The sequence below is a fragment of the Pseudomonas sp. MYb60 genome, from assembly GCF_002979555.1.
Classification (GTDB): Bacteria; Pseudomonadota; Gammaproteobacteria; order Pseudomonadales; family Pseudomonadaceae; genus Aquipseudomonas.
Genome location: NZ_PCOZ01000026.1, coordinates 1 through 43,510, shown reverse-complemented (window position 1 = coordinate 43,510; position 43,510 = coordinate 1). Strand labels below are relative to the sequence as shown.

The 43,510-nt window shown below is 60.3% G+C and carries 36 protein-coding genes, 4 tRNA genes, 2 pseudogenes and 1 riboswitch; of the genes and pseudogenes, 31 read left to right on the top strand and 11 right to left on the bottom strand.

The window, feature by feature from the left end; genetic code table 11:
* Positions 1 to 127, bottom strand: a pseudogene (locus tag CQ041_RS24570) (ribonucleotide-diphosphate reductase subunit beta); the annotation flags it as partial.
* Positions 128 to 611: 484 nt separating this feature from the next.
* The gene (locus CQ041_RS24560) at positions 612 to 881 is read right to left on the bottom strand and encodes a DUF2790 domain-containing protein (protein WP_105525024.1); all 270 of its coding nucleotides are present in this window, start codon (positions 879 to 881) and stop codon (positions 612 to 614) included.
* 398 nt (positions 882 to 1,279) lie between these two features.
* Between CQ041_RS24560 and acs the strand changes: the two genes are divergently transcribed.
* The 7 genes from acs (at position 1,280) to argR (ending at position 9,208) form a co-directional block, all read left to right on the top strand.
* A complete protein-coding gene (gene acs / locus CQ041_RS24555) occupies positions 1,280 to 3,235 on the top strand; it encodes an acetate--CoA ligase (protein WP_105525023.1) in 1,956 nt (651 codons plus the stop codon).
* A 633-nt stretch (positions 3,236 to 3,868) separates the two neighbouring features.
* Complete coding sequence (locus tag CQ041_RS24550) at positions 3,869 to 4,654, top strand: ABC transporter substrate-binding protein (RefSeq protein ID WP_105525022.1); 786 nt, start codon at positions 3,869 to 3,871, stop codon at positions 4,652 to 4,654.
* A 92-nt stretch (positions 4,655 to 4,746) separates the two neighbouring features.
* A complete protein-coding gene (locus CQ041_RS24545) occupies positions 4,747 to 5,436 on the top strand; it encodes an ABC transporter permease (RefSeq protein ID WP_105525021.1) in 690 nt (229 codons plus the stop codon).
* On the top strand, positions 5,433 to 6,131 hold the full coding sequence (locus CQ041_RS24540) for an ABC transporter permease (RefSeq protein WP_105525020.1): 699 nt from the start codon (positions 5,433 to 5,435) through the stop codon (positions 6,129 to 6,131). The genes CQ041_RS24545 and CQ041_RS24540 overlap by 4 nt, the downstream gene beginning before the upstream one ends.
* A gap of 1 nt (position 6,132) precedes the next feature.
* Entirely contained in the window at positions 6,133 to 7,245 is a 1,113-nt protein-coding gene (locus tag CQ041_RS24535; protein ID WP_105525019.1) for a M14 family metallopeptidase, read from the top strand.
* Positions 7,246 to 7,272: 27 nt separating this feature from the next.
* A complete protein-coding gene (locus CQ041_RS24530) occupies positions 7,273 to 8,037 on the top strand; it encodes an ABC transporter ATP-binding protein (RefSeq protein WP_105525018.1) in 765 nt (254 codons plus the stop codon).
* 190 nt (positions 8,038 to 8,227) lie between these two features.
* On the top strand, positions 8,228 to 9,208 hold the full coding sequence (argR, locus tag CQ041_RS24525; protein ID WP_049711881.1) for a transcriptional regulator ArgR: 981 nt from the start codon (positions 8,228 to 8,230) through the stop codon (positions 9,206 to 9,208).
* Positions 9,209 to 9,212: 4 nt separating this feature from the next.
* Here argR and CQ041_RS24520 read toward each other — a convergent pair whose 3' ends face one another.
* On the bottom strand, positions 9,213 to 15,113 hold the full coding sequence (locus CQ041_RS24520; protein WP_146116094.1) for a dermonecrotic toxin domain-containing protein: 5,901 nt from the start codon (positions 15,111 to 15,113) through the stop codon (positions 9,213 to 9,215).
* Between the two features lie 290 nt (positions 15,114 to 15,403).
* Here CQ041_RS24520 and CQ041_RS24515 point away from each other — a divergent pair, with 290 nt between their 5' ends.
* From CQ041_RS24515 to astE, 7 genes are all read left to right on the top strand, one after another.
* The gene (locus tag CQ041_RS24515) at positions 15,404 to 16,624 is read left to right on the top strand and encodes an aspartate aminotransferase family protein (RefSeq protein ID WP_105525016.1); all 1,221 of its coding nucleotides are present in this window, start codon (positions 15,404 to 15,406) and stop codon (positions 16,622 to 16,624) included.
* Between the two features lie 131 nt (positions 16,625 to 16,755).
* Positions 16,756 to 17,775: an arginine/ornithine succinyltransferase subunit alpha gene (gene aruF, locus CQ041_RS24510; protein WP_105525015.1), complete on the top strand. Its 1,020-nt coding sequence runs from the start codon at positions 16,756 to 16,758 to the stop codon at positions 17,773 to 17,775.
* Between the two features lie 52 nt (positions 17,776 to 17,827).
* Entirely contained in the window at positions 17,828 to 18,853 is a 1,026-nt protein-coding gene (gene astA, locus CQ041_RS24505; protein ID WP_105525014.1) for an arginine N-succinyltransferase, read from the top strand.
* Positions 18,850 to 20,319 (top strand): succinylglutamate-semialdehyde dehydrogenase, encoded by a 1,470-nt coding sequence (astD, locus tag CQ041_RS24500; RefSeq protein ID WP_163002605.1) that lies wholly within the window; start codon positions 18,850 to 18,852, stop codon positions 20,317 to 20,319. The genes astA and astD overlap by 4 nt, the downstream gene beginning before the upstream one ends.
* A 176-nt stretch (positions 20,320 to 20,495) precedes the next feature.
* The gene (gene astB / locus CQ041_RS24495; protein WP_105525012.1) at positions 20,496 to 21,842 is read left to right on the top strand and encodes an N-succinylarginine dihydrolase; all 1,347 of its coding nucleotides are present in this window, start codon (positions 20,496 to 20,498) and stop codon (positions 21,840 to 21,842) included.
* 23 nt (positions 21,843 to 21,865) lie between these two features.
* Positions 21,866 to 22,156 (top strand): hypothetical protein, encoded by a 291-nt coding sequence (locus CQ041_RS24490; RefSeq protein WP_003214319.1) that lies wholly within the window; start codon positions 21,866 to 21,868, stop codon positions 22,154 to 22,156.
* An 11-nt stretch (positions 22,157 to 22,167) separates the two neighbouring features.
* On the top strand, positions 22,168 to 23,172 hold the full coding sequence (gene astE, locus CQ041_RS24485; RefSeq protein WP_105525011.1) for a succinylglutamate desuccinylase: 1,005 nt from the start codon (positions 22,168 to 22,170) through the stop codon (positions 23,170 to 23,172).
* A gap of 70 nt (positions 23,173 to 23,242) precedes the next feature.
* On the opposite strand, the gene CQ041_RS24480 is transcribed toward astE, so the two are convergent.
* Positions 23,243 to 23,752, bottom strand: a complete 510-nt coding sequence (locus tag CQ041_RS24480; protein WP_016979790.1) for a 6,7-dimethyl-8-ribityllumazine synthase — start codon at positions 23,750 to 23,752, stop codon at positions 23,243 to 23,245.
* Between the two features lie 88 nt (positions 23,753 to 23,840).
* A riboswitch (FMN riboswitch) is annotated at positions 23,841 to 24,010 on the bottom strand.
* Between the two features lie 190 nt (positions 24,011 to 24,200).
* Here CQ041_RS24480 and ltaE point away from each other — a divergent pair.
* The 8 genes from ltaE to mgtE all read left to right on the top strand — a co-directional run bounded on the left by ltaE (position 24,201) and on the right by mgtE (position 31,952).
* Positions 24,201 to 25,205 (top strand): low-specificity L-threonine aldolase, encoded by a 1,005-nt coding sequence (gene ltaE, locus CQ041_RS24475; RefSeq protein WP_105525010.1) that lies wholly within the window; start codon positions 24,201 to 24,203, stop codon positions 25,203 to 25,205.
* A gap of 146 nt (positions 25,206 to 25,351) precedes the next feature.
* Positions 25,352 to 27,970: an alanine--tRNA ligase gene (gene alaS, locus CQ041_RS24470; RefSeq protein ID WP_105525009.1), complete on the top strand. Its 2,619-nt coding sequence runs from the start codon at positions 25,352 to 25,354 to the stop codon at positions 27,968 to 27,970.
* A gap of 97 nt (positions 27,971 to 28,067) precedes the next feature.
* Complete coding sequence (locus CQ041_RS24465; RefSeq protein WP_105525008.1) at positions 28,068 to 29,309, top strand: aspartate kinase; 1,242 nt, start codon at positions 28,068 to 28,070, stop codon at positions 29,307 to 29,309.
* Between the two features lie 185 nt (positions 29,310 to 29,494).
* Positions 29,495 to 29,683: a carbon storage regulator CsrA gene (gene csrA, locus CQ041_RS24460; RefSeq protein ID WP_003175645.1), complete on the top strand. Its 189-nt coding sequence runs from the start codon at positions 29,495 to 29,497 to the stop codon at positions 29,681 to 29,683.
* Positions 29,684 to 29,745: 62 nt separating this feature from the next.
* Positions 29,746 to 29,836: transfer RNA gene (locus CQ041_RS24455), tRNA-Ser, on the top strand.
* A 108-nt stretch (positions 29,837 to 29,944) separates the two neighbouring features.
* Positions 29,945 to 30,021, top strand: a tRNA-Arg gene (locus CQ041_RS24450).
* 72 nt (positions 30,022 to 30,093) lie between these two features.
* A tRNA-Arg gene (locus CQ041_RS24445) sits at positions 30,094 to 30,170 on the top strand.
* A gap of 339 nt (positions 30,171 to 30,509) precedes the next feature.
* The gene (gene mgtE / locus CQ041_RS24440) at positions 30,510 to 31,952 is read left to right on the top strand and encodes a magnesium transporter (protein WP_105525007.1); all 1,443 of its coding nucleotides are present in this window, start codon (positions 30,510 to 30,512) and stop codon (positions 31,950 to 31,952) included.
* A gap of 105 nt (positions 31,953 to 32,057) precedes the next feature.
* Here mgtE and CQ041_RS24435 read toward each other — a convergent pair whose 3' ends face one another.
* The 3 genes from CQ041_RS24435 to CQ041_RS24420 form a co-directional block, all read right to left on the bottom strand.
* Complete coding sequence (locus CQ041_RS24435) at positions 32,058 to 32,384, bottom strand: Arc family DNA-binding protein (RefSeq protein ID WP_003175643.1); 327 nt, start codon at positions 32,382 to 32,384, stop codon at positions 32,058 to 32,060.
* A gap of 382 nt (positions 32,385 to 32,766) precedes the next feature.
* The gene (locus CQ041_RS24425; RefSeq protein WP_105525005.1) at positions 32,767 to 32,946 is read right to left on the bottom strand and encodes a PA3371 family protein; all 180 of its coding nucleotides are present in this window, start codon (positions 32,944 to 32,946) and stop codon (positions 32,767 to 32,769) included.
* A gap of 11 nt (positions 32,947 to 32,957) precedes the next feature.
* Positions 32,958 to 33,185 carry a hypothetical protein gene (locus CQ041_RS24420; protein WP_105525004.1) on the bottom strand — a complete coding sequence of 76 codons (228 nt, stop codon included), beginning with the start codon at positions 33,183 to 33,185 and terminating at the stop codon, positions 32,958 to 32,960.
* Between the two features lie 322 nt (positions 33,186 to 33,507).
* On the opposite strand from CQ041_RS24420, the gene CQ041_RS24410 reads away from it, so the two are divergent.
* Together CQ041_RS24410 and CQ041_RS24405 are read left to right on the top strand one after the other, a co-directional pair.
* Positions 33,508 to 33,584, top strand: a tRNA-Arg gene (locus tag CQ041_RS24410).
* Positions 33,585 to 33,853: 269 nt separating this feature from the next.
* Positions 33,854 to 35,239, top strand: a complete 1,386-nt coding sequence (locus CQ041_RS24405) for an MFS transporter (protein WP_105525002.1) — start codon at positions 33,854 to 33,856, stop codon at positions 35,237 to 35,239.
* Positions 35,240 to 35,300: 61 nt separating this feature from the next.
* Here the strand turns inward: CQ041_RS24405 and CQ041_RS24400 are convergent, their stop codons facing one another.
* The 4 genes from CQ041_RS24400 to flgA all read right to left on the bottom strand — a co-directional run bounded on the left by CQ041_RS24400 (position 35,301) and on the right by flgA (position 37,887).
* Positions 35,301 to 36,050: a flagellar brake protein gene (locus CQ041_RS24400; RefSeq protein ID WP_105525001.1), complete on the bottom strand. Its 750-nt coding sequence runs from the start codon at positions 36,048 to 36,050 to the stop codon at positions 35,301 to 35,303.
* Positions 36,051 to 36,146: 96 nt separating this feature from the next.
* Positions 36,147 to 36,617, bottom strand: a complete 471-nt coding sequence (locus tag CQ041_RS24395) for a flagella synthesis protein FlgN (protein ID WP_105525000.1) — start codon at positions 36,615 to 36,617, stop codon at positions 36,147 to 36,149.
* 48 nt (positions 36,618 to 36,665) lie between these two features.
* Positions 36,666 to 36,983, bottom strand: coding sequence for a flagellar biosynthesis anti-sigma factor FlgM (gene flgM / locus CQ041_RS24390; protein ID WP_105524999.1), 318 nt, complete (start codon positions 36,981 to 36,983; stop codon positions 36,666 to 36,668).
* Between the two features lie 142 nt (positions 36,984 to 37,125).
* On the bottom strand, positions 37,126 to 37,887 hold the full coding sequence (gene flgA, locus CQ041_RS24385; protein ID WP_105524998.1) for a flagellar basal body P-ring formation chaperone FlgA: 762 nt from the start codon (positions 37,885 to 37,887) through the stop codon (positions 37,126 to 37,128).
* A gap of 93 nt (positions 37,888 to 37,980) precedes the next feature.
* Here flgA and CQ041_RS24380 point away from each other — a divergent pair, with 93 nt between their 5' ends.
* From CQ041_RS24380 to CQ041_RS24350, 7 genes and pseudogenes are all read left to right on the top strand, one after another.
* Positions 37,981 to 38,913 (top strand): chemotaxis protein CheV, encoded by a 933-nt coding sequence (locus CQ041_RS24380; RefSeq protein ID WP_105524997.1) that lies wholly within the window; start codon positions 37,981 to 37,983, stop codon positions 38,911 to 38,913.
* Positions 38,914 to 38,956: 43 nt separating this feature from the next.
* The gene (gene cheR, locus CQ041_RS24375; protein ID WP_016979774.1) at positions 38,957 to 39,784 is read left to right on the top strand and encodes a protein-glutamate O-methyltransferase CheR; all 828 of its coding nucleotides are present in this window, start codon (positions 38,957 to 38,959) and stop codon (positions 39,782 to 39,784) included.
* Positions 39,785 to 40,034: 250 nt separating this feature from the next.
* Entirely contained in the window at positions 40,035 to 40,442 is a 408-nt protein-coding gene (gene flgB, locus CQ041_RS24370; RefSeq protein WP_049711905.1) for a flagellar basal body rod protein FlgB, read from the top strand.
* A gap of 3 nt (positions 40,443 to 40,445) precedes the next feature.
* Positions 40,446 to 40,889, top strand: coding sequence for a flagellar basal body rod protein FlgC (gene flgC, locus CQ041_RS24365; RefSeq protein WP_105524996.1), 444 nt, complete (start codon positions 40,446 to 40,448; stop codon positions 40,887 to 40,889).
* A 15-nt stretch (positions 40,890 to 40,904) separates the two neighbouring features.
* Positions 40,905 to 41,627, top strand: a complete 723-nt coding sequence (flgD, locus tag CQ041_RS24360) for a flagellar hook assembly protein FlgD (protein ID WP_105524995.1) — start codon at positions 40,905 to 40,907, stop codon at positions 41,625 to 41,627.
* Between the two features lie 31 nt (positions 41,628 to 41,658).
* Entirely contained in the window at positions 41,659 to 42,951 is a 1,293-nt protein-coding gene (gene flgE, locus CQ041_RS24355; protein ID WP_105524994.1) for a flagellar hook protein FlgE, read from the top strand.
* A 196-nt stretch (positions 42,952 to 43,147) separates the two neighbouring features.
* Positions 43,148 to 43,510: pseudogene (locus tag CQ041_RS24350) on the top strand (hypothetical protein); the annotation flags it as partial.

The window sequence follows — 43,510 nt, the reverse complement described above, 5'->3', positions numbered from 1 at the left end:
CGAGGGCGGCTTTGGCGCCGTCACCGTCGAGGCGGTCCATGTTGGCTTCGGTGGCGTGGCCGGCGTTGGCGCCTTTGGTGGCTACTTCGCCTTCTTCTTCTTTGTCGAATTCGTCCCAGCTCAGCATGACGTGTCGTCTCCTGCGTGAGGGCTCAAAGGTGCCCGTGTGAAACCGGATGGTTGGGTGTTCACACGGCCCAGAGGCCGCGGTGGATCTTAAGGAATCGTTTGTTGCAGCTAGCGCACGCATTAAACGGAATAGGGTTACGGGTGCTCTGCGTGAGGCTTGAGGGGCGGAGCGGTAGGTGCTTGCTCCAGCGGGAGGCCTCAGGTCTGGCTCTTCATCCCAGTGTAAAGGGATATTGCAGGCCCGATTTACCCGCGCATTATAGGGAAAAAATCGGCTTTGTGTTGTGGCGGATGGTCACGGATCGCAGACAAAAAGCCTGCTTTTCAAGCCAAGACGCGGGTTTGCTGGGGTTGGCCGAAGGGACGAGCGGCAGGATTTTTTTCGAGGGGGTGCAGCGGGAGGAGGAGGGGCTCGGTTCTTTGCCGCAAGAACGATTTCTTGCGGCGAATAAGATCAGGTTCAGTTCGAACGCATCAGGTGATTAGCCGTTAGAACAACCATTGCCCATCACGTGGTAATTAAGAATATGACGCTGACCCTGAGAATCTTCATATTCCATCTTTACCGGTACAACTTCGCATACTTCTGGAATGCTACTCATGGATACGACTTTGGCAATATCCAGTTGGGTGCTGTAGGTGTAGTCCTCAACCACCGGTGCATGCTGGGCAGCCAGCTCGGTCGGGGCTTCGCCGGCCAGGGCGGCGGTGGCAAATACACTGCTGAGGACCATCACGGCTAACACTTTCATTTCTCTATTTACCTTATTTAGGTCGAAAGGGGTCACGGGGCCCTTGTGGGGCCGCGTGTGTAACTTAGGAGTTGGGTAGTTCGGATTAACGATGCCTTCGTGGGGGCTGTTGCGTTGTTAATCTCAGTGTCGTGTTGACGGAGTTGATTTTAGGCGTGCGAGTTATATTCATATACCCGTGCTTTTGATAAACACTATTGGCAGATTTTGTAACAATCCCGTGGTGAAGCTTTTTTCACCTTTGCCACGAGGCGCCGCAGGCCGCGGGCTAGAGCTGTATACGGGGATGTCAGGGCAAAATGTAGGGGCTTGTTACTACCATCGTCGAATGGTTCTATGGGGCAGCCCCGGCTACAACAGGGCATACAAAAACAACTATTGTCACCGAGGTAAGAAAGATGAGTGCGGCTTCCCTGTACCCCGTTCGCCCCGAAGTAGCAGCCAATACGCTGACCGACGAGGCGACCTACAAGGCCATGTACCAGCAGTCGGTGGTGAACCCCGATGGCTTCTGGCGCGAACAAGCCAAGCGCCTTGACTGGATCAAGCCTTTCACCACGGTGAAGCAGACCTCGTTCGACGACCACCACGTCGACATCAAGTGGTTCGCCGACGGCACCCTTAACGTTTCCTACAATTGCCTGGACCGTCACCTCGCCGAGCGCGGCGATCAGGCGGCAATCATCTGGGAGGGCGATGACCCCTCCGAAAGCCGCACCATCACCTACCGCGAGTTGCATGAACAAGTCTGCAAGTTCGCCAACGCCCTGCGCGGGCAGGATGTGCATCGCGGCGACGTGGTGACGATCTACATGCCGATGATCCCCGAGGCGGTGGTGGCAATGTTGGCCTGCACCCGCATCGGTGCGATCCATTCCGTGGTATTCGGCGGCTTCTCGCCGGAGGCGCTGGCCGGTCGCATTATCGACTGCAAGTCGAAGGTGGTGATTACCGCCGACGAAGGCATCCGCGCCGGTAAGAAAATTTCCCTGAAGGCCAACGTCGATGACGCCCTGACCAACCCGGAAACCAACAGCATCCAGAAAGTCATCGTGTGCAAGCGCACCAATGGCGCGATCAAGTGGAACCAGCATCGCGACATCTGGTACGAAGACCTGATGAAAGTGGCGGGCACCGTGTGTGCGCCAAAAGAGATGGGTGCCGAAGAAGCCCTCTTTATCCTTTACACCTCCGGTTCCACGGGCAAGCCCAAAGGCGTGCAGCACACCACCGGCGGCTACCTGCTGTACGCCGCGCTGACCCACGAGCGCGTGTTCGACTACCGCCCAGGCGAAATCTACTGGTGCACCGCCGACGTTGGCTGGGTCACTGGCCACACCTATATTGTCTATGGCCCGCTGGCCAATGGCGCGACCACGCTGCTGTTCGAAGGTGTGCCTAACTATCCGGATATCACCCGGGTGGCGAAGATCGTCGACAAGCACAAGGTCAACATCCTCTACACCGCCCCAACCGCTATCCGCGCGATGATGGCTTCGGGCAACGCGGCCGTGGAAGGCGCCGACGGCAGCAGCCTGCGCCTGCTGGGTTCGGTGGGCGAGCCGATCAACCCGGAAGCCTGGGATTGGTACTACAAGAACGTCGGCCAATCCCGCTGCCCGATTGTCGACACCTGGTGGCAGACAGAAACCGGCGGCAACATGATGAGCCCGCTGCCGGGCGCCCATGCGCTCAAGCCGGGTTCGGCGGCACGTCCATTCTTCGGCGTGGTGCCGGCCCTGGTGGATAACCTCGGCAACCTGATCGAAGGTGCGGCTGAAGGCAACCTGGTGATTCTCGACTCGTGGCCAGGCCAGGCCCGTACCCTGTACGGCGACCACGACCGCTTCGTCGACACCTACTTCAAGACCTTCCGTGGCATGTACTTCACCGGTGACGGTGCGCGTCGTGACGAAGACGGTTACTACTGGATCACCGGGCGTGTGGATGACGTGTTGAACGTGTCCGGCCACCGCATGGGCACCGCCGAGATCGAAAGCGCCATGGTCGCCCACCCGAAAGTCGCCGAGGCAGCCGTCGTCGGCGTGCCGCACGACATCAAGGGGCAGGGCATTTATGTGTATGTCACCCTCAAGAATGGCGAAGAGCCAAACGAAGCGCTGCGCCTGGAGCTGAAAAACTGGGTGCGCAAGGAAATCGGGCCTATTGCTTCGCCGGACGTGATCCAGTGGGCGCCAGGCCTGCCGAAGACCCGCTCGGGGAAAATCATGCGGCGTATCCTGCGCAAGATCGCCACGGCTGAGTATGACGGGTTGGGCGATATCTCCACCCTGGCCGACCCGGGTGTGGTGGCGCATTTGATTGAGACGCACAAGACCATGAATGTCGCGTAAAGCGCATTGATGGCCCAAAGCCCCGCCCGGTGCATGCCAGGCGGGGTTTTTTCATAGCATTTCAAAACCAGTGAAGATCAAGTGTGGGAGGGGGCAAGCCCCTCCCACAGTTGATCTCCATTGCACATTCAGCTGGGTGGTGATCTGACGGCCCCGCGCAACCCCCAAATCAATAAATATCGGTTTCTTTCGTAGGAGGTTTCTGAATGTTACCGCGCCAACGAAATGTGTAACCCCGCGCCCAAATATGAGGCAATGCGCTACGCCTGTGACCTGAAAAACCGCACTGCAGACACCTTCGCAAATTAGATTAAACGCCAGACTTGCCGTGCCAGAAGGGTTTGCGAATAATAGGCCCGCTATTTGCAGTATCAATAGGTTGAATGTCTTTTGCCTCTGCATAAAATACAGAGGCTGTCAATGAGTTGGAACCGTGTTCTCGGTGCTTCTGTAAATTGTTGTCGCATTGAGGAAATATCGGCTTCCGGCCTGTCGTTAGAATGCCGATCACTCGCTCGTCGTCTCCAGTGCTGAACTGGCGTAGGACGCAGCACCGCAATTCGGTTTCCTTTAAGTCGCATCGTGGGCCATGGCTCATACTGCTGTTTTGCCCCATACCGATGGAGTCCCAAGATGAAGAAACTCGTGCTGTTGGGCGCCCTGGCGCTGTCCGTGCTGTCCATGCAGGCTTTCGCTGAAGGCAAGCCCCTGAAAATTGGTATCGAAGCGGCTTACCCTCCGTTCGCCTCGAAGGCGCCGGATGGCAGCATCGTCGGTTTTGACTACGACATCGGCAACGCCCTGTGCGAAGAGATGAAGGTCAAGTGCACCTGGGTCGAGCAAGAGTTCGACGGCCTGATCCCTGCGCTCAAAGTGCGCAAGATCGACGCGATCCTGTCGTCCATGTCCATCACTGACGACCGCAAGAAATCCGTGGACTTCACCAACCGTTACTACCTGAGCCCTGCGCAGTTGGTGATGAAGCAAGGCACCGCCGTCAGCGATAGCCTGGATGAATTGAAAGGCAAGAAGATCGGCGTGCAGCGCGGTTCGATCCACGATCGCTTCGCCAAGGAAGTCCTGGCGCCTAAAGGTGCAACCGTTGTGCCTTACGGCTCGCAGAACGAAATCTACCTGGACGTGGAAGCCGGTCGCCTCGACGGCACCGTGGCGGACGCTACCCTGCTGCAGGAAGGTTTCCTCGACACCCCAGCGGGCAAAGGCTACGCGTTCGTAGGCCCACAGTTCACCGACGTCAAATACTTCGGCGAAGGCATCGGCATCGCAGTACGCAAAGGCGACAAGGAAAACCTGGAGCGCATCAACGCTGCCATCGCCGCGATCCGCGCCAACGGCAAGTACAAGGCAATCCAGGACAAGTACTTCAACTTCGACATTTACGGCCCTGAAGCCAAGTAAATCGTCTTAGCTGTCTGTCTGAAATGGCGCAAGCAACAGAATTCCTGCGGTTTGCGCCATTTTTTCATCCCCCCTTTTCGAGGACCTGAATCATGTTGAACGGCTACGGGGCTGTCATCCTCGATGGCGCATGGTTGACGCTTCAGCTCGCCTTGTCGTCCATGGCGCTCGCCATTGTTCTGGGTCTGATCGGGGTCGCGTTACGCCTGTCGCCGGTGCGCTGGTTGGCCTGGCTGGGTGACTTGTACTCCACGGTGATCCGCGGGATCCCTGACCTGGTGCTGATCCTGCTGATTTTCTACGGCGGCCAGGACTTGCTCAACCGCGTCGCGCCGATCCTCGGCTACGACGACTATATCGACTTGAACCCCTTGGCCGCCGGCATCGGCACCCTGGGTTTCATCTTCGGCGCCTACCTGTCGGAAACCTTCCGCGGCGCCTTCATGGCCATTCCCAAGGGTCAGGCCGAGGCCGGCCTTGCGTATGGCATGAGCAGTTTCCAGGTGTTTTTCCGGGTGATGGTGCCGCAGATGATCCGGCTGGCGATCCCCGGTTTTACCAACAACTGGTTGGTACTCACCAAGGCCACCGCGCTGATCTCGGTGGTGGGCCTGCAAGACATGATGTTCAAGGCCAAGCAGGCGGCAGACGCCACCCGTGAGCCTTTTACCTTCTTCCTCGCAGTCGCGGCGATGTACCTGGTAATCACCAGCGTGTCGTTGCTGGCGCTGCGTCATCTTGAGAAGCGCTACTCGGTAGGCGTAAGGGCGGCTGATCTATGATCTTCGACTACAACGTCATCTGGGAGGCCATGCCGCTGTACCTTGGCGGCCTGCTGACCACCCTGAAACTGCTCGCCATCTCGCTGTTCTTCGGCCTGCTCGCGGCCTTGCCCCTGGGCCTGATGCGGGTGTCCAAGCAGCCGGTGATCAACGGTGCGGCCTGGCTCTACACCTATGTGATCCGTGGCACACCGATGTTGGTGCAGCTGTTCCTGATCTACTACGGCTTGGCCCAGTTCGAAGCCGTGCGCGAAAGCTTCCTGTGGCCGCTGCTGTCCAGCGCCACGTTCTGCGCGTGCCTGGCATTTGCGATCAACACCAGCGCCTACACCGCCGAGATCATTGCCGGTAGCCTCAAGGCCACCCCCAATGGCGAGATCGAAGCGGCCAAGGCCATGGGCATGTCGCGCTACAAGCTGTACCGCCGCATCCTGCTGCCGTCGGCCCTTCGCCGGGCGCTGCCGCAGTACAGCAACGAAGTGATCATGATGCTGCAGACCACCAGTCTCGCCTCCATTGTCACCCTGATCGACATTACCGGTGCCGCACGCACGGTGAACGCCCAGTACTACCTGCCGTTCGAAGCCTACATCACCGCCGGTGCGTTCTACCTGTGCCTGACCTTTATCCTGGTGCGCCTGTTCAAGTTGGCCGAGCGCCGCTGGCTGAGCTACCTGGCTCCAAGGAAGCATTGATATGGAACGTATCGATCACCTGCTGCCGTGGGGCAACCTGGGCTGCGAGCGCCAGCTGAGTGTGTTTCGTTTTGGCAGCGGCGAGCGCAAGGCCTACATCCAGGCCAGCCTGCACGCCGATGAATTGCCCGGCATGCGGGCCGCCTGGGAGCTGAAAAAACGCCTCACCGAACTGGAACAGCAAGGCGCCCTCAACGGCGTGATCGAGCTGGTGCCAGTGGCCAACCCGATGGGCCTCGGCCAGTTGCTGCAGGGCGCTCATCAGGGGCGCTTCGAGGTCGGCAGCGGCAAGAACTTCAACCGCGATTTCGTTGAATTGAGCGCGCCGGTTGCCGCGCTGCTGGAAGGCAAGCTGGGCGATGATCCCCACGCCAACGTGCGCCTGATCCGTCAGGCCATGGGCGAAGTGCTCGACGCCTTGCCAGAGCCGGCCAGCCAGTTGCAAGGCATGCAGCGCGTGCTGTTGCGCCACGCCTGCAGCGCCGACGTGGTGCTCGACCTGCATTGCGACTGCGAAGCCGCGCTGCACCTGTACGCGCTGCCCCAGCATTGGCCGCAGTGGCGTTCGCTGGCGGCGCATTTGAATGTGAAGGTCGGCCTGCTGGCGGAAGACTCCGGCGGCAGTTCGTTCGATGAAGCCTGCTCGACGCCCTGGTTGCGTTTGTCCAACACGTTTCCAGACGCGCAGATCCCGTTGGCGTGCCTGGCGACTACGCTGGAGCTGGGTGGTCAATCCGACACCGGGCGTGACGAGGCGATTTTCCACGCCGAAGGCATCCTGGCGTTCCTGGCCGAGCAAGGCTTGATCAAGGGCGAATGGCCAGCGGCGCAGTTCGATGCCTGTGAGGGCATGCCGTTCGAAGGCACCGAGATGCTGTTCGCGCCCCATCCCGGCGTGGTCAGTTTTCTGCGCAAGCCGGGTGAATGGGTCGAGGCCGGTGATGAGATTTTTGAAGTGATTGATCCCCTGTCCGACGTGGTCAGCATTGTTTGCGCCGGTACGTCCGGGGTGCTGTTCGCCGTTGAACGGCTGCGTTATGCCCAAGCAGGTTTTTGGCTGGCCAAGGTCGCGGGGCGTGAAGCCCTGCGCCACGGCAATTTGCTGAATGACTGACCCACTGTTTTTGTGAGAACCGACCGCATGTACAAACTTGAAGTCCAAGACCTGCATAAACGCTATGGCAGTCATGAAGTGCTCAAAGGCGTGTCACTGGCCGCTGCGGCCGGGGATGTGATCAGCATCATCGGCTCCAGTGGTTCGGGCAAAAGTACCTTTTTGCGCTGCATCAACCTGCTGGAGCAACCCCACGCCGGCAAGATCCTGCTCAACAACGAAGAGCTGAAGCTGGTGGCCGGCAAGGACGGTGCCATGAGGGCGGCCGACCCCAAGCAACTGCAACGCATGCGTTCGCGCCTGTCCATGGTGTTCCAGCATTTCAACCTGTGGTCCCACATGACCGCGCTGGAAAACGTGATGGAAGCGCCGGTGCACGTGCTGGGCGTCGCGAAGAAGGAAGCCCGTGAAAAGGCCGAGCACTACCTGGCCAAGGTTGGCGTGGGCCATCGCAAGGATGCTTTCCCCGGTCATATGTCCGGCGGTGAGCAGCAGCGTGTGGCGATTGCCCGTGCCCTGGCGATGGAACCGGAAGTGATGCTGTTTGACGAACCCACTTCGGCACTCGACCCAGAATTGGTGGGCGAGGTGCTCAAGGTGATGCAGGACCTGGCCCAGGAAGGCCGCACCATGGTGGTGGTGACTCACGAAATGGGCTTTGCCCGTGAAGTGTCGAACCAGTTGGTGTTCCTGCACAAAGGCATCGTCGAAGAGTGCGGCAATCCGCGTGAGGTGCTGGTGAACCCGCAGTCCGAGCGCCTTCAGCAGTTCCTCTCTGGCAGCTTGAAATAACAACCCACTGTGGGAGGGGGCTTGCCCCCGATGGCGGTGGTTCAGATAAAACAACTGTGACTGATACACCGCTATCGGCGGCAAGCCCCCTCCCACATTGGGATCTTCACAGTTTTTGAGATTTGTGTAGGTTTCCGGGCTAGCATTGGCCCTTGTCTTCATTACTGTTACAGGCTTCGGATAGCACTCCATGACCGCCCACAAAATTGGTTTCCTGATTTGGCCCAGCACAAAAGCACTGACGCTTGCGCTGGCTGAGGAGGCCTTGCGCGTTGCCCAGCGGGTGCATCCGGACGTGGTCTACGAGCTGTCGTTTTTGCTTGCCGAGCCGGCCGCCGAAGGCGCTTGGCAATTGCCGGGCGAGCCTTGGGCCGGCAAGCTTGAAGGCTTCCAGAAACTGTTCCTGCTGGCCGATGAGCCGCCGACGGTGATCGCCTCCCAGCTCAGCACCGCGCTCAAACAGTTGGTACGGGCTGGCTGTGTGATCGGCGGTCTGTCGGCGGGCGTGTATCCGTTGGCGCAACTCGGCCTGCTGGATGGCTACCGCGCCGCGGTGCACTGGCGCTGGCAGGATGATTTCGCCGAACGTTTCCCCAAAGTCATCGCCACCAGCCACTTGTTTGACTGGGACCGCGACCGCCTCACCGCCTGTGGTGGCATGTCGGTGCTCGACCTGCTGCTGGCGGTGCTGGCGCGTGACCATGGCGCCGAGCTGGCCGGTGCGGTCTCTGAAGAGCTGGTGGTGGAGCGTATCCGTGAAGGCGGCGAGCGCCAGCGCATTCCCCTGCAAAACCGCCTGGGTTCCAGCCACCCGAAGCTGACGCAGGCCGTGTTGCTGATGGAAGCGAATATCGAAGAACCGCTCACCACCGACGAAATCGCCCAGCACGTGTGCGTGTCGCGACGACAACTCGAGCGCATCTTCAAGCAATACCTCAATCGCGTCCCCAGCCAGTACTACCTGGAACTGCGCCTGAACAAGGCCCGCCAGATGCTCATGCAAACCAGCAAGTCGATCATCCAGATCGGCCTGTCGTGCGGCTTCTCCTCGGGGCCGCATTTCTCCAGCGCCTATCGCAATTTCTTCGGCGCCACCCCGCGCGAAGACCGTAACCAGCGGCGCAGCAGCAGCCCGTTCGAGTTGTCGTCGGTACCGTCCGAGAGAGGTTGAACCGTTACTCCTGATCCTGCCAGGGCAGTGGTGGCACCAGGGGGTTGCCCTCTTCATCGACAACGGCTTGCGGCACATTGAAGTGGATACCGGTGCGCAGGTAATACTCGCGCAAGCGTTCCAGGCTTACGTCGGACAAAGGGTTTGCGCTCAGGTCCGACTCCTGGTCGAAGTCCCCGGCCATGTCCAGCAGTTGGTGTGTCACGTGGGTAATCTGGTTGTGGCTCAAGTCCAGGGTGTGCAGGTTGTTGAGCTGGAACACGCCACGCGGCAGTTCGCTGAGTTGGGCCTCTTGCAAATGCAATAAGGTCAGTTGCTCCAGGTGGCTGACATCCGGTGCCAGTGTCAGGGGGTTGTGGCTCAGCTCGAGGAATTCGAGCCCAAGCAGTTGGCCCAGTTTTCGCCGCGTAGCGCGGCTGAGTGTGATCGCACAATGCGTCATTTCCAGGTTCGACAACCTCATCATGCTGAACACGGCATTGGGCACGTCGCCCAGGTGGCAGCGCCTGAGGCTCAGGGACTGCAGATTGAAAAAGCATCGCAGTGTGCCGTCGACATCGGTGGTTTCGCCGATCCCGGTGTAGCCAAACCACGTCACGTGATCAAAGCGCGCGGTCAATTGCGGCAAGGCGCCCATGATCGGTGCTTCCAGCTCCAGCCGATGGGTGAGCGCGTCATCCAGGCTTTCTTCATCTTCATCCCCTTCGCGGCGCCAGGCTTGCTCTATCCGTCGCTTGAAGTGGCGGCGCGCTGCCTGCTGATGCTCGCGTTCAGTGGCGTCCAGCGGCGTGTCCAGGAGTGGATGGCGCTCAGGGACGTTTTGCGTCCAAGTGTGCAAGTCGGAGGTGAGCTTGGCGTATTCGGCCTCCAGACGCGCAAGGGCAGCGGGCACCGCGTCCAGGTTCCCGGGTAACTGGAAGAAGAAACGGTCGGCTTCGGCAGGCATCAAAGTCGGGTAGAGGCGCCGTATGCGGTCACGTTCACTCTGGGGCGCCTGGGCATTGAAGTGCTCGCGGTACTCATGACTGTAACGCTTGATCTGGTCGAGCGTCGCACGTGAGAGCGGATTACCGGACAGATCGAAAGCATGGGTGATGGTGGGCGGAAGACTGAGCAACTCGGCCGGCAACGCCTCGATATGGTTGTCGGTCAGGTTCACACTGCTGCGTAGCACCCGATTGACGAGCCCCGCCGGCACTTCGCTCAAGCCGCTGTTGACCAGGAACACGCTGGTCAGGCGCGGCAGTGTCTGGAAATCCGGCAGTTGGACCATCGGGTTATGGCTCAGGTCCAGGTATTCCAGCTGTGTCATTCGTTGCAGCGCTTGCACACTGGCTGGCGACAGCGTGATCGAGCAGCGGGGCAGGCCCAGGAAACTGAGCTTGTGCAGGTTGAACACCGCGCTGGGGATATCGCCCAGCCTGGCATTCTCGATATCCAGAATATCCAGCTGCGGGAAGCTTTCCAGGAAGGCGGACGGTCTCAGCGTGCCGCCATTGCCCTGTATCAACAGGGAGTGGGTGTGGTTGATCCGGGCGCTGAGGGTGGGGAGTTCGCCGGCCATCTGTTTCGGAATCATCAGATTGCGTAAGTGCAGGGTTTCCTGTGGGGGCTGGCGGCGCCAGCACCTTTCCAGCAGGTTGCTCAGGGCCAGGCGGCGCGCACGTTCCAGTTCGAGAAGGCCCGGGGTTGTGGCCCAGTCGCTGAGTTGCTGTTGCAGGGTCTGCAGTTCCGCCGCCAGGCGCGTCAGTTCCGTGGTACCCGCCACTATGTCGCCGGGCAGGGCAAAGATCAGGCGGTCTAAGTGTTCAGCGGATAAGGTGGGATAGAGCTGCCTGGCTATCAGGGTATCTGTCGCGAGGGCACTGGCTTGCCAGCGGATGTCATGCGCCTGGCAGTGCTGTTTGATTCGATCCAGGGTCGCAATCGACAGTGGGTTTTCGGACAGGTCCAAGGCGTCGCTGCTGTGCGTCGGCAGCTCGAACAGTGCATCAGGCAGCTCGCTGATCTGGTTGCCGCTGAGAATTGCGGCGTCCAGGTGTGTGCGGGTGAGCAGGCCGGACGGCAGGCCGTCGATGCCGGTATTGGCAAGATCCAGGTGATTCAGCTCAGGCATGGCCGCAACGCTGGGCGCGAGCCCCAGTGGGTTGTGGTCCAGCGTCAGCGACTGCAGGCGGCGCATCGAGGCCAGATCGGCCTGGGTGGTGGTGGTCAGGGTCAGGTTGCAGTTGCTCAGTCCCAGCGTCGTGAGGTGCGGCAGGGTGCTCAGGTGGGCCGGAAATTGGCCCAGGGGAATGTTGGCCACTTCCAAATGGCGCAGTTGGGTAAACCGTGCCAGAAAAGTAGGCGTGCCCAGGGTCAGGGGGCTCCCGTTCAGTGACAGCAGGGACACGTGATCGAAGTTGGCGTCCAGGATGGGCAGCTCGCCCATGATCGGCATTGTCAGGCGCAGGCTGAAGTTGTCGTGGTCGAGGCGGTCAAAATAAGGATCGGGGGGCGTCAGCCGATCCCAGCAACGTGCTATCTGCTCGGCCAGGAGCCGACGGTCGCGTCGATGGTGAAGGCGCTCGCGGCTGTTGAGCGGGAGGCCGGTCTCAAGGTGGTTTGCCGGCAGGTTTTCCTGCCATTGCAAGAGTTGCTGCTCCAGGTGCTGGCGTTCAGCTGGCAGGGCTGCGAGCCTGTTGACCCGGCCGCCGGGCTGGGTATCCAGGCGCTCAAGCAGCGCTTGTAGCTGTTGTGGACGCAGCGTCGGGAACAGCGCTTCGGCTTGCACCCCGGCAGTTGGGTCGACGACCTGTGCAACCGCGGCGCCGTTGCTGCCGAGCAAGCGCAGCGTTTCGACACGGACGGTGGCAGGTGTGTCGTGATCCAGCAGTACCCGCAGTGCTTCGCGCGGCAATGGCTGCTGGCGCAGGCGCAGCTTGAGTGCGTCGCCCTCGGTGACCTCAATGTGCAGGGCGTCGCGCTGGGCGTCGGGCAGCGCCTTGAGGATGGCGCTGTAGAGGTCGGTTTCGCCGAACAAGGCGACATCGTCGTGGTAGGGAACATAGTGGCCGCTGTCGGTGCGCACCAACGTTCGCGTTACGCTGCTTTCGTCGGGGCCGATGCGACTCCAGACCGGGCCTTGCAGCGAGCGGTGACGCACCTCCAGCCTGACTTGAGGCGACCAGCCTTGCAGCAACGGCAGCGAGTTCAGGGCCAGGCGATCACTGTCCAGGCTGGCCGTCGCCGGCAGGTATTGGCCTTCATAGGCGCGGGAGAGCTGCACTTCTTCCCACGCCGCCTTGGCCATCTGCGCCAGGCGTATCGGTGTGCGGCGCTGGTCAAGGGCCTCCATTTCCGCGCCGGATGCCTGGTATGCAAGGCGTCGTGCGAGTGCGGCGGGCAACCCCGGTACCGTCGCGGTGATCTGTCGCGCGTGAGGGTCGGCAGGCGCTTGCAATGGGGCGTAGCGCGATTCGAACAGGGCATGGCGCTGGCGCTCGGCAATGTCCGCCAGGGTAAGGCGCAAACGACGTGCGCGGTTTTCCAGGCTGAGTTCGGGCTCGCTGGCACGCTCGCCGAATTGGCTGCGAATCTCCTCTGGGCTCAAGCCTTTGAGAACTGTTTGGAGCCAATCTCCGTTCTGCAGTTGGTCTTCCCGCAGTTCGATCACCGGTTGGGTGTTATCGCCGAACTCCCAGGCGGTCTCGCCGTTGGCGGTCAGAATGCGCAGTGCCTTGGTGGCGGGCCATTTGCCGTGCGTCGTCAACAGTTGCAAGGTGTCCTGAGGGTCGATCCGGTGAACTACCGCGGGATCGTCGCTGCGCAGTTGCTCGATCAGCCGTTGGAGGTCGCGATCGATACGCACTCGCGCCAGGCTGTCTTCGAGCACTGGCGGCAGGGGGTCGCCCTTGACATGCATGTGGCGCAAGCCGCCTTCACTGACGCCGCTGATGTGCAGGGCCAGTTCCCGATCCGCCGTACTCAACCCTTGCCCGTGGTGACCCAGGCGACGCAGAAGCGTGTGCTTGTCCCACTGCTGGGGCCGTTCAAGCTCGGTATGCCAGGCCCCTGAGTGGTTGTGGCGAACGCTGGGCGTGTAGGCGGCGGGGCGAGTCGGGTGTTTGATGCGGTAGCGGCTGGGGTTCGCGGTTTTTTCCAGGGCGTACAGTTTGCCTTCCAAGGGCAGGATCGACTCGCCCCGAACGTCGTGCAGCCCCAGTTCATTGACCCCCATGCGCTGTGACAGCGCGGTGTCGCGTTCGTATGCGGCGAGGTCCGGTTTCCAATAGCGTGCTTCACCGTTGGCCAGCGTGACCGGCTTGAAACGGTCCAGAAACACGACGACGTCACTGGGCAGCGCCTGGCGTATCAAGGGTGCACCGATCTTGACCCCAGCGCCAAACGCCCCCAACTGCACCAGCGCTTCGACCACCCCCAGCAAGTGGACGAAGGCTTCGGTGCCAAGGCCTTGCGCCCAGTCGATGACGCCTTCGAACACCTCATCCAGCAGTTGGAAGGCCATGTAGCCGAGCATCAATTCGCCCAGCCCGGGAATGAACGGCGCGGCCAGCATCACCACCACGTTGAGGATCGAGGCGGCCACATTGACGAAGGCGTCCCAGGCCGCCCAGCGCGCCTTGCGGTCTGCCGCAGCCGTGGAGACGGCCAGGGTGCGGGCATCGTTGATGATCTGGTTGAGTCGCTGCTGGTAGGTGTGCAGCCAGAGCTCAGCGGTAATGGGTTGCGTGGAGAAATTCAGCCGCGGATCAGTGGTGGGTTCTTTGCGCCAGGGCGCCTCGACACTGCCTGATTGCGGCGGGTGCCAGGCAATGCGCGACAGGCGCTGGCTGAGCCCGGAGAAAAACGGCCCTCGGTGTTCGTGGCTGACAAAGCGGCTGAAAAACGCTTGGTATTGTTCATCGCGCAGCTTTTCCGTGAGCGCTTGTTTGAAGGCCAGTGACGAGGCGTATTCCTTGAGCGGGTGGTGAGGGTCGTCAGGGATATAGGCGACGACGCGCTGCACGGTACGGGTGCGCTCCAGGTCTGTGGCGAACAGCAGGATGCCGTTCAACGGGGCATCCATCATGCACAAGTCATAGGCGCGCAGGGGCTGTCGGTCCTGGATCAGCGCAGGTTTGCCGTCGATCAGCTCGCCAACTGCACGCCATACGTCCTCGGCGATGTCCCCATTGATACGTGCCAGTTGCAACGCCGCGCGCAAGGCGGCTTTCTGGCTGATCATGACCTTTTGCTGCAGGACGCTGGCGGCAACCGGTTCGTCCAGGCCGAGTGCTTCACGGACATGGCGGGCGTATTGGGCGCCGATGTCCAGCTTGCGGCACAGCCGGGTGAAGGCTGTAACCGACAACACCTGCTTGATTGCCGGTAGCGTTTCGAATTGGCCGCTGGCGGATGGGCGGGAGATATAGGTCGAGTCTGCCTCGAAGGCGTCGGCCTCGGTTTCCTTGGCCTCGAAGTTGTGCAAGGCGGCATCGAGCAACGACACCGTCCACGTGCGCACCGCCCCCGTGCGTACCGGAAACCAGGGAATGGTTTGCGCAATGTACAGGCGCAGGTAGACCGTTTCGCTATTGAGGTCCAGGTTGAAGTGCTTGAGCAAGGCGTCTTCGAGCAGGGGTTTGGCGAACGCCTTGGCATCTTCAAGCTTTTTGAGTGCAAGGTCGACCTGATTGCGCGCGTGCCCGTGTTCGGCGATGGCCGTTTTGAATGCCATTTTCAGCGGGGCGGGGGCTGTGCCAAGCGCGCTGCCGTGCTGGTACCTGGCCGTTTTCAGTGCATCGCGCGTTCGTTGTGACGACTGCCCCAGCCATGGGGGAAACGCACTCTTGAGCACGTCGTAGTGACTGTCGGGCTGATGACCGCCGGGGGTGACTGGCGATGAGGAAGGGGGTGTGGGCATGCGGGCTGATCTCCAAGGCGCTTGAAAAACCCAGTAGATCAGCCGCCTGGCGACGGATGAGCTTAGATAGATATGCGCGCACGCCTGGTTTTGGTCCTGCCGCAAACGCGTCGCACAGTTTAAACTGCGCCTTTGCGACGCTATTTGTCGCATTGGCGTAAACCCGCCAAAATCGCGGGTTGGCGCTATAAGAAGTTGTCGCTTGGCGGCAAGGCCGCGCTGAAAACTGTCCTTACAATCCCTGCATCGCCCGCCATGTCCAGGCAGGCGTTCCTCTTCAGGAGACTCCGATGTCCGTTGAGCAAGCCCCGGTGCAACGTGCCGATTTCGACCAGGTCATGGTTCCCAACTATGCACCTGCCGCGTTCATCCCCGTGCGTGGCGAAGGCTCCCGCGTGTGGGACCAGGCCGGTCGCGAGCTGATCGACTTTGCCGGCGGCATCGCGGTCAACGTATTGGGCCACGCCCACCCGGCGCTGGTCGGTGCGCTGACCGAACAGGCCAACAAGCTGTGGCACGTCTCCAACGTCTTCACCAATGAGCCGGCCCTGCGCCTGGCCCACAAGCTGATCGACGCCACCTTTGCCGAGCGCGTGTTCTTCTGCAACTCCGGCGCCGAAGCCAACGAGGCCGCGTTCAAGCTGGCCCGTCGCGTCGCGTTCGACCGTTTCGGCACTGAGAAATATGAAATCATTGCCGCGCTGAACAGCTTCCACGGCCGTACATTGTTCACCGTCAACGTCGGTGGCCAGTCCAAGTACTCCGATGGTTTCGGGCCTAAAATCACCGGCATCACCCACGTGCCTTATAACGACCTGGAAGCGCTGAAAGCTGCTGTCTCGGACAAGACCTGCGCGGTTGTATTGGAGCCGATCCAGGGTGAAGGCGGCGTGTTGCCGGCCGAGCTGGCTTACCTGCAAGGTGCCCGCGACCTGTGCGACGCGAACAACGCACTGCTGGTATTCGACGAAGTGCAAACCGGCATGGGCCGCAGCGGCCACCTGTTCGCCTACCAGCATTACGGCGTGACCCCGGACATCCTCACCAGCGCCAAGAGCCTGGGCGGCGGTTTCCCGATCGCGGCGATGCTCACCACCGAAGCGCTGGCCAAGCACCTGGTCGTTGGCACGCACGGCACCACCTACGGCGGCAATCCGCTGGCGTGCGCGGTGGCTGAAGCGGTGATCGACGTGATCAATACCCCTGAAGTCTTGGCCGGTGTAAACGCCAGGCACGACCTGTTCAAGGCGCGCCTGGAGCAGATCGGCAAGCAATACGGCATCTTCACCGAAGTGCGCGGCATGGGCCTGCTCATCGGCTGTGTATTGAGCGATGCGTTCAAAGGCAAGGCCAAGGACGTGTTCAACGCGGCCGAAAAAGAAAACCTGATGATCCTGCAAGCCGGCCCGGACGTGGTGCGTTTCGCGCCGAGCCTGGTGGTGGAAGAGGCGGACATCAATGAAGGTTTGGACCGCTTCGAACGTGCAGTGAAAACCCTGACCCAAGCCTGATACACATTGGTTCGCCGGATTGGGTCAAAAATGTGGGAAGGGGCAACCCCCCCTCCCACATTGGCAACGGTGTTGTTCCTGATCCTTCCAGTAATTTTTCCTATGAAGTTTTCGAGTTAAGGAGTGACACCATGCTGGTGATGCGCCCCGCGCAAATGGCTGATCTGGGCGAGGTACAGCGTCTGGCTGCGGACAGCCCGATTGGTGTCACCTCCTTGCCGGATGATGTCGAACGCCTGAGCGACAAGATTGCCGCCAGCGAAGCTTCCTTCGCTGCCGAGGTCAGTTTCAACGGTGAAGAAAGCTACTTCTTCGTGCTCGAAGACACCGACACCGGCAAACTCGCCGGCTGCTCGGCCATTGTCGCCTCGGCCGGTTATTCCGAGCCTTTCTACAGTTTTCGTAACGAGACCTTCGTGCACGCCTCTCGCGAGCTGAAGATCCACAACAAGATCCACGTGCTTTCCCAGTGCCACGACCTTACCGGCAACAGCCTGCTCACCAGTTTCTATGTGGTGCCTGAGCTGGTCGGTTCGCCGTGGTCGGAACTCAACTCCCGTGGCCGCCTGCTGTTCGTCGCCAGCCACCCCGAGCGTTTTGCCGATTCGGTGGTGACCGAGATCGTCGGCTACAGCGACGAGAACGGTGACTCGCCGTTCTGGGACGCTATCGGTCGCAACTTCTTCGACCTCAACTACGCCGCCGCCGAGCGCCTGTGCGGGCTGAAGAGCCGCACCTTCCTCGCCGAACTGATGCCGCACTACCCGATCTACGTGCCGCTGTTGCCGGACGAAGCCCAGGAGGCGATGGGCCAGGTGCACCCGCGTGCGCAGATCACCTTCGACATCCTGATGCGCGAAGGCTTCGAGACCGACCATTACATCGACATCTTCGACGGTGGCCCGACGCTGCACGCTCGGGTCTCGGGCATTCGCTCCATCGCCCAGAGCCGCGTGGTGCCGGTGAAGATCGGCGAGATGGTCAAGGGCGCCGGCCGCCAATACCTGGTAAGCAACGCGTCCTTGCAGGATTACCGCGCGGTGATGCTGGAGCTGGACTACGCGCCGGGTAAACCGGTGACGTTGGACCTCGCAGCGGCCGAAGCCCTGGGTGTTGGCGAAGGCGCAAGCGTGCGCCTGGTAGCGGTTTAACAAAGAGAGTTTCGCGGGTGGCTGACAACAGCGGCCCGTTCGAGGAGATAGCATGATCGTTCGTCCCGTACGCAGCAGCGATTTACCGGCCCTGATTGATCTGGCGCGCAGCACCGGCACCGGCCTCACCACCTTGCCGGCCAACGAAGAGCGCTTGACCCACCGGGTCGGCTGGGCCGAAAAAACCTTTCGCGGTGACGCCGGGCGCGGCGATGCCGACTACCTGTTCGTGCTGGAAAACGACGAAGGTCGCGTGGTGGGCATTTCCGCCATCGCGGGCGCCGTTGGCCTGCGCGAGCCCTGGTACAACTTCCGGGTGGGCCTGACCGTCAGCGCCTCCCAGGAGCTGAATATCTACCGTGAAATTCCGACGCTGTTCCTGGCCAACGACCTCACTGGCAATTCCGAATTGTGCTCGCTGTTCCTGCACGCCGATTACCGCACCGGCCTAAACGGTCGCATGCTGGCCAAGGCGCGCATGCTGTTTATCGCCGAGTTCCCGCAACTGTTCGGCAACAAGATCATCGCCGAGATGCGCGGGGTCTCCAGTGACGCCGGCCGCTCGCCGTTCTGGGAAAGCCTGGGTCGCCACTTCTTCAAGATGGAATTCAGCCAGGCGGATTACCTCACCGGTGTGGGCAACAAGGCATTTATCGCCGAGCTGATGCCGAAGTTTCCACTGTACAGCTGCTTCCTGTCTGAAGACGCGCGCAACGTGATCGGCAAGGTCCACCCGGACACCGAGCCCGCGCTGAGCATGCTCAAGAGCGAAGGCTTCAGCTACCAGGGCTATGTCGACATTTTCGACGCCGGCCCGGCAGTGGAGTGTGAAACCACCAAGATCCGCGCCGTGCGCGACAGCCAGGCACTGGTGCTGGCCATCGGCACGCCTGGGGACGACGCCACGCCGTTCCTGATCCATAACCGCAAGCGCGAAGACTGCCGCATTACTGCCGCGCCTGCCCGTCTGGCGGCAGGCACCCTGGTGGTCGATCCACAGACCGCCAAGCGCCTGCAACTGGTGGTGGGTGATCAAGTTCGTGCTGTTGCGTTGTCCGCTGCCCGGGAGTCGAAATAATGAATTCGCTGTATATCGCAGGTAGCTGGCTGGAAGGCCAGGGTGAGCTGTTTGAATCGCGCAACCCGGTGACCCAGCAGGTGCTGTGGGCTGGCAACGGCGCCACCGCCGAGCAGGTTGAGTCCGCCGTGCAGGCCGCGCGCCAGGCATTTCCAGTCTGGGCCCGGCGCTCGCTGGAAGACCGCATCAGCGTGCTGGAAACCTTCGCCGCCACCCTGAAAAACCGTGCCGACGACATCGCCCGCTGCATCGGTGAGGAAACCGGCAAGCCCCTGTGGGAATCGGCCACTGAAGTCACCAGCATGGCCAACAAGATCGCGATCTCGGTGCAAAGCTACCGCGAGCGCACCGGCGAGAAGAGCGGCCCGCTGGGCGATGCCACGGCCGTGCTGCGTCACAAGCCCCACGGTGTGGTGGCGGTGTTCGGCCCTTACAACTTCCCCGGTCACCTGCCCAACGGGCATATCGTACCGGCGTTGCTGGCGGGTAATACCGTGCTGTTCAAGCCGAGCGAGCTGACGCCCAAAGTCGCCGAGTTGACCGTGCAGTGCTGGATCGAAGCCGGCTTGCCGGCCGGTGTATTGAACCTGCTGCAAGGCGCGCGGGAAACCGGCATCGCATTGGCGGCCAACCCGGGTATCGACGGACTGTTCTTCACCGGTTCGAGCCGCACAGGCAACCACCTGCACCAGCAGTTCTCCGGGCGCCCTGACAAGATCCTGGCCCTGGAAATGGGCGGCAACAACCCGCTGGTGGTGGACGAAGTGGCCGACGTGGACGCAGCGGTCTATACCATCATCCAGTCGGCGTTTATCTCCGCCGGCCAGCGGTGCACCTGTGCCCGGCGCCTGCTGGTGCCGCAAGGCGCATGGGGCGATGCGCTGCTGGCGCGCCTGGTGGCGGTGAGCGCGACGATTGACGTCGGTGCGTTCGACCAACAACCGGCGCCGTTCATGGGCTCGGTGATTTCCCTGGCGGCGGCCAAGGCCTTGATGGACGCCCAAGCGTCGATGCTCGCCAATGGCGCCGTGGCGCTGTTGGAAATGACCCAGCCTCAGGATCAGGCCGCGCTGTTGACGCCCGGCATCATCGACGTGACCGATATGAGCGAGCGCGAAGACGAAGAACTGTTCGGCCCGCTGTTGCAGGTGGTCCGCTACGCTGATTTCGAAGCGGCGATTGCCGAGGCCAACAACACCCAGTACGGCCTGGCCGCAGGCTTGTTGTCGGATTCCGAAGCGCGTTACCAGCAGTTCTGGCTGGAAAGCCGCGCCGGGATCGTCAACTGGAACAAACAACTGACCGGCGCCGCGAGTACCGCGCCGTTCGGCGGGGTAGGGGCTTCGGGCAACCATCGCGCCAGTGCGTATTACGCGGCGGATTATTGCGCGTACCCGGTGGCGTCGCTGGAGACGCCAACCTTGGCGGTGCCGGCAACCCTGACCCCCGGTATTACGCTGAACTAAAGATGTCACCGATCCAGTGTAGGAGCCGGCTTGCCTGCAATGCAGGCGACTCGGTCTTTCAGGTCAGCCGCGGTGATGCCATCGCAGGCAAGCCAGCTGCCACACTGATCGGGTTAACAGATATAGATCCGCACTAGTTGCCTATAAAAAATACAGATGTTCGTGGAGCCTCGCCGATGAAATCCTATGAAGTCAATTTTGACGGTCTAGTGGGGCCGACCCATAACTACGGCGGTTTGTCCTTCGGCAACGTCGCGTCCCAGAGCAACAGCCAGCAGCATTCCAACCCCAGGGAAGCGGCGTTGCAGGGCCTGCAGAAAATGAAAGCGCTGATGGACATGGGCTTTGTGCAAGGCGTGCTGGCCCCCCAGGAACGTCCTGACGTGGCCGCCTTGCGCAGGCTTGGCTTCAGCGGCACCGACGCCCAAGTCATCCAGCAGGCCGCAAAAGACGCCATGCCTCTGCTGGTGGCAAGCTGCTCCGCGTCCAGCATGTGGGTCGCCAACGCGGCCACCGTCAGCCCCAGCGCCGACACCGCCGATGGCCGTGTGCACTTCACCGCCGCCAACCTCAACTGCAAATATCACCGCAGCATCGAGCACCCGACCACCAGCCGTGTACTGGGGGCGATGTTTGCCGATCAGCAGCACTTCGCCCATCACGCCGCGTTGCCGGCGGTGGCGCAGTTCGGCGACGAAGGTGCGGCCAACCACACGCGCTTCTGCCGTGAATACGGTGAAGCGGGGGTCGAATTCTTCGTGTTCGGTCGCAGCGCGTTCGACAGCCGTTTCCCGGCACCACAAAAGTACCCGGCGCGCCAGACGCTGGAAGCGTCTCAGGCGGTTGCACGCCTGCACGGCCTGAGTGAGGGCGGCGTGGTCTACGCCCAGCAGAACCCGGCGGTGATCGATGCCGGTGTGTTCCACAACGACGTGATCGCAGTGGGCAACGGCGAAGTGCTGTTCTATCACGAGGACGCGTTCCTCAATACCGAGCAGATGCTTGCCGAACTGCAGGCCAAACTGGGCAAGCTGGGCGGCAACTTCCAGTCGGTGTGTGTGCCACGCGCCCAAGTCAGCGTCGAGGACGCGGTGCGTTCCTACCTGTTCAACAGCCAGTTGCTGACCCGCGCCGACGGCTCGATGCTGCTGATCGTGCCGGAAGAATGCCGCGCCAACGAGCGTGTCTGGAACTACCTGCAAGGCCTGACAGCCGCGGGTGGGCTGATCCGCGAAGTGAAGGTGTTCGACCTCAAGCAGAGCATGCAGAACGGCGGTGGCCCTGCGTGCCTGCGCTTGCGCGTGGCCTTGAACGAAACGGAACTGGCGGCGGTGAATCCAGGGGTTATCATGACGGCGCCGTTGTACGACACCCTGACCCAGTGGGTCGACAAGCACTACCGCGACAGCCTGCGTGAAAGCGACCTGGCTGACCCGCAATTGCTGCTTGAGTGCCGGACGGCACTGGATGAACTGACGCAAATCCTTAAACTGGGCGCGGTTTATCCTTTCCAGATCAATTAATGCCGTACGGCTGAGAGTTATTTATGACCACCGACACCCTGAAACTGATTCTTGAAGACACCGACGGCACCCAGCTGGAAACTTCCTGCACCCGCGTTGCTGTCGTGTGGCAGGGCAAGGAAATCTGGATTCAGCATGACGGCCGTGGCCAACTGCTGATCGGTGTGGACGTGGAAGAGGGCGACGCCGAATACGCCAACCTGCTGATGCGCCCATTGGCGACCAACCTGATGAGCCTGCAACTGGAAATGGAACCGGCCGACGTTGAAGGTGATGACGACGACCACGTCCACGGCCCAGGCTGCAACCACTAAGGAAGCGCTCTATGCTCGCCCTCGGCAAACTGCTTGAACTGACCCTCGCCGGTCGCGAACCGGCGCAAAAAATTCAACTGACTGTCGACGGCGTGCAGATGCGCTGGCTCAGCGAGGGCGCACTTGAAGTGCGTCCGCCTGAGGCACGGGACAGCGGCGGCGACCTGCTGCTGTCGTCCGGCATCCATGGCAACGAAACCGCGCCGATCGAACTGCTCGACCGCTTGTTGCATGGCATCGCCCGTGGGGAGATCAAACCCCGCAATCGCATTCTGTTCCTGTTCGGCAACCCCGAGGCCATGCGCCGCGGCGAGCGTTACCTCGAACTGGACGTCAACCGGCTGTTCAACGGCCGTCACGAACAAAACATCGGCCCGGAAGCCATGCGCGCCGCCGAGCTTGAGCAACTGGCCCGCAGTTTCTTCAGCCTGCCGGGCCGTTCACGCCTGCATTACGACCTGCACACGGCCATTCGTGGCTCGAAGATCGAGCAGTTTGCCCTGTATCCGTTCAAGCCCGAGCGCCAGCATTCCCGTCGCGAACTGGAGCGCTTGCGGGCAGCCGGCATGGAAGCGGTGTTGTTGCAAAACAAGACCTCCATCACGTTCACCGCCTTTACCTACGAGCAACTCGACGCCGAGGCCTTCACCCTGGAACTGGGCAAGGCAAGGCCGTTTGGCCAGAATCAGGGCGTGGATGTTTCGCGCCTGGAAGCTCGCCTTCAGCAGATGATCGAGGGCACCGAACCTGAGACTGGCAGCCTGGACGGCTTGAAGCTGTTCGCGGTGTCGCGGGAAATCATCAAGCACAGCGATGCCTTCCTGATGCACTTGCCGGCGGACGTGGAGAACTTCTCTGAGCTTGAAAAAGGTTATCTGCTGGCCGAAGACGTGGCCAAGACCCGTTGGGTGATCGAGGAGGAGGGTGCTCGCATCATCTTCCCCAACCCGAAGGTGAAGAATGGCTTGCGCGCGGGGATCTTGATTGTGCCGACTACGGATGCTGGCCTAGCGTAGATCTCAGCTGTAACCGGATCCAACTGTGGGAGGGGGCTTGTCCCCTCCCACAGTTGTTTTGCAGTGTTGCTTAGACGGCTACGGCGCGCGGCTCGCTGCGACGGATAGCACGGACCTTGTGCAGGGTGTCGGCGCAGGTACGCGCGGCTTCCTGGCCCTTGTGCACGAAGTGATCGTGGAAGAATGCATGGTGCTCGCTGCCCGCATGGAAGTGGTGCGGGGTCAGGGATACGGAGAACACTGGCACTTCAGTCTCCAGCTGCACCTGCATCAGGCCGCTGACCACCGACTGGGCAACGAATTCGTGACGGTAGATGCCACCGTCCACCACCAGTGCGGCGGCAACGATGCCGGCGTAGCGGCCGGTCTTGGCTAGCAACTTGGCGTGCAGGGGCATTTCAAAGGCACCGCCGACTTCGAAGAAATCGATGTCCGATTCCTGATAGCCCTGGGCGATCATTTCGGCGAGGAAGCCTTTGCGCGATTGATCGACGATATCCTTGTGCCAGCAGGCCTGGATAAACGCGACGCGCTCGCCGTGATGGTTTTTGCTTTTGCTGTCGATTGCGGTGGGTTGCATGTTCTGACTCCTGTTTAAGAAAAAAACAGGGCGTTATGAATCGAATGGGATTTAAGGGTACGCAGACAATGCGGCCCTTAGGTGCCAATCCCGTTCTCTCTTCATCCGGACTATGACCGTCGGCCCCGGGATCACACCGGGTCTGCTGACCTTGTCGCCGTACCGCGTGAGCAGTTCGAGGCGCCAAGCGCTCGCGGGCTATGCACATTGCGTGCAATTACCGCCGGTGGGGAATTGCACCCCGCCCTGAGAACGTTGCCACCAGAACCCTGGCGGCGGAGAGTTTTTAACATGGTTTTTCGAAAACTGCACCACCGTCGTATCGATAGGCTATATCGGTTTGTTTGGTTGGTATTCGATTGAGCCTGCATGGGGCTTGATATTCCGTGGCTTTGCCCGCAGTAATCACCTTCAGAAGGACCTTATCAAACCCTCAGAGGCTTGCTTCATGTCTGTGATCGACCTGCGCAGCGACACCGTCACCCAACCCACCCCTGGCATGCTCGACGCGATGGCGACCGCCGCCAGCGGCGACGACGTGTATGGCGAAGACCCCAGCGTCAACCGTTTGGAAGCCGAAATGGCCCAGCGCCTGGGGTTCGAGGCGGCTTTGTTTGTGCCCACCGGCACCATGAGCAACCTGCTGGCGTTGATGGCGCACTGTGAACGTGGCGAGGAATACATCGTCGGCCAGCAGGCCCATACCTACAAATACGAAGGCGGTGGTGCTGCGGTGCTGGGATCGATCCAGCCGCAGCCGCTGGAGGTGCAGGCAGACGGCTCCCTGGACCTTGACCAGGTGTTGGCCGCGATCAAGCCGGACGACTTCCATTTCGCCCGCACCCGCCTGCTGGCGCTGGAAAACACCATGCAAGGCAAGGTGCTGCCGCTGGCGTACCTGGCAAAGGCGCGGGCGTTTACCCGTGAGCAGGGGCTGGCGTTGCATCTGGACGGTGCGCGAATCTACAACGCCGCGGTCAAGCTTGGGGTGGATGCGCGAGAGATCGCCCAGCATTTCGATTCGGTGTCGGTGTGCCTGTCCAAAGGCCTGGGCGCGCCGATTGGCTCGGTGTTGTGCGGCACTGCGGCGTTGATCGGCAAGGCGCGGCGCTTGCGCAAGATGGTTGGCGGCGGCATGCGCCAGGCCGGCTCCCTGGCAGCGGCGGGGCTGTATGCGCTGGATCATCAGGTGCAGCGCCTGGCGGATGACCATGCCAACGCGCTATGGCTTGGGGATGAACTGCGCAAGGCGGGTTTTGAGGTGGAGCCGGTGCAGACCAACATGGTCTACGTGCAGATGGGCGACCAGGCCGAGGCCCTGAAGGCGTTCGCCGCCGAGCGCGGGATCAAGCTGAGCGCCGCCCCGCGGTTGCGCATGGTTACGCACCTGGATGTGAATCGGGCGCAGATGGAGCAGGTGTTGGCGACATTCGTCGAATTTTCGCGCAAATGAACCTGCAGACCGTCCAATTGAGCGTTTCAATCGTATAAACACGCTGTACCACCGGCAAAGGGCCGATATAATGCGGCCCTTTGCCGTCGCTCCGTCTGATGATGTTGCGCACTGGCCTTTGGCCGCAGCCTCCGTGGAAGAACCTAATGAAAAGCGCAGAAATCCGTGAAGCCTTCCTTCGCTTCTTCGAAGAGCAAGGTCACACCCGTGTCTCCTCCAGCTCCTTGATCCCAGGCAATGACCCAACCCTGCTGTTCACCAACGCGGGGATGAACCAGTTCAAGGACTGCTTCCTGGGCCAGGAAAAACGCGCTTACACCCGTGCCACCAGCAGCCAGAAGTGCGTGCGGGCCGGCGGTAAGAACAGCGACCTGGAAAACGTCGGCTACACCGCTCGTCACCACACCTTCTTCGAAATGCTGGGTAACTTCAGCTTTGGTGACTATTTCAAGAAAGACGCGATCACTTTCGCCTGGACCTTCCTGACCGGCGTGCTGAAGCTGCCGAAGGAAAAACTCTGGGTGACCGTCTACGCGACGGACGACGAAGCGTATGACATCTGGACCCAGCAAATCGGCGTGCCCGCCGAGCGCATGATCCGCATCGGCGACAACAAAGGCGCGCCGTATGCGTCCGACAACTTCTGGACCATGGGCGATACCGGCCCGTGCGGCCCTTGCACCGAGATCTTCTACGACCACGGCGCCGACATCTGGGGCGGCCCGCCGGGCTCGCCGGAAGAAGACGGCGACCGGTACATCGAGATCTGGAACAACGTGTTCATGCAGTTCAACCGCACCGCCGATGGCGTGTTGCATCCGCTGCCAGCGCCGTCGGTCGACACCGGCATGGGCCTGGAGCGGATCAGTGCGGTGATGCAGCACGTGCACTCCAACTACGAGATCGACCTTTTCACCAACCTGCTGAGCGCGTCGGCGGCGGCCATCGGCTGCGCCAATGACAACCAGTCTTCGCTCAAGGTGGTGTCCGACCACATCCGTTCCTGCGGCTTCCTCATCGCCGACGGCGTGTTGCCGTCCAACGAAGGCCGTGGCTATGTGCTGCGCCGCATCATCCGTCGCGCCTGCCGTCACGGTAACAAGTTGGGTGCCACTGGCAGCTTCTTCTACAAGATCGTCGCCGCGCTGGTGGCCGAGATGGGCGAAGCCTTCCCGGAACTCAAGCAGCAGCAAGGCAACATCGAGCGCGTGCTCAAGGCCGAGGAGGAGCAATTCTCCAAGACCCTGGAACACGGCCTGAAGATCCTCGAGCAAGACCTGGCCGAACTCAAAGGCACCGTGGTGCCGGGCGACGTGGTGTTCAAGCTGTATGACACCTATGGCTTCCCGATGGACCTGACTGCCGACATCGCCCGTGAGCGCGAGTTGACCATCGACGAGGCCGGTTTCGAGCGCGAGATGGAAGCCCAGCGCGTGCGCGCCCGTTCCGCCAGCTCCTTCGGCCTGGACTACAACACCCTGGTCAAGGTCGACGTACCAACCGAGTTCACCGGTTACAAGGCTACCGTGGGCTCGGCCAAGATCGTTGCCATCTATAAGGACGGCAAGTCGGTCGACGTGCTGAACGAAGGCGAAGAGGCCGTGGTGGTCCTGGACCAGACGCCGTTCTATGCCGAGTCCGGTGGCCAGGTCGGTGACTGTGGTTTCCTGAGCTCGACCTCCGGCCGTTTCGAAGTGCGTGACACCACCAAGACCGGTGGTGCGTTCCTGCACCACGGCGTGTTGGTACTGGGCAGCCTGACCATCGGCGCGCCGGTGGACACCCAGGTCGATGCCGATGTACGCAACGCCACCGCGCTGAACCACTCGGCCACTCACTTGCTGCATGCGGCCCTGCGCCAGGTATTGGGCGAGCACGTCCAGCAGAAGGGTTCGTTGGTGGACAGCCAGCGCCTGCGTTTCGACTTCAGCCACTTCGAAGCGATCAAGCCAGAGCAGATCAAAGCCCTGGAAGACATCGTCAACGCCGAAATCCGCAAGAACACGCCGGTGCAAACCGAAGAAACCGACATCGAGACCGCCAAGGCCAAAGGCGCCATGGCGCTGTTCGGCGAGAAGTATGGTGACAGCGTGCGTGTGCTGAGCATGGGCGGCGACTTCTCGGTAGAACTGTGTGGCGGTATCCACGCCAACCGTACCGGCGACATCGCCCTGCTGAAGATCATCAGCGAAGGTGGCGTGGCGTCCGGTGTACGGCGTATAGAGGCAGTGACTGGCGCTGCGGCCCTGGCCTACCTCAATGCAGCCGAAGAACAACTCAAGGAAGCGGCCAGCCTGGTCAAGGGCAGCCGCGACAATCTGATCGACAAGCTCAGCGCTGTGCTGGAGCGCAATCGCGCGCTGGAAAAACAGCTGGAGCAGTTGCAAGCCAAGGCCGCCAGTGCAGCAGGCGACGACCTGTCGGCCGCTGCGGTGGACGTCAAGGATGTGAAGGTTCTGGCCGCACGCCTGGACGGTCAGGACGGCAAGGCGCTGTTGGCCCTGGTCGATCAGTTGAAGAACAAGCTCGGCCGCGCAGTGATCCTGCTCGGCAGTGTCCATGAGGATAAGGTCGTTCTGGTTGCTGGTGTGACCAAGGACCTGACTGGCCAACTCAAAGCCGGTGATTTGATGAAACAAGCCGCTGCGGCAGTGGGCGGGAAGGGCGGTGGTCGTCCGGACATGGCACAAGGCGGTGGTGTAGACGCTGGTGCCCTGGACGCGGCGCTGGCCATGACCGTGCCATTTGTCGAAGCGGGTATTTAAGGCCTTGTTGCCGGGCCCATGGTCTAGTCATGGGCTCGCTCAGGTGCTGGAAGATTTGTTTATTGGGCGCCCCTTTACGGGCTGAGGCGGCTTAGAAATGGCTTTGATCGTACAGAAATTTGGAGGCACCTCGGTCGGCTCCGTCGAAAGAATCGAGCAGGTGGCCGACAAGGTTAAAAAATTCCGCGATGCTGGCGACGACCTGGTGGTGGTGCTGTCGGCGATGAGCGGCGAGACCAATCGCCTGATCGAACTGGCCAAGGCAATCAGCGGCGATCAACAACCGCTGCCGCGCGAGCTGGATGTGATCGTGTCCACCGGTGAGCAGGTGACCATCGCGTTGCTGGCCATGGCGTTGAACAAGCGTGGCGTGCCGGCGGTGTCCTACACTGGCAGTCAGGTTCGCATCCTGACCGACAGCTCGCATACCAAGGCGCGAATCCTGCAAATTGATGATCAGAAAATTCGTACTGATCTGAAGGCCGGGCGCGTGGTAGTTGTAGCAGGCTTCCAGGGTGTGGACGAGCACGGCAACATCACCACTCTGGGCCGTGGCGGTTCCGACACCACCGGCGTGGCACTGGCAGCGGCCCTCAAGGCCGATGAATGCCAGATCTACACCGATGTGGACGGCGTCTACACCACGGACCCTCGTGTGGTGTCCGTGGCCCAGCGCCTGGACAAGATCACCTTCGAAGAGATGCTGGAAATGGCCAGCCTCGGTTCCAAGGTGTTGCAGATCCGCGCGGTGGAGTTCGCCGGCAAGTACAACGTTCCGCTGCGCGTATTGCACAGCTTCAAAGAGGGTCCGGGCACCCTCATTACTATTGATGAAGAGGAATCCATGGAACAGCCGATCATTTCCGGTATCGCTTTCAACCGTGATGAAGCCAAGCTGACTATCCGTGGCGTGCCAGACACCCCGGGCGTGGCTTTCAAGATTCTCGGCCCGATCAGCGACGCGAACGTCGAAGTCGACATGATCGTGCAGAACGTCTCGCACGATAACACCACCGATTTCACCTTCACCGTGCACCGCAACGAATACGATGCGGCGCTCAAGATCCTGGAGAACACTGCGAGCGAGATTGGCGCCCGTGAAGTGGTCGGCGATACCAAGATTGCCAAGGTGTCGATCGTGGGGGTGGGCATGCGTTCCCACGCCGGCGTTGCCAGCCGCATGTTCGGGGCCCTGGCGAAAGAAAGCATCAACATCCAGATGATCTCCACCTCGGAAATCAAAGTCTCGGTGGTGATCGAAGAGAAGTACCTGGAACTGGCTGTACGTGCGCTGCATACCGCGTTCGAGCTTGACGCTCCGGCCCGACAGGGCGAGTGATGCAAGGCCTGGAAGGCGCGGATATCCGCGCCTTTCTTTTTTTGTAGGGCGCACGCGTAGGACCTGTTCTTTTGCGCGCGCTCGACAATACTTAGGCGGGTAGGACTATGGCTCTTGGGTCATGGGCCGACGGCCATTTTTTTGCAGACTGTTGTTCCTGAACTGAAATGCGTGAGGAGAAAGGCATGCTGATTCTGACTCGTCGTTGCGCAGAAAGCCTGATTATCGGTGATGGCGAAATCACCGTGACGGTGCTCGGCGTCAAAGGCAATCAAGTGCGTATTGGGGTTAATGCTCCAAAAGAGGTAGCGGTACACCGCGAGGAAATCTACCTGCGGATCAAGAAAGAGAAGGACGAAGAACCAAGCCTTTAATTTTTATCGTTTTTTATGTTTGCAAACGGGGATGAACGTGGTTAATATACGCCCCGTGTTGCGGAGAGCTGGCCGAGTGGCCGAAGGCGCTCCCCTGCTAAGGGAGTACACCTCAAAAGGGTGTCGGGGGTTCGAATCCCCCGTTCTCCGCCATTATTTGCTTAGTACGTTGCAATCTGGTTTTTTCGTTAAGTTGTTGAAAATAAACGAAAAAATAGCTTTACATAGAGATTGAACGGCCTATAATGCGCGGCAACAAATGCACTCGTAGCTCAGCTGGATAGAGTACTCGGCTACGAACCGAGCGGTCACAGGTTCGAATCCTGTCGAGTGCACCATTTAAGAGTCAGTTGCAGCAATGCAGGTGATTCGGCTTCAACCAGTTGTGATCTGGTCTAAAAACACAATCTGCACTCGTAGCTCAGCTGGATAGAGTACTCGGCTACGAACCGAGCGGTCACAGGTTCGAATCCTGTCGAGTGCACCATACAAACAAAAAGCCCGCCTAGTGCGGGCTTTTTGCCGTCTGGGGTTTGGGTAGGATTTATCCCTGCTTCGACGTTTGATGTGTTTTCCTTCCGGGCTGCGTCGTCGCAGTCCATAGATGCAGGCGTTGCTCAGCTTTTGCTCGCAAGCGCTTGTTCTTTCCAGTTTTTTAACGTTTAAAGCGCGCGCAGCGTGTATCATTGCGCCCGTCAGCCCCGCCGGGGCTTGTGGAATACCTCCATGGACTTACCCAGTAGTTACTCAGTACCCCGTTTTACCAATCATGAATTGACTGATTGATCCTTCCGGCGTGCCCCGCTGCTGGGAGTGGAGTTCGCCTATGACCGAAGTAGAAGTAAAGAAAACTCAAGAAAGCCTGCAGGATCGCCTGGCGCAAGTCATCGAGTTGCTGCAGCGCCAACGCGTGGTCGAAGACCTCACGCACCGCCAGGATGGTCCGAACAACAACCTGGTTGAAAACCTGGTCCATCGGCAAAACCTCGTTGAGCTGCAACGCAAGCTCGACGATTTGCACTCTGCCGACGTTGCCTACATTCTCGAAGCCTTGCCGCTCGATGATCGACTGACCCTCTGGCAGTTGGTCAAGGCCGACCGCGACGGCGACATCCTCCTCGAAGTATCTGACTCGGTCCGAGAAACCCTGATCGCCGACATGGACGATCACGAACTCCTGGCGGCCGCCAAGGAGATGGACGCCGACGAACTCGCTGACCTGGCCCCTGAGCTGCCGCGAGACGTTGTACACGAGCTGATGGAGGCTCTCGACGGCCAGCAGCGTGAGCGAGTCCGCTCCGCGTTGTCCTATGACGAGGATCAGGTCGGCGCACTGATGGACTTCGAGATGGTCACCATCCGCGAAGACGTCAGCCTCGAAGTGGTATTGCGCTACCTGCGCCGCCTGAAGGAATTGCCGGGCCACACCGACAAGCTGTTCGTGGTCGACTACGAGGGCATTCTCAAGGGCGTGCTGCCGATCAAGCGGTTGCTGGTCAACGATCCGGACAAGAAGGTCGCCGACCTGATGGCCAGCGACACGGTGAGTTTTCACCCCGACGAAGATGCTTATGAAGCAGCCCAGGCGTTCGAGCGTTATGACTTGATCTCGGCACCGGTGGTCGACAAGAACGGCAAGCTGATCGGCCGTTTGACCATCGACGAAATCGTCGACTTGATTCGTGAAGAGAGTGAAACCGAAGTCCTCAACATGGCGGGTCTGCGTGAAGAGGAAGACATCTTTGCTTCGGTCTGGCGTTCACTGCGTAACCGTTGGGCCTGGTTGGCCGTCAACCTGATCACTGCGTTCATTGCTTCGCGGGTGATTGGCTTGTTCGAAGGCTCGATCGAGAAGCTGGTGGCGCTGGCCGCATTGATGCCGATTGTGGCCGGTATCGGCGGCAACTCAGGTAACCAGACGATTACCATGATCGTGCGCGCCATGGCGCTGGACCAGGTGAGCACGGCCAACTCATCGCGCTTGCTGCGCAAAGAGCTTGCCGTTGGCCTTATCAACGGCCTGGTGTGGGGTGGCGTGATCGGGGTGGTGGCCTACTTGCTGTATGGCAGTTGGTCGCTGGGCGTTGTGATGACGGCAGCCATGACCCTCAACCTGCTCCTCGCTGCGCTGATGGGGGTGTTGATCCCCATGACCCTGGCACGCCTGGGGCGAGATCCGGCCATGGGAGCCAGTGTGATGATCACGGCCATGACCGACAGCGGCGGCTTCTTCATCTTCCTGGGCCTGGCAACCATCTTCCTGCTTTGATCCCATTCTAGGGGGGGGCAGCTTGCCCCCCCCCTATCTCTGCGCCTCCCAAATTGCGCGCAAAAAAAAGCCAGCGCTAGGCTGGCTTCGGCTTTCATTTCTAACTCAATTGGCTTCTGCGGCCGCCTCGACGTCGTGCGCGATGAGCGAGACGAGAGCATTTTGCTGGCGGTGGGAAAGCTGACGAAAACGCTGCAGCAGTTCGCGTTCGTGCAGTGACAGCTCAGGGCTGTCCAGGCGCATGCTCAACTCGTCGCCCAACGCACCTTCCTGAATAAGGCTTTGCTCCAGGCGCGCGATGATTTCGGAGTTCATGCTGCGGTGATGATTGCGAGCCACCTCGGCAATGCGTTCCCGCATTCCGTCTGGCAGACGTACGACGAACTTGTCAGCCGTACGGCTGGAATAAATTGCCTGTTTCAATGGGCGCATATATTTAACCGGTTAGTTCAGGGGAGCGGTTTTTGGAATTGGCCGCAAGCGATGAGTGTTAAGACAAGGCTCACGACCAAAGTTCAACCTGAATTGCAAAGAGGCCGCATCATGCCTCAGATTTGCCGGTTCCTTGGCGTCAATTCTGTGACAAATATTGAACTGCCTAAAGGCTTTATGCCAGCACTGTTTTGCATTTTTGCGGACTGGTTGGAAATCTTCATCGCGCGCCGTAGCGCGAGGGAACTTCCCGTAAGTAAAGGCCGCAACTGGCTTTTAGGCTGTCTATCGTAGCGCACTATGGCATTTTGCCCTTAGTTTTAAGACTAGTGGCAAATTGCCGATTGGCGAGTCCAGCCGACATAAGGTAGGGCGAGGGGATTTAGCGCAGGACCGGATCGAATTTAATCCGACGACCCTTGATGAGGGTGAACAGAAACAGGCTGGCGGTGACGCCGGTGGCCACGAATGCGCTGGTCTGGGCATCGGGTGACGTGGCGCTCAAGCCCGCGAGGGTGGTGACCACGGTCAGGCACAAAAACAGCCAGGCAGATTTGCTCATGGGAGGATTCCTCAGAATACCCAGTGTTCAGTTGCAGGAGCAGTCTGGGTGCCTTGGGTCAGGCGTACCGGCGATTGCGCAGTGGGCGTCATCACCGCCAGTTGCGGGCGTTGTTGCAAATGGTGCGGCACGGCCTGGCTGATCTGCGCAGGGTCGTTGCTGCCGGTGGATTGAAAATGAAACGTCACCAATGCAGCCAAAGCTACGGTGTTAAGGGCTAACAGAAGGGCACTGTTCATGGTCATGTTCTCCGCTTAACGCCGTGGCTGGATGGGTTGCTAGAGAACTATTGCAGGTGTCGTGCCAATCTTTTATTTCAATAAAATCAATGGTTTGAGTCTACTTTAAAAGTCGTCCTGGTTGCAATTTGCAATGATGGCATTCTGGGGGAGTGCATTTTGCACGATCGCGCCGCAAGCCCGTGTTTGCGGGGTAAAGCTGCGCAGGATCGTGCAAGGATCGGCCTACACTCAAAAAGCCTACGGACGACATGACAAAACCCGACCCGGTGGTTAACATGCACGCCGTCCATCGCTGCCCACTGGCCGATGGCTGTCATTTGTCCCAGTAGCTCAATTGGATAGAGCATCCCCCTCCTAAGGGGAAGGTTGGCCGTTCGAACCGGCCCTGGGACACCAGATCCAAAGCCCTGCGCGGAGCAATCTGCGCGGGGCTTTTTTGTGGGTGTTTTTCAGTCACGGGTCGAACCTTGCCGGTGTTCAGGGTTCACAGCAGGTGCGCAGGGTATTTATTCCACGGGTGTACCTCGTCACTGGCCAGGCGACGTCTGAGCAGTGAAGCAAAATATTCCCCGGAAAATGCCTGTACCGCCTGTCCGGATCCGTCCACCCCGGACTATCATGCCGATAGCCCCGTCTCTCACCGCAAGGAGCCGCTCGGAACGCCGATGCGCCAGATCTGGAAATCTTTTCGAGCCCTTTATTTCGCCTCCTTGATGATGCTGATCGGCTCCGGCCTGCTCAGTACCTACCTGGCCCTGCGCTTGGCGGCCGACCACGTCGACAGCCTGTGGGTGGGTGCGTTGATGGCGGCCAACTACTTTGGCCTGGTGCTGGGTGGCAAAATCGGGCACCGCCTGATCGCCCGTGTCGGGCATATCCGTGCCTATGCGACCTGCGCCGGCATTGTCGGTGCCGCCGTGCTGGGCCACGGGTTGATCAACTGGCTCCCAGCCTGGATTGTGCTGCGGATGATCGTGGGCCTCGGGATGATGTGCCAGTACATGGTCATCGAAAGTTGGCTCAATGAGCAGGCGGATGCCAAGCAGCGCGGCCTGGTGTTCAGCGGCTACATGATTGCGTCGTACCTGGGCTTGGTGCTGGGTCAGTTGATCCTGGTCATGCATCCCGAGCTCGGTCTCGAATTGCTGATGCTGGTCGCGCTGTGCTTCGCCCTGTGCCTGGTGCCTGTGGCCATGACCCGGCGTATTCACCCGGCGCCCTTGCACCCGGCGCCGATGGAACCGCGCTTCTTTATCAAGCGCGTGCCGCAGTCGCTCAGTACGGTATTAGGGGCGGGGCTGATCGTGGGCTCGTTCTATGGCCTGGCGCCCCTCTATGCGGCGCAGCAGGGCCTGAGCACCGAGCAGGTTGGTCTGTTCATGGGTAGCTGCATCTTTGCCGGCCTGCTGGTGCAGTGGCCGCTGGGCTGGTTGTCGGACCGCTACGACCGGGCGCTGCTGATTCGTTGCTTTGCCCTGTGCCTGGCGGTGGCTGCGTTGCCGCTGGCGGTGCTGACTCAGGTGCCCCTGGAGGTGCTGTTTGCGGCCGGGTTCCTGTGTTCGCTGGTGCAGTTCTGTCTCTATCCGCTGGCCGTCGCGTTCTCCAATGACCATGTGGAAGGTGACCGCCGCGTCTCGCTCACGGCCATGTTGCTGGTGACTTACGGGGTCGGTGCGAGTGTGGGGCCGCTGCTGGCCGGTGTGGTGATGAAGCTGTTCGGCAGCCACATGCTGTATGCGTTTTTCAGTGTGTGCGCCTTGATCCTGGTGTGGCGCATCCGCCCCAAGGCCGTGACCAACCTGCATCAGGTCGACGACGCGCCGCTGCATCACGTGGCGATGCCCGACAGCATGTCCAGCTCGCCATTGGTGGCGGCGCTCGACCCGCGTGTCGACGAACAGGTGGTGCAGGAGCAGATGCAAACCGCTACCCCCGAACCGCCGGACGAACCCGCGCCCGAGCCGGTGGCCGATGAGCCGGTCACGGAGTCGCCGCCCGAGCACCCGGACCCGGACGAGCACCCGCATGACCTCAGCAGGGCGCGTCCCTGAATGCAAAAACGGGCGGATCCCATCAGGATCCGCCCGTTTTTTCAAGCGCGATTCATGCGTGTCAGAAATCGTCGTCTTTGTCGAAACGGCGTGCTTCACGTTGCAACTGGTACACAAACCGTTCCACTTGACGCTGCACCAGGCCGCTCATGTTGTGGAAGCGCACGCCGGCGAAGGTGGTGTTGATCTTCTCTTCGAAATGCAAGTAACGCAGTTCGACCGAGGTGGTCATGCTGCCGAAGGGCAGGGCGGCGATGAAGCGGTCATACACCTGGCCCAGTTGCAGGCGTTCGGAGATGTCGCCTTCAAAGCGCAATTTGCAGCCGGTGGCGGAGATGTCCAGCAGCTTGCCGCTGATCGGGAACTTGAGTTTCTCGCCGCCCAGTTCGATGTTGACCAGTTGGGCCAGCTTCAGCGCGGCGCGGAATGCGTTGCGGCGCTGATGGTAGACCACTTCGTCGGGCATGCTGCCGGCGTAGACGCGGTGACCGTCTTTTTCGCTGACGGTATAAGCGCCGCTGCTTTCCCACGCGACACGTACGCCGTCGTGGAAGCCTTCGATACGAAACGGTTCGCCGCTTTCAAGGTGGCGCTCGCCGTCACGGGGAATCATTTCGTCCAGGACCAGCGTGTTGCTGTCGCGGTCGACGTCCACCAGGTAGCTTTGGAAGCGCTGGCTGCGTTCGTGAAAGGTGATGATCAGCGGGTCATGGCTGTCTTGGAGCATCCGCAGGGTGCTGGCGATTTCCAGAGGCGTGGTGAGGACCTTGGGTGGCTGCGGAGCATCTTCCGCATTAAGGGCGTTGAACACGGTTCTTCCATCTCCAGACAAAATACGACTACACGCAAGAACCGGCATTTTGCCAGCATGTGGCGCGCATTGGATAGGGCGCGCAGTAAACAGGTGTCAGGCTTGGCTGCGGGTGCCTGGTTTGAGCAGGCGCGAGGTGGAACCCTGGGCGTTGTAAAGCGCCGGAGGCTCTCCGCCGTGAAGTATACGCAACTGATTGGCGGTCGTGGCTTGCTGAAGCTGGATCGACTGGCCGTTAAGCAGGTTCGCTTCCTGGCATTGGGCAAGCAAATGATTGAGTGCTTTGCTTTGCGCCAGCAACTGATCGCCCACCGAGGAGTGGCTGGCGAGTTGTGCCAGGCCGTCGTGATCGGCGGGCAGGCCCAGGCTGAGGAGAATCTGGCTGCGCTTCTTGCCGTGCTGTTCCAGCAGGACAATCAGCGACTGCTTGCGCGCCAGGATTTCTTCCAGCAGCGGCATGTTCCGGCCGTACAGGGCCAGGGATTCTTCCTTGAGCAGCTCGAGCAATTGTTGCGTCGGCGCTAGATCATCAATGATCAGTTGGAGCAGATTTTCGTCGTGATGCATGGCTGGCCTTGGGGTTTAAGCGTCCAAAAGCCCGGCGCAGGCCAGTGCCTAGCGCTCGGCTTCGAAATTAAGCAGCTTGCTGGCTACACGGTTGCTGTCGACTTTATAGCTGCCATCGGCGATTGCCTGTTTCAACTCGGCCACACGGTCCTTGTTGACGATAGGTTGATCGCGCAGCGAGTCAGTGACCTTCTGCAACTGTTGAGCCTCGTTGCTCAGATGTACGGATTCCCCGCTTTGACTGGCGCTCGCCTGCTCTGCCTGGGTGGCCAGGGGCTTGGCGTCTGCGCTGTCCTTGGCACCGGTGGTGCGCGTGCTGCCGGTTAAAGCCGGGCTGTTATTCAAACGATTGAAATCAATGACCATGATAAAAAACCTCTGGGTATTTGGACGCTTGCCATGTTTTCGGCCATACCCGGACAAACTTTAGGCTCGATTTGACAATAAACCTGCACACACAAACCACGTGCGTACAGTGTAGGAAAACCCAGCGTCCGATACCAGCGATCTATAGAGCCACCTCGACTTGGCCGGGGGCGGTCACCCGAGCCTTGATCACGCGATTGGAATTGAGGTTCTTGACCCGGATCTGCTCGCTCATGCCGCCGTTGGACAAGGCTTCGCCGGGCATCTTTACATTCAGCGCGCCGCTGCTGGCGGAGATCACCACCTGATCGCCCTTGCGGATGACCTCCGCCTGTTCCAGGTGGACCAACGTGATGACCTGGTCGGTGACCACAGGTCGGGTGAGCTTCTGCCCCACGGCCTGGTCCACCGACGTCAGGTAGCCCTGGCCGATCAGGCTGATGTCCCGTTCGCGCAGCACCACGTCGTCGAAGCCGATGATCCCGGTGCGTTTCAGGGGGCGGGCGACGACTACCACGTCGCGGAACAGTTTCACCTGGGCCGGTACGAACACCGTCCAGGGCGAGGCGCCGTCGCAGCGAACACGCACGGTCACCCGGCCGATGGGTTGGGCGGGGCTTTCGAGGGTGGCTGTCAATTCCTTGTCGCACATTGGCATGCGCAGGCGCGGGTCCAACTGGTTGACCTGGATTTCATAGCGGCCCGGTGTCTGGGTGGTCGCCAGATAATCTTCTACAGTGAATTCAAGAAAGCCCTGGGTGACGCCGATAAGTAGATCAGGCAGGGTGACGTTGTCTGCGCGGGCCGGGGCGCCGAGGCCCATGGCGAGCAGCGCCAGCGGTGCGCAGAGCAATCTGGCGTACCGTTTGAGAGGGCGTCGGGAAACTGTCGTTTTAATATCCATAGCCAATAAATAGCAAAGCTCGTGCCGTTTAGCGTCGGGTGCGCGTCGCAGCCCTTGTAGGTATGGCCGAAGGTTTAAGGTAGGAGTCAGGGCATGGCAGGTGTAATGGATTCAGTAAACCAGCGAACACAGCTGGTAGGGCAGAATCGCCTGGAGTTGTTGCTTTTTCGCCTGGACGGCAAACAGCTATATGGCATCAACGTGTTCAAGGTGCGGGAAGTGTTGCAGTGCCCCAAGCTGACGATCATGCCCAAGTCCAGCCCGGTGGTGTGTGGCGTAGCCAACATTCGTGGTGCGACTATCCCGATTCTTGACCTGGCACTGGCCACCGGTTCGGCGGGTTTGCAGGACCGTGAGAACCCGTTCGTGATCATCACTGAGTACAACACCAAGACCCAGGGTTTCCTGGTGCGCTCGGTGGAGCGCATCGTCAACATGAACTGGGAAGAGATCCATCCACCGCCCAAGGGCACCGGGCGCGATCACTACCTCACGGCAGTGACGCGGGTCGATAACCAGTTGGTGGAAATCATCGACGTGGAGAAGATTCTCGCTGAAGTGGCGCCGACCTCTGAATCGATTTCCGTCGGTGTCGTCGACGCGGAGACTGCCCACAAGGCGATCTCCCTGCGCGTATTGACGGTGGACGATTCCTCGGTGGCACGCAAGCAGGTGACCCGTTGCCTGCAAACCGTCGGCGTCGACGTGGTTGCCCTCAACGACGGCCGCCAGGCGCTGGACTACTTGCGCAAGCTGGTAGACGAAGGCAAGAAGCCGGAAGAAGAGTTTCTGATGATGATTTCCGACATCGAGATGCCGGAAATGGACGGCTACACCCTCACGGCCGAGATACGCAGCGACCCACGCATGCAAAAATTGCATATCATCCTGCATACTTCCTTGTCGGGCGTATTCAACCAGGCGATGGTCAAGAAAGTCGGTGCCGATGACTTCCTGGCCAAATTCCGTCCTGATGACCTGGCAAGCCGGGTTGTCGACCGGATCAAGGCAGCAGATCACGGCTAGGGTTTCTGTCCCTGGCGGTCATACGATTTTAGAGGCGGTATCAGTGTCTACGGGTAATTTGGATTTTGAACAGTTCCGGGTCTTCCTGGAAAAAGCCTGTGGCATATTGCTCGGTGAAAACAAGCAGTACCTGGTATCCAGCCGTCTCAACAAATTGATGGAGCAGCAGGGCATCAAGTCGTTGGGCGAGCTGGTGCAGCGGATCCAGGGGCAGCCGCGTAGTGGGCTCAAGGAAATGGTGGTCGATGCGATGACCACCAACGAAACCTTGTGGTTTCGTGATACCTACCCCTTCGAGGTGCTCAAGAGCAAAGTGTTGCCGGAGGCCATCAAGGCCAGCCCGGGCCAGCGCCTGCGTATCTGGTCGGCGGCGTGCTCTTCGGGGCAGGAGCCGTATTCGATCTCGATGTCCATCGACGAATTCGAACGAACCAACATGGGCCAGTTGAAGGCCGGTGCGCAGATTGTTGCCACCGACCTGTCCGGTACCATGCTCACCAACTGCAAGACCGGTGAATACGACAGCCTGGCGCTGGGGCGCGGCCTGTCCCAGGAACGCTTGCAGCGTTATTTCGACCCGAAAGGGGCAGGGCGCTGGGCGGTCAAGGCGCCGATCAAGAGCCGCGTGGAGTTCCGCTCGTTCAACCTGCTGGACAGCTACGCCAGCCTGGGCAAGTTCGACATGGTGTTCTGCCGCAACGTGCTGATCTACTTCTCTGCCGAGGTGAAGAAAGACATCCTGCTGCGCATCCACGGCACCCTCAAGCGCGGCGGCTACCTGTTCCTCGGGGCTTCCGAAGCGCTGAACGGTTTGCCGGACCACTACCAGATGGTGCAATGCAGCCCGGGGATCATCTACCAGGCCAAGTAAGCAATACTGGGTCAACAATGTGGGAGGGGGCTTGCCCCCTCCCACATTTTTTTTGTGGCAAGTTCAGGTGAAGCGGCAACCCTGGATTGCCGCTTTACTGGCGCCACGCGGAAACCGCTTGCCGCTTTTCTGGCATTGCCGCTCGGCAATCGCCCCTCAAGCCCTTTAAATACGGGCCTCGCTCAAACTGGCACACACCTTGCTATAACCCTGTCAACGTACAGCAGGTCAGCCCTTGAAGGTTTCCGCCATGAGCATCAGCTTCGATAAAGCGCTCGGTATCCACGAACAAGCCCTGGGCTTCCGCGCCCAGCGTGCCGAAGTCCTGGCCAACAACATTGCCAACGCCGACACCCCGAACTACAAGGCTCGGGACCTGGACTTCTCCGCCGTGCTCGCTGCACAGCAGGACAAGACCAAGAACGGCACCTTCGCCCTGAACATGACCAACAACCGTCATATTGAAGCGCAAGGCCTGAGCAATGGTGACGAGTCGCTGCTGTATCGCACGCCGATGCAGCCGTCCATCGACCAGAACACCGTCGATGCCCAGCTGGAGCAATCGGCCTACGCCGAGAACTCGGTGAATTTCCAGGCCAGCTTCACCCTGCTCAACAGCAAATTCAAAGGGCTGATGTCAGCCCTGCGCGGAGAGTAAGCCATGTCCCTGTCCAGTGTTTTCAATATTGCCGGTAGTGGCATGAGCGCCCAGACCACGCGTCTGAACACCGTCGCCAGTAACATCGCCAACGCCGAGACCGTGTCGTCGAGCATTGACCAGACCTACCGTGCCCGTCACCCGGTGTTCGCCACCATGTTCCAGGCTGGCCAGAACGGCGGCAGCCCTTCGCTGTTCCAGGAGCAGGGCGCCGCAGGTTCGGGTGTGCAGGTGCTGGGCGTGGTCGAAGACCAGAGCAACCTCGAAGCGCGCTACGAACCCAACCACCCCGCCGCGAACGAAAAGGGTTACGTGTACTACCCCAACGTCAACGTGGTCGAGGAAATGGCCGACATGATTTCCGCCAGCCGTTCGTTCCAGACCAACGCGGAAATGATGAACACCGCCAAAACCATGATGCAGAAGGTCCTGACCCTGGGTCAGTGATAAGGGGCGCCGAAGATGGCCATTGTTGATACCACATCAACCAACACCGCGGTGCAGGACCTGTTCAACACCAAGGTCACCACTGCTACGAACAACGTCGCGAGCACTGCCAGTGCTGCCACGGGTAATCAGTCCCTGGGCAAGGATGCGTTCCTGCAACTGCTGGTCACCCAGCTGAAAAACCAGAACCCGCTGTCGCCGCAAGACAACGGCGCGTTCGTGGCTCAGTTGGCTCAGTTCAGCAGCCTGGAAGGCATCAACACCCTGAACGATTCGGTGAATGCGATCTCCAGCAACTTCAGCTCTTCGCAGGCGTTGCAGGCGTCGTCGCTGGTGGGGCGTTCGATCATCACCCAGACCGACAAGGCCCTGGTAGACACCAGCAAGAGCATGACCGGCTCGGTCGCTGTAACCGCGGCAACCGGCAACGTGGCGGTGAAGATCACCGACGCGAACGGCAACGTGGTGCGCACCATCAACATGGGTGCCCAGAGCGCCGGCACCGCCGACTTTATCTGGGATGGCAAGAACGATGCAGGTGAAGTGGCCGCTGCCGGCACCTACACCTTCAATGCCACCACCAAGAATGACGCGGGTGACTCGGTTGCCCTGGTGACGTCGCTGCCAGCCACGGTCACCAGCGTGACCTTGAGCAAGACCGGCGGCGAAATGGTGCTGAACCTCGCGGGCGGCATGGGCAGCGTCAAGCTGTCGCAAATTCAGACTATCGGTACATAGAGCCGGCTAAATACGGCAGAGGGAGAGAAACATGTCTTTTAATATCGGCCTTAGCGGCCTCTATGCGGCCAACAAACAACTGGACGTGACCGGCAACAACATCGCCAACGTCGCGACCACCGGCTTCAAGTCGTCCCGCGCAGAGTTCGCCGACATTTACGCCGCGTCCAAGCTGGGCACCGGCCAGAACAGCATCGGTAACGGTGTGAACCTGGCGGCTGTGTCCCAGCAATTCACCCAGGGTGACGTGAATGGCAGCGGCGGCATCCTGGACATGGCGATCCAGGGCGGCGGCTTCTTCGTGCAGAAGGGCAGCGACGGCTCGCTGGAATACACCCGCAGCGGCGCGTTCCGTGCCGACAAAGACGGCTTTATCACCAACAACACCGGCACTTCACGCCTGCAAGGCTACGCGGCCGATGCGGACGGCAAGATCATCAAGGGTGCGCTGACCGACCTTCAACTGAACCTGTCGAACCTGCCACCGCAGGCTTCCAGCAAAGTCGACTCCACCAGCAACCTGAATTCGTCCGAGCCGGTGATCGACCAGACCACCAAGCCGTTCAACGCCACCGATACCAGCACGTTCACCACGCAGTACAGCACCACGTTGTACGATTCCCAAGGCAATGCCCACGCCATGGTGCAGTACATGGTGAAGACCGACTCCAACAAATGGATGGCCTACACCCAGATCGACGGACGTAACCCCGACGGTACCACCACCGCGCCTGTCGGCCGGCTGTTGTCGTTCGACGGTGCGGGCAAGCTCGAGTCGATCACCGTGCCACCTGCGACGGTGTCCAACACCACGTGGACCATTGCTGACTGGAACCCGGGTTCCCTGGTTGACGGTGTATGGAAAGACAACGGTGCCGATGCCAAAAGCATCGCCGTGAACATGTCCAACATCACCCAGTACAACTCCGCCAGCTACCGTAACCCGCCGGTCACCGATGGCTACGCCACCGGCCAGATCACCGGCTTGAAAATCGACGGCAGCGGCGTTCTGTTCGCCACCTTCAGCAACCAGCAGAGCAAGGCCATCGGCCAGATCTCCCTGGCCAGCTTCAACAACGAACAGGGCCTGCAGCCCTCGGGCGGCACCACCTGGAGAGAGACCTTCGCTTCCGGTCAGCCAGGCTATGACACCCCACAAGCGGGCACCTTGGGTTCGATCGTGGCCAACTCCCTGGAGAACTCCAACGTCAACCTGACCAACGAGCTGGTGGACCTGATCAAGGCCCAGAGCAACTACCAGGCGAACGCCAAGACCATCTCCACCCAGAGCACCATCATGCAGACGATCATTCAGATGACGTGATGCGGGTGGCCTGAGACCAACCCGGAAAAACCCCTCGATGAGGGGTTTTTTTTTGGTTTTCATTTTGTAGGGGAGGGCCCTTTTCCCGGTATTTGCACAGACACGCAGTGACAGGTCTTGGTGGAACGGACTACGTCCTCTTCGCCACTTATAGGGCCTACGAGGATAGGAGGCGTTGTCTATGCGAGGGGCGCACATGCCAGCCCAGGTGTCGTGGGGGCAGTTGAGTGGCGGTAGTTTTGCGGGCAGTTCGGGAAACACGCAGGACGCAACCGACGAGACTCAGAAAGTCGATGCCGATAAGGAGACCGTTTCAAAGCTGCTCAAGGACCTGGAGGATGCCCAAAAGACGTCCAAGACTCAGACCGAGCAGGAGTTGCGCAACAAACTCAATGAGCTGCGCGAAAAACTCGGTGAGGAGAAGTTCAAGGAGATCATCGAGCAACTGAAGAAAGACGCGTCAGATGAATGGCTCGCGTTTTTGAAGAGATTGTTTCCGGAGCTTTTTGCAGATGATGATGATGTATCTCCACCCGCACCACCCATCGATAACGGCGGT

What these genes read in the sequence shown, in the direction of transcription:
- CQ041_RS24560 (WP_105525024.1), bottom strand. Translation starts at nt 881, where the DNA reads ATGAAAGTGTTAGCCGTGATGGTCCTCAGCAGTGTATTTGCCACCGCC.
- acs (WP_105525023.1), top strand. Translation starts at nt 1,280, where the DNA reads ATGAGTGCGGCTTCCCTGTACCCCGTTCGCCCCGAAGTAGCAGCCAAT.
- CQ041_RS24550 (WP_105525022.1), top strand. Translation starts at nt 3,869, where the DNA reads ATGAAGAAACTCGTGCTGTTGGGCGCCCTGGCGCTGTCCGTGCTGTCC.
- CQ041_RS24545 (WP_105525021.1), top strand. Translation starts at nt 4,747, where the DNA reads ATGTTGAACGGCTACGGGGCTGTCATCCTCGATGGCGCATGGTTGACG.
- CQ041_RS24540 (WP_105525020.1), top strand. Translation starts at nt 5,433, where the DNA reads ATGATCTTCGACTACAACGTCATCTGGGAGGCCATGCCGCTGTACCTT.
- CQ041_RS24535 (WP_105525019.1), top strand. Translation starts at nt 6,133, where the DNA reads ATGGAACGTATCGATCACCTGCTGCCGTGGGGCAACCTGGGCTGCGAG.
- CQ041_RS24530 (WP_105525018.1), top strand. Translation starts at nt 7,273, where the DNA reads ATGTACAAACTTGAAGTCCAAGACCTGCATAAACGCTATGGCAGTCAT.
- argR (WP_049711881.1), top strand. Translation starts at nt 8,228, where the DNA reads ATGACCGCCCACAAAATTGGTTTCCTGATTTGGCCCAGCACAAAAGCA.
- CQ041_RS24520 (WP_146116094.1), bottom strand. Translation starts at nt 15,113, where the DNA reads ATGCCCACACCCCCTTCCTCATCGCCAGTCACCCCCGGCGGTCATCAG.
- CQ041_RS24515 (WP_105525016.1), top strand. Translation starts at nt 15,404, where the DNA reads ATGTCCGTTGAGCAAGCCCCGGTGCAACGTGCCGATTTCGACCAGGTC.
- aruF (WP_105525015.1), top strand. Translation starts at nt 16,756, where the DNA reads ATGCTGGTGATGCGCCCCGCGCAAATGGCTGATCTGGGCGAGGTACAG.
- astA (WP_105525014.1), top strand. Translation starts at nt 17,828, where the DNA reads ATGATCGTTCGTCCCGTACGCAGCAGCGATTTACCGGCCCTGATTGAT.
- astB (WP_105525012.1), top strand. Translation starts at nt 20,496, where the DNA reads ATGAAATCCTATGAAGTCAATTTTGACGGTCTAGTGGGGCCGACCCAT.
- CQ041_RS24490 (WP_003214319.1), top strand. Translation starts at nt 21,866, where the DNA reads ATGACCACCGACACCCTGAAACTGATTCTTGAAGACACCGACGGCACC.
- astE (WP_105525011.1), top strand. Translation starts at nt 22,168, where the DNA reads ATGCTCGCCCTCGGCAAACTGCTTGAACTGACCCTCGCCGGTCGCGAA.
- CQ041_RS24480 (WP_016979790.1), bottom strand. Translation starts at nt 23,752, where the DNA reads ATGCAACCCACCGCAATCGACAGCAAAAGCAAAAACCATCACGGCGAG.
- ltaE (WP_105525010.1), top strand. Translation starts at nt 24,201, where the DNA reads ATGTCTGTGATCGACCTGCGCAGCGACACCGTCACCCAACCCACCCCT.
- alaS (WP_105525009.1), top strand. Translation starts at nt 25,352, where the DNA reads ATGAAAAGCGCAGAAATCCGTGAAGCCTTCCTTCGCTTCTTCGAAGAG.
- CQ041_RS24465 (WP_105525008.1), top strand. Translation starts at nt 28,068, where the DNA reads ATGGCTTTGATCGTACAGAAATTTGGAGGCACCTCGGTCGGCTCCGTC.
- csrA (WP_003175645.1), top strand. Translation starts at nt 29,495, where the DNA reads ATGCTGATTCTGACTCGTCGTTGCGCAGAAAGCCTGATTATCGGTGAT.
- mgtE (WP_105525007.1), top strand. Translation starts at nt 30,510, where the DNA reads ATGACCGAAGTAGAAGTAAAGAAAACTCAAGAAAGCCTGCAGGATCGC.
- CQ041_RS24435 (WP_003175643.1), bottom strand. Translation starts at nt 32,384, where the DNA reads ATGCGCCCATTGAAACAGGCAATTTATTCCAGCCGTACGGCTGACAAG.
- CQ041_RS24425 (WP_105525005.1), bottom strand. Translation starts at nt 32,946, where the DNA reads ATGAGCAAATCTGCCTGGCTGTTTTTGTGCCTGACCGTGGTCACCACC.
- CQ041_RS24420 (WP_105525004.1), bottom strand. Translation starts at nt 33,185, where the DNA reads ATGAACAGTGCCCTTCTGTTAGCCCTTAACACCGTAGCTTTGGCTGCA.
- CQ041_RS24405 (WP_105525002.1), top strand. Translation starts at nt 33,854, where the DNA reads ATGCGCCAGATCTGGAAATCTTTTCGAGCCCTTTATTTCGCCTCCTTG.
- CQ041_RS24395 (WP_105525000.1), bottom strand. Translation starts at nt 36,617, where the DNA reads ATGCATCACGACGAAAATCTGCTCCAACTGATCATTGATGATCTAGCG.
- flgM (WP_105524999.1), bottom strand. Translation starts at nt 36,983, where the DNA reads ATGGTCATTGATTTCAATCGTTTGAATAACAGCCCGGCTTTAACCGGC.
- flgA (WP_105524998.1), bottom strand. Translation starts at nt 37,887, where the DNA reads ATGGATATTAAAACGACAGTTTCCCGACGCCCTCTCAAACGGTACGCC.
- CQ041_RS24380 (WP_105524997.1), top strand. Translation starts at nt 37,981, where the DNA reads ATGGCAGGTGTAATGGATTCAGTAAACCAGCGAACACAGCTGGTAGGG.
- flgB (WP_049711905.1), top strand. Translation starts at nt 40,035, where the DNA reads ATGAGCATCAGCTTCGATAAAGCGCTCGGTATCCACGAACAAGCCCTG.
- flgC (WP_105524996.1), top strand. Translation starts at nt 40,446, where the DNA reads ATGTCCCTGTCCAGTGTTTTCAATATTGCCGGTAGTGGCATGAGCGCC.
- flgD (WP_105524995.1), top strand. Translation starts at nt 40,905, where the DNA reads ATGGCCATTGTTGATACCACATCAACCAACACCGCGGTGCAGGACCTG.
- flgE (WP_105524994.1), top strand. Translation starts at nt 41,659, where the DNA reads ATGTCTTTTAATATCGGCCTTAGCGGCCTCTATGCGGCCAACAAACAA.